Genomic DNA, 57671 nt, shown 5'->3' with positions numbered 1-57671 from the left:
GCGGGGTCTGGTCGGCGCCGGGGAACGTGGCCGGCGGCAGCGTCGCGACTTCCTGCTCGGCGGCCCAGAACTGGTCCTTGGTCCCGGGCAGCCGGGGGAACGGCCGGGGAGGGGAGGCGGGGAGCCCGAGCGCGGAGGTCAGATCGCCGAAGGTCCTGCGGCGCCAGTCGCTGATGTTGGTCTCGCGCACGCCGGTGATCCGCTCCAGGAAGCGCAGCACCGAGGTGTGGTCGAAGGGCTCGCCGGCGACGTAACCGCCCTGGGTCCAGGGCGAGACGATCAGGCAGGGCACCCGGACGCCGGCGCCGATCGGCACGCCGCCGACGAACTCGCCCGGCGTGCCGGCCGGCGGTGACGGCGGGATCATGTGGTCGAACAGGCCGTCGTTCTCGTCGTAGTTGACGATGAAGACGGTCTTGCGCCACACGTCGGGGTTGGCCGCGACAGCGTCCAGCTGGAGGGCCAGGAAGTCGGCGCCGGCCGCCGGGGTGTAGTCGGGGTGTTCGCTCTGCTCCGAGGTCGGGATGATCCACGAGACGGTCGGCAGGCGGTCGTCGGCCGCGTCCCGCGCGAACTGGTCGGCCGGGCCGATGGTCATGGCGTGCTCGTACAGCGGGTCGCCGGGCTTGGCGTCCTGGTAGGTCCGGAACCACTCCAGCGGATTGGTGCCGTAGTCGTCCTCCTGCTGGTAGACGTGCCAGGAGACCCCTGCCGCGGTGAGGCGCTCCGGATAGGTGGTCCAGCGGAACGGGGCGGGGATCACGTTGCTGATCACCGGGCCGCCGGCCAGGCCGTCGGGGTCGATGGTGCCGCTCCAGTGGTACAGGCGGTTGGGCCAGGTCGGACCGAGCAGCGAGCAGAAGTACGCGTCGCAGAGGGTGAACGACTCGGCGAGCGCGAAGTGGAACGGGATGTCCTCGCGCTGGTAGTAGCCCATCGTGTACGGGCCGTTCGCCGGGCCGTCGGCCGCCCGGTGGGCGGGCAGCCACTGGTCCATCCGGCCGCCGTTGACCGCCGCGTGCTGGACCGTCCAGGCGTGGCTGGTCGAGGGGATCGCCTGCGAGCTGGTCGACTTGGTGTCGAGGTGGAAGGGCAGGAGGTAGCCGTCGGGGTTGACCGCGTCGGGCTGGTAGAAGACCGACCGCCCGGTGGACAGCGTCGCCGCGTTCGGGTCGTCGAAGCCGCGGACCCCGGGCATGGTGCCGAAGTAGTGGTCGAACGACCGGTTCTCCAGCATGAGGATCACGACGTGCTCGATGTCGTCGAGCGACCCCGGGTTCTTGGGCGACTGCGCCATGGCGCGCTGCAGGTTCGGCGGGAGCAGCGTCATCGCCGCCGCCGCGCCGCCGGCACCGAACGCGGACTTCAGGAGTCGTCTACGCGAGAAATCAGCCATGCCACACCTTCACTGCCGAAGATCGTGAACGGCCGTACGACACACCACGTGGTCGTCCGTCGTACGGCGCGTTGGAGACCGAGCCGTTCTCCGTGCGGGTCCGGCGGGCGTCAGTAGACGGTGACGTCCCAGTGGTTGCCCTCGTCGCAGTAGAGGTTGCCCGACGCGGCCTGCCACTGCGGATAGCCGTCGCCGCGGTAGCCGATGTAGGTGAAGCTGTTGTGCACGTAGTTGTCGATGCACGAGTTGTGCGCCAGGTCGACCTTGTAGCCGTTGTAGTGGCTGTAGGTGCCCGAGGCGTGGCCGACCTCGGTGCCGCCGGTGATGTTGATCGCGCAGCCGCTGGCCCCCTTCAGGGTGACCATGGCGTCGACCGTGCCGGAGTTGATCTGGTCGAAGGACGTGCACGTCGAGTTGGACCGGGTGGTGCAGTTGCCGCTGGAGCTCCAGGTGATGCCCGCGGCGGAGAGCTTGGCGGCCGCTGCCGACTGGGACATCTTGGTGCCGCTGGCCTGGGCGAACGGGGCCGCGACCAGAAGGACGCCCGCTGCGGCGACGGTGGCGACGGCGAGTCGGCGAGGACGGATGGGCACGGGGGCCTCCTGTGGTGGGGGAGGGGCGGGAGGTGCGTACGGGGCAGGCTCTCAGGCTAGCCCGAATCGTGAGCATGACAAGTACGGCGGAATGACGTCCTGGCGAACGACGCCCTGCCGGGCCGACGCGGCGCCCCGTGGCCGATTCGTTCAAGACCACGGGGGCGGCGGCTGCCTACCCTCGGGGGCATGGAACCGACGAACCCGGCCTCACGGCATGTCAGCACGCACATCGACCGCCCCGCCGGGGAGGTGTACGCCTACGCGTCGAACCCGGCCCACCTGCCCGAGTGGGCCCATGGGCTGGGCGATTCCGTCGACCGGGTCGACGGGCAGTGGATCGCGGCGTCGTCGCCCATGGGGCGGGTCGCGGTCGACTTCACGCGGGAGAACGAGTTCGGCGTGCTCGATCACGACGTGACGCTGCCCTCCGGCGAGACCGTCCACAACCCCATGCGGGTGATCATCGACGGTGCCGGGTGCGAGGTGCTGTTCACGATCCGCCGGCGGCCCGGGATGGGCGAGGAGGAGTTCCGGCGCGACGCGGAGGCGGTCGTCGCCGACCTCGCCAGGCTCAAGCGGGTGGTGGAGGGGTGAATGTTCGTTCATATGTACTTATAGATGTGCTTATAGAGGTGTGGGCGCATTGCGACTTACCGTTGCGGGGTGGCTGTCGGCGCTGACGGCGGGCACGGACGGGTCGTGTTCCGGCGTCGAGGGGAGACCGCTCATGGCCAGCGCGTTCCAGGAGCGCAAGTTGCGGGGGATGTTCGCGGCGTTCGACACGGACGGCGACGGGTTCCTGCGCGAGGAGGACTTCAGGGCGCTGGTGGCGCGCTGGAGCCGGCTGCCGGAGGCGGGGCCCGGCACGGAACTGCGGGCCCGGGTGGAGACGCTGCTGATGGGCTGGTGGGCGGCGCTGCTGGAAGCCGGGGACGCCAACGGGGACGGATCGGTCGACCTGGGCGAACTGCTCCAGCTCGTCGACAGGTTGCCCTCCATGGTCGCGGAGGTGACGGCGACCGCCGACACGGTCTTCGACGCCGTGGACGCGAACGGCGACGGCCGTATCTCCCCGGCGGAGCACCGCTCGCTGGTCGAGACCTGGAACGGACGGCCGATGGACATGACGGGCGTCTTCGAACGGCTCGACCTGAACGGCGACGGCCACCTCGGCCGCGAGGAGTTCGAGCTGCTGTGGCGCCAGTTCTGGATCAGCGACGACCCGGCGGAACCCGGCAACTGGCTCTGCGGCTTGTTCCAGGGCTCGCAGTACTGATCGCCCGGGTTCAGGCGGCGGTGAGGTCTCCGACGGTCGGCTCGCCGGCCCACGTGTAGGAGAGCTGGAGCGACCCGTTCGGGAAGACCCGCGACGTGGTCAGCCGGAGCGCCGAAGGCACCGCGCCGCCCTCGAACACGCGCTTGCCGCTGCCGAGCACCACCGGGTACACCCAGAGGTTCAGCCGGTCCACCAGCCGCTGCGCGAGCAGCGACCGGACCAGGTCGAGGCTGCCGATCACGTGGACGCGGCCGTAGCGCTCCTTGAGTTCGGCCACACCCTCGGCGAGGTCGCCGCGAAGGACGCTCGCGCCCTCCCAGCCCAGCGGGTCCTGGAGCGTGCGGGTGGCGACGAACTTCGGGACGCTGTTGAGCAGGCGCGTGAAGTCCATCTCCGCCGGGGCCGTGGGCCAGTACCCCGCGAAGATGTCGTACGTACGCCGGCCGAGCAGCAGCGCGTCCATGCCCTTGGCCTGCTCGAACACGAGCCCGCCGGATTCGGGGCTGATCAGCGGCGCCTGCCAGCCGCCGAACGCGAAACCGCCCTCGCGGTCCTCCTCGGGCCCGCCCGGTGCCTGCGCGACCCCGTCGAGGGTCATGAACTCGGTGACGACGAGCTCGCTCATGGTGTGCTCCTCCCGGTGGAATCTCTCTCCCCCTGGAGACGACACGGCGGGCCCGGACTCATCGGTGGCTCAGCCGTCCGAGAGCCGGGACGACGGAATCGCGCACGGCCGGACCGACGTGCGGCCGCACCGGCCTACGGCCGCACCCCCGCACGACCGCTACCGCTACTGCGGGTCGAGACCGTTGGACCGGGCGACGCCGCCGAGCCAGGCCAGCGACGGCTTCGGGGTGCGCACGAAGGTCTCCCGGTCCACCGAGATCAGGCCGAAGGTCGGCCGGTAGCCGGACGCCCACTCGTAGTTGTCCAGCAGGCTCCAGTGCAGGTAGCCCTCCACCCGCACGCCGTCCTCGATGGCCGCGTGCAGGCCGGCCAGCGCGCCGCGGGTGTAGTCGATCCGCCGGGCGTCGTCGGCGGTGGCGATGCCGTTCTCGGTCACGAAGACCGGCGTGCCCCCGGTCTTCTCCCAGGCGCTGCGCACCCCCAGCTCCAGCGCCTGCGGGTAGTACTCCCACCCGGTCAGCGTGGTCTCGACGCCTTCGGGCACCTGGCGCGGTCCGTCCGGGCCGATGATCGTACGGGTGTACGCCTGCACGCCGACCCAGTCGTCGCCGCGCGCGGCCTCCAGGTACCAGTCGTCGCGCTGGTACCCGTAGGCGTGCGCGACCTCCTCGCAGCCCGGCTCGGCCTGGAACGCCTGGGTGGCGACGGTCCATCCGGAGCGCACCCCGCCCACGCCGGACAGCACCTCGCGCGAGCGGCGGTGGCACTCCAGCAGGGTGTCCGCGACCTGGAGGTCCGGCGCCGGCAGGCCGTACGCCACCAGGTTCGCCGGGTCGTCGCCGCCCGCGATCATCGCGGCGATGTTGGGCTCGTTGACGGTGCAGACCCACTTGACGTCGTCGCCCAGCACCGGCAGCGCCAGCTCCGTGAACCGCGCGAAGCGGTCCGCCGCCTTGGGGCTGCGCCACATGCCCTCCTGCGCGAACCAGCGCGGGACGGTGAAGTGCATCAGCGTCACCATCGGGGTGAGGCCCAGCTCCAGCGCGGTGTCCACCATGCGGCGGTAGTGGTCGATCGAGGCGCGCGAGACCACGCCCTCCTCGGGCTCGATCCGGCTCCACTCGATGGAGAACCGGTACGTGTCCAGGCCCGCGTCACGCAGCAGCGTCATGTCCTCGCGGAAGCGGTGGTAGCTGTCGCAGGCGTCACCGGAGGGTTCGGCGATACGGGTGCCGGGCGCGTGTTCGCGCGGCCACCAGTCGTTGTTGATGTTGTTTCCCTCGATCTGGTGGGCGGCGGTTGCGGCGCCCCACAGGAAACGGTCGGGGAAGTGCAGCACGGAGAGAACCTCGTTCATGTGAGAAAAGTGACGACCGGTCAGCTGGTGCGCGACCAGAAGTCGGAGAGCAGGTCCGCGGTGGCGACCGGGTTCTCCTGGTTGGGAAGGTGGCCGGCGCCGGCGATGACCTCGTAGCGGGCGCCGAGGCGTTCGGCCATCGTGCGCTGCCACTCCTGCGGCCAGGCGTCGTCGTGCGCGCCGTGGGCGACCAGGACGGGCAGCGCGGTGACGGCCAACTCGGGTGTGGAGTCGGCCGGGTCGGCGAGGATGTCGATGGCTCCCAGCAGGCTGTCCACGCTGGTGCGCATCGAGCGCTCGCGGAGGAACCTTTCGCCCGCGCCGAGCCGGTCGGGGTCGCGCCGTGCGGTCCTGGCCGCTTCGGGCCGGTCGAGGGTCCACAGGTCGATCCGCTTCGCGGCCCCGCGCAGCTTCGCCTCTTCGGGTGCCTTGCGGCCCGGCCAGCCGTGCGGACCCGAGCAGAGCATGGTCAGGTCCTCGAACGCCTCCCGGCCGCCGCTGACCGCGGCCGCCCGGGCCACGGTGCCGCCGAAGCTGTGGCCCACCAGATGGGCCCGTTGCCGGCCCGTCAACTGGGCGACGAGCGAGGCGACATGGAGCACGTCACCGGAGAAGGCGTCCAGCGTGTAGCGCTCCTCGCCGGCCGGCGCCGCCGAGTCGCCCTGCCCGCGCTGGCTGAACGCCCAGGCGTCGAAGCCGCGTTCGGCGAGCAGCGGCAGCAGCGGGACGAAGTCCTCCTTGGAGCCGGTGAAGCCCGGGACCAGCAGCGCGGTGCCGCGCACGGGCGCGCCGGGACGGCCCTGGGGGAGCGCCCGGAAGGCGGTCAACGGCCCTACCGGAACGTCCAGTTCGAGGATCTCGATGGAGGCCGGCACCGGAAGCACGCTGAACCGCCGCCCCGGCCGGACGCGTTGCGCCGCCTCGGTCCGGGCCCGCGCCCGCGCGTCCGCGCCGGCGCCGCCGGTCCCGGCCACGCCCGTGCCCCCGCTCACGCCGCCGCGCCCGCTCATGCCGCGCCCTCGTCGGGTCCGGCGGCCGCGAACCGGCGCGCGGGCTGCGGGATGGAGTCCAGCAGCCGGGTCGTGTAGTCGTGCTCGGGGAAGCGCAGCACCTGGACGGTCGGCCCCGACTCCACCACCCGGCCCTGGTGGAGCACCATGATCTTGTCGGTCACCATCCGCGCGGACAGCAGGTCATGGGTGATGTAGAGCAGGGAGACGCCGAAGTCGCTGCGCAGGTCGCGCAGCAGGGCCAGCACGCCGGCCCGCAGCGAGACGTCGAGCATGGAGACCGGCTCGTCGGCGATCAGCACCTGCGGGTCGCTCGCCAACGCGCGGGCGATGACGACACGTTGGCGCTGTCCACCGGACAACTCGTGCGGCAGCCGCGCCGCGAACTGCTCGACCGGGGTCAACCCGACGATCTCCAGGAGTTCGAGCACCCGCTTCCTGGCTTCCGCCCCCTTGCGCCCGGTGAAGTTCACCACCGGCCGGGTGAGCGTGTACTCGACCGTGTGCAGCGGGTTGAGCGCGGCGTACGGGTCCTGGAAGACCATCTGGACGTCGGCGTGCAGCTTGTGCAGTTGCCGGCGGCGCAGCCGGTCCACCCGCAGCTCGCCGAAGGAGACGGTGCCGCTGCTGGGCTGCTCCACCCCGGTGATCAGCTTGGCCAGGGTGGACTTCCCCGATCCGCTCTGGCCGACCAGGGCCATCGACTCGCCCGGCTCCAGCCGGAAGGAGACCCCTTCCACGGCGGTGACCGGGGCGTCCCCGCGCCGCCGCCCGGGGTAGACGCGGCTGACGTCCGCCACGACGACGGCGTCCTGTGCGGCCGCCCGGGTCCCGGTACGACCGCCCGCGTGCCCGCCCGCCTGGCCGGAGGAGCGACCGGCCGCGTGGCCACGGCTCCCGGCGGCGGCCGGCGAGGCGTCGTCCGTAGCCGTAGCCGTAGCCGTAGTCGGCTCCGTCGTCTTCATCGGCTCCACCGCCGGCAACCCCGGCAGCTCCACGACTTCCGCGCGCGGGTCGGCGTAGTGGCCGAGCAGCGTCTGCGTGTACGGGTGCCGGGGTCGCTGGAAGATCTCCCGGGAGGGGGCGTCCTCCACGATGACCCCGTCCTTCATCACCATCACCCGGGCCGTGGACTCCAGCACCACACCCAGGTCGTGGCTGATCAGGACCGCGGTGAAGCCCTCGCTCTCCTGCAGTTCCCGGATGGTGCGCATCACCGCGTGCTGGACCATCACGTCCAGCGCCGTGGTGGGCTCGTCGAAGACCATCATCCGCGGTTCGAGGGAGAGCGCGAGCGCGATCGAGACGCGCTGCCGCATGCCGCCGGACAGCTCTCCCGGGTAGCGGTCGAGGACGGACCCGGTCAGCTCGACCTTCTCCAGCAACTCCACCGCCCGGCCGCGCCGCCGGGGCCGCGGCACATGGCCGTGGGCGGCGAAGACGTCGCCGAAGTGGTGACCGATGGTGCGTACCGGGTTGAGCGCGTTCATCCCGGACTGCAGGACCATGGCGAAGCCGCCGCGCCGCTGCACCCGCACCTGCTCGGTGTCGAGCCCGGCGATGTCCGTGCCGTCGAAGAGGATGCGGCCCTCGGAGATCCGCGCCGGCGGCTTGGCCAGCCGGGTCAGCGCGAAGCCCAGCGTGGACTTCCCCGATCCGGACTCGCCGACCAGGCCGACGAACTCGCCCTCCTCCAGGCAGAAGGAGGCGTCCTTGACCGCGGTGGTCGGCTCGGCGCCGCGCGGCTCGTAGACGATGCTGAGGTTCCTGACGTCGAGCAGGCTCATCGTCCGTTCCCTTCCCGCAGCCGCGGGTTGCTCAGCCCGTCGACACCGAAGTTGACCAGGGTCATCGCGGTGGCCAGCAGCGCGACGCACAGCCCTGGGGCGAAGAGCAGAATCCACTGGCCGGTGAGGAGGGCGTTGGAGTTCTGCGCCCAGTAGAGCATCGAGCCCCAGCTGACCGTGAAGGGGTCGCCGAGCCCGAGGAAGGACAGCCCGGACTCCGCCAGCACCGCCGCGGTGGCCGCGCCGAAGAAGGAGCCGGCGATCATCGAGGTCATGTTGGGCAGGATCTCCCGGAACACCACCCGGGTCGCGCTCTCGCCGCTGAACAGCGCCGCGGTGACGAAGTCCCGGCTGCGCAGCGACTGGGTCTGCGCCCGCAGCACCCGCGCTCCCCAGGCCCAGCCGGTGATCACGACCACCAGCACGATCATCTTCAGCCCGCCGTTCTGCAGGTAGGCGGCGATGATGATCATCAACGGCAGGCCGGGGACCACCAGGAAGAGGTTGACGACGAAGTTGACCACGTCGCCGAGCCAGCCTCGCAGATAGCCCCAGGACAGCCCGACCGCCACCGCGACCAGCGTGGTCAGGCCGCCGGCGACGAAGCCGACCACGATCGACACCCGTGCCCCGTAGAGCAGTTGGGACAGCACGTCCTCGCCGGCGCCGGTGGTGCCCAGCAGGTGCGCGGAGCTGCCGCCGGTGTCGGGCGGGAAGTTGTTCGCGTGCGGGGAGTACGGCGCGATGAGCGGCGCGAAGATCGCCACCAGGACGAAGACCGCGAGGATCACCAGGCCCACCCGGGCCTTGCCGTTGCTCCACACCGTGCCGAACGAGCGGCCGAAGACCTGGAGCGCGCGCACCACTGCCGAGCTCGACGGCGCCGCGGGCGCCATGGCGGCCGGTGAGGCCGAAGCGGTCGGCGTGGACGGCGGGTTCGGCGGGGTCGCAGTAGGGGAAGTCATCTCGGTCACCGCCTGGTCCGGGGGTCGAGGACGCCGTAGAGGACATCCACGATGAAGTTCGCGACCAGCACGCACACCGTGATCATCAGGAAGAGCGCCTGCATCAGCGGGTAGTCGTGGTTGGTCACCGCGCTGTACAGCAGATGGCCGACACCGGGGTAGTTGAAGACCTGCTCGACCAGCAGCGAACCGCCGACCACGCCGCCCAGCGCCATGCCGAAGCCGGTGAGGTTGGGCAGCAGCGCGTTGCGGGCCGCGTAGCGCAGGGCGACGGTGCGCCCGCGCAGGCCGTTGGCCTCGGCGAAGGTCACGTAGTCCTCGCCGATGGTGCCGATCATCGTGTTGCGCATGCCGAGTATCCAGCCGCCGAGCGAGGTCAGCAGGATCGTCAGCGCCGGCAGCACCGCGTGGTAGAGCGAGTCGCCGAGGAAGTCCAGCGAGAAGTTCGGCACCGCGTCCGCGGAGTACGCCCCAGAGGTCGGGAACCAGCCGAAGACGTAGCCGACGAAGAAGACCAGCAGCAGCGCGGTCCAGAAGTAGGGGAACGCCGCGAGGAACGCGCCGGACAGGGTGGGCAGCGAGTCCAGCCAGGTGCCCCGCTTCCACGCCGCGGCCACGCCGATCAGCGAGCCGACGACGAAGGCCAGCACGGTCACCAGGCCGACCATCACCAGGGTCCAGGGCAGTGCCTGGCCCACCATGCCGGAGACCGACTGCGGGAAGAAGGTGTAGGACACCCCGAACCGCAGATGGACCACGGTGTTCAGGTACTCCACGTACTGGTGCCACCAACTGCCGCTGGGCACGCCCAGTTGGGCCTCGATCGCGGCCCGGGTGGACGGTGACACCGGGCCGTTCTGCGAGAGCTTCGCGACGGCCGCGTCGGCCGGCGAGCCCGGCATCAGCCGGGGAAGCGCGTAGTTGAGCGTGACCGCCGCCCACATGGTGAGCAGCAGCAGCCCGAACTTGCGCAGGATGTAGCGCATGAGGGGTTCTCCTCGTCCCTTCCGCGGTCGCCTACTGCGCCAACCGCAGATGCGTCATCACCAGAAGCGGGGTGGAACCCCAGGTCATCAAGGACGCATACGGATTCTGCGGGCTGGGCCAGCCCGTGAACTTCTTGTCGCTGGAAAGGCCCCACAGGCCGCCGTAGAAGAGCGAGATCTCCGGCAACTGCCGGTACACCACGCTCTGCAGCTGGTCGGCGAGGCGCTTCTGCTCGGCCGGGTCGGTGGTGGTCTTGAACCGTTCCAGCAGCGCGTCGGTCGCCGGGTCGCCGTAGCGTTCGTAGTTCGACGCGGTGGAGGTGCCCACCGGCTTCTTGAAGGCCGAGTTCAGCAGGTTGTTGTAGTCCTGGTAGAGCGACCCGGAGCCGCCGACGGTGCCCAGTGCCAGGTCGAAGTCGCCGTTCTGCAGGGACTGCTGGTAGGCCGCGGGCTGCGGCTTGTCGAGCTTGACGGTGATCCCGACCGCGCGGAGCTGCTGGATGATCTCCTGCGCGCCCTGCATCCAGTCCGCCCAGCCGTCCGGCACCGTGAGGTTGACGCTCAGCGGCTTGCCCGCGCTGTTCACGAGTTTGCCGCCGCGCCGGGTGTAGCCGGCCTTGGCGAAGGCGGCGAGCGCGGCCGAGGTGTTCTGCGCCACCATCCCCTGGTTCGGGATGGCGGTGTTGAGCGACGCCTTCTCGTTGGGCAGCAGCAGGCCGGTCTGGCTGGCCGCCTTCACATAGCCCTGCTCCGCCTTGTCGGCGATCTGCTGGCGGTCCAGCGCCAGCGACAGGCCGGTGCGGAAGTCGAGGTTGTCGAACGGCGCCTTGGTGAGGTTGGGCAGCAGCCCGACGATGCCGCCCGGCGGGAACCAGTAGCTGTGGTGCTGCTTGTCCGCCTTCACCCAGGTGTTGTCCACGTTCGGGAAGAAGGAGTACGCCCAGTCGTAGCCCTGGGTGGCGATGGCCAGGTCCGGGCTGGAGCCCGGCACGACGACCTTCTGGACGGAGACCTTGTCGGCCTGCCAGTAGCTGTCGTTCTTCTCCAGGGTGTACTGGTTGGGCGTGAAGCGGGCCAGCGTGTACGGGCCGGTGACCACGGGGTTCGGATCGGTGTACGTCACCGGGTTCTTGACCCCGCGCCAGATGTGCTCCGGCACGATGAGGGTCGCCTCGATGACCTTCGCCGCGGGGACGTCGGCGTTCTTCAGGTGGAACACCACGTGGTCGCCGCTGACCGACAGCGAGGCGATGTGCTGCCAGACGCCGCCGGTGTCCAGCGCGGGGTGGCTGCGCAGCAGCTCGAAGGTGTAGGCCACGTCGGCCGCCGTGAACGCCTTGCCGTCCGACCAGCGCACGCCCTGCCGGATGTGGAAGTCGACGGTCCTGGCGTTCGGCTGGGTGTAGCCGGTGGCCAGGAAGGGCGTCTCCTTGCCGTCGAGGTTGTTGACGACCTCCAGCGGCTCGTACATCCACGTCGTCAGGTTGCGCTTGTTCGGCGAGAACGGGTTGAAGTTCCGGAAGAGGGCCGGCGTGCCGCTGTCGGCACCCCCGACCAGCAGGGTGGTCGGGCCGACATTCGAGGTGCCGGACTTCACGGAGACCGAGCATCCGGTGGCGACGAGTGTGGCGGCGATCCCGAAAGCGGCGGCGGCCCTCAGCCGTCTCCCGCTGGCACGCGTCATGGTCGGGCGATCCTCTCCCTTGAGGCCCTCCGAGTAGGGAGGGCGCAGGCTCCTGTCCTGCGCTTTCCGCACTGTATGCGCATACATTTCGTTTCCGCAAGGTTCCGGGACTGTGAACTGCGGACCACCTCCGGGCCCGCGCCGAGCGCACCGCGACGGTGCCGGCGGCCGACGCGCGGCCGGGGAGGGTACGGTGTGGTTCCTGCGTGTATGCGCATACGGGGAACGGGCGTGCACACGCTGACCGGAAGAGGAGCATCAGGTGGCCACTGCGCGGAAGCCGGCGTCGGGCACGACCGGTACGCCGACGGTCTACGACGTCGCCGAGCGCGCGAGTGTGTCGATCGCCACAGTGTCCCGGGTCTACCGTTCGCCCGACGCGGTGCGCGCGCCCACCCGCGAGAAGGTGCTCGCCGCCGCCCGCGACCTCGGCTACGTCCCCAGCGGCAGCGCCCGCGGGCTGGCCAGCCGGAACACCGGCATCCTCGGCCTGTGCTTCCCCGACTACACCGACCCCGAGAGCGACGCCCCGGGCGACGGCGACGAGAACGCCGCCACCCTCTACGCCGACCACATCATCCGCGGCATGGAGCGCGCCGCCCGCAGCCGCGGCTACGCCCTGCTGATCGCGGCCTCGCTGCGGGACGGGCCGACGAGCCTGGTCGCCACGCTGGCCGGACACGTCGACGGCTTCGCGGTCATGTCCCGGACCGTGGACGCGAGGGAACTGGAGACGGTCTCCCGCCGGATGCCGGTGGTCATGCTGGCCGGGCCGCCCGAGTTGGACCACCTCGACAACGTCCAGGTCGACAACCGCGGCGGGCAGAAGGAACTGACGCGCCATCTGATCGAGGAACACGGCCTGACCGAGCTGGCGTTCGTCGGCGGACCCTCGGACTCCCCCGACGCCGAGGCGCGCTTCCTCGGGTACCAGGACGCCTGCCGCGAGGCCGGCCTGCCGGTGCCGCCCGAGCCGGTCCGGCGCGGCGACCTCACGCGCGTCGCCGGGCGGGACGCCGTGCGGGCGCTCGTCGAAGGGGCCGGATCGGGGTCGGGCTCCGGTTCGGGGTCCGGTTCGGGGTCCGGCGCCACGTCCGGTTCGCGGTCCGGTTCGCGCGGGGCGGCGGGGCTGCCCGACGCGCTGATACTGGCCAACGACCAGATGGCGGTGGGGGCGTTGGAGGAGTTCTCCGCGCACGGCATCCGCGTTCCCGAGGACATCGCGGTGACCGGGTTCGACGGCATCCCGCTCAGCGCGATGGCCCACCCGCCGCTGACCACGGTGCGCCAGCCCAGCCGGCGGATCGGCGAGGAGGCGGTCGCGCTGCTCGTGGACCGCATCGGCGCACCGCAGCGCGAGCCGCACGCCCTGATGCTGCCGGTCTCGCTGCTGCTGCGGGCGAGCTGCGGCTGCGGGGAGTCCGTGCCGGCGCAGCGGCGCGGGTAGCGGATACGGGCAGGCGGCCCCGGGAGCGGCGCCCGGGTCGTACCGGACGCCGACTCCCCTTTCCCCGCGGCCCTCAGACGTTCAGGACCGTGTCCGGGGCGAGTTCGTAGACGCCGTAGGAGAACCCCGCGGCCTGGATGCCGGACGCGGTCACGTCGACGCCGTGGACGGCGAGCGGGCGGGGGGCGGGGCCGGTGGCGGGCCACGGGGCCGTCGCGGGCTCGCGGCGCCCGTTGATCACCACGAGGTGGCGGTCGCCGCGCAGGTAGACGAAGGGGTAGTCGCGGTGCAGCACCCGTACCGTGCCGCCGGTGCCGAGGGCGGGCGTCGCCTTGCGCAGCGCGATCAGCCGCTGGACGTGGTGCAGCAGGGAGCCGTCGTCGGCCCGGGCGGCGGCCACCGTGGGCCGCTGCTCGTCGGGGTCGACGGGCAGGTAGAGCCGGTCCTGGGGCGCGGTGGAGAAGCCGGCGTTCGCGGAGCCGTCCCACTGCATCGGGGTACGGGACCCCTGGCGCGCCTCGCCGTCGAGCTGGCTGCCTTCCTTGTCCGGCAGCCCGGGGACGTACCGCATGCCGATCTCGTCGCCGTAGTAGATGACCGGCAGCGACGGCCAGGTGAGCAGGAAGGCGAAGGCGGGCGCGACCATGTCGCGGGTGCGGGGGCCGCAGGTCAGCCGGGAGAAGTCGTGGTTGGCGGTGGGCAGGGCGACGTGGCCGACGCCGTCGATCGCCTCGTCGGCCTCGCGCCAGGCGGCCAGGAAGGTGCTCATCGTGCCCCGGCCCTCGGGGTCGAAGTAGCAGGGCCGGCCGTCGGCCCACCCGCCCTGGCTGCCGGTGCCGTTGTCCCACAGGGAGCGCAGCGCCTGCCCGGTGAAGTGCAGGAAGAAGTCCGCGTGGAACCCGGCCGGTACGGCGGTCTTGGGGTCGCCCCACTCGGAGAGCAGGATGCACCCGGGGTGGGTCCGGTCGATCCACTCCCGCATCTCCGCCCAGAGCCGGCCGGTCTCCACGAGCCCGGGGTCGTCCTTGACCAGCGAGGCGGCCATGTCGACGCGGAAGCCGGAGACACCGCGGTCGAACCAGTACCCCATGATCTCCCGCAGCGCGGCGCGGTTGGCCTGGGGGCCCTCCGCGCTCACCGGCTGCCGCCACGGCTCGGCCGGGTCCATCCGGGCGTAGCCGAAGTTCAGGGCGGGCTGGATGGGATAGAAGTTCGCGAGGTAGTAGCCGCCGCGCGTCGCGTGGTTGGGAATCCAGCCGCGCACCGGGGAGGCGAGGCGGTCGGACCAGATGTAGCGGTGGTCGTCCGGGTTCTCGACGGCCTCCAGGAACCAGGGGTGCTGGTGCGAGGTGTGCCCGGGGACGAGGTCGAGCATGATCCGCATCCCGCGCTCGCGGGCGGCCTCGATCAGCGCGTCGGCGTCCTCGTTGGTGCCGTAACGGGGGTCGACGGTGAGGTAGTCGGTGATGTCGTAGCCGCCGTCACCGAAGGGCGAGGCGAAGCAGGGGCTGAGCCAGAGCGTGTCGACGCCGAGCCAGGCCAGGTGGTCCAGCCGTTCCCGCACCCCGCGCAGGTCGCCGATGCCGTCGCCGTCGGAGTCGGCGAAGGTCGCCGGATAGATCTGGTAGAGCACGGCATCGGCGAGCCAGGGCGGTGGGTTCCGATGCGCGCCCTCGGATGCGTTGTCACTGCGTTGTCCGTTGAACCGCACGGGAGCCCTTTCGTCGAAGGCTGCGATTGTACGACCGTATGTAAGCGCATACAAGCGAGTGCGGGGCGCCTGACCTGCGGCGGTCCGGCGGCGCCCCGACCGTGGAACGGACGGCCCGCTCCGTGTCGGACGGCCCGCGCTGCTCCGTGTCGGGCGGCCCGGCTGCGTACGGTACGGCTCGCCCGGATGTTCACCAGGAGTTCGACCGTACGCCCCGGTCGCGAACCGGCGGGCCGCCATAGGGTCCACGGGGCGACAGGAGATCGTCAGGAGTGGCGGCGCGCGGACACGGGCGCACGCCGGGGGACGCGCCGACGACCACGGGGGCCGGGGGGTCGGGCCTGACGGCGCACACACCGTATGTCGATGCCTCACCGCATCGCGTCTTTGGGGGGCTCCACTTGAGAGTTCGTACCCGCCGCGGCCTCGCGGCGATCACCTCGGCCGCCTCGCTGGCGGCCGGCATCCTCGGTGCGACCGCACCGCGGGCCGGGGCGATGCCGATCGCCGCGGGGACCGGCCGGATCTCGATCGTCGACAGCTCCGGCGTGAACACCGCCGAGGCCGACGGCAACGAGGCCGCCGAAGTACCGCACCTGCCCAACACCGCGGGGTTGTCCGCCAACTGGTCCCCGGACGGCAGCCGTCTGGTGGCCGGCGGCCAGGACCCGACCCGGCTCACCAGCACCCGCCTGGTCGGCGACGCCTCGCACGTCACCACCGAGTGGCCGCAGAGCGCGTCCGGCGGCACCCAGTACACCGACGCCGCCTTCTGGTTGGACGGCAGCGACATCGTCACCAGCACCGGCCGGGAGCTGTTCTACGGCCCGTCCGACGCGTCGATCGGCCAGCAGCCGCTGCTCACCGGTGCGAACCAGCCGCCGGCCGGGACCTGCGACGCCCACCCGAGCGCGAGCATCCTCGGTCCGCTCGCCTTCGAGCGCACCACCTGCGGGGCGTCCGGTGCGGACATCTGGACGCTCGACCCGGACACGAACGCCGTGCAGCGGATCGTCACCGACGGCGCCGACCCCGCCTTCTCCGCGGACGGCAGCCAGTTGGCCTTCACCCGGGTCGTCGACGGCGTCAGCCAGGTCTTCACGGCCGCCGCCGACGGCACCGGCGAGAAGCAGATCACCACCGACGCGGTGAACCACTTCGACCCGGCCTGGGACCCGGCCGGCGGGCGGATCGCCTACGGTGCCTCCGCCTCGTCGTCCGGTACGACCGCCACCTCGACCAAGATCATCTCTCTGAGCGACGGCATCGTCGCCAACTTCAGCTCCTTCGGCACCAAGCCGGCCTGGCAACCGGTCCGCAACAACACCCTGGACCGGGTGTACGGCACCGGGGGCATCACCATCGACCAGGCCGCGTCCCGCTTCACCTTCGACACCACCGGCGCGGCCCACGTACCCGGCCTGATCACCGCGCACTCGGCGGTCCTGGTCAACAAGACCAACGCCACCTACGCCACCCCCGCGATCTCGCTGGCCGCGGAGAAGCAGGGCCCGATCGTGTTGACGGCCGGCGGCTCGCTGGACGCCACGGCCAGTGCCGAACTCAAGCGCACGCTCCCCAAGGGCAGCACGGTCTACCTGGAGGGCAACACCTCGCAGTTGAGTTCCACGGTGTCCTCCCAGATCAGCGCGCTCGGCTACACCGCGCTGCGGATGGACGGCGCCGACCTGGCGTCGGTCTCCGCCCGGACCGCCACGCAGATCACCAAGAAGCCCGATTGGGTGTTCGTCGCCGACGGCATGGACTACCACGACCCGGTCTCGGCCTCCACCGCGGCCGGCGCGCTCGGCTACCACGGACTCGGCGTGGTGCTGCTGGTCAAGGGCACGACCATTCCCGCCGCCGTCAAGACGTACCTCGACTCGCTGGACCCGGACACCACCGGGCTGGTGTCGGTGGGCGCCAACGCCAGGACGGCGCTGGAGAACACGCCGCTGGCCGAGCAGTGGCAGTTCTACGACGTCAGCGGCACTTCGTACGAGCAGACCGCGGTCAACCTGGCGAACTTCTGGTGGACCGCGCCCAACATCGCCACCGTGGACGGGGGTTCGACCTGGTCCAACGCGGTGACCGGCAACGCGGTGACGGCCGTCTACGGCCCGACCCTGTGGTCGGGCGCGGACGCGCTGTCCTCGCTGACCTCCGGCTACCTCACCAAGGAGTCCGCGAGCATCCAGGAGGTGGCGACCTTCGGCGGCAACGACGCGTACGCGCCCGCCGCCCGCGCCGGCATCGGCGACGCGATCGGCATCAGCAGCGCGCAGCTGACCACCGTGTGGTGGGCCGGCGGCGCCGCCCCGGCCGCGGCTGCCGGCGGCACGTCGTCGAAGACCCTCACGAAGGCGCTGCCGACCGTCCACGGCCCCGCGTCCGAGGCGTCGGCCGCCGGCCGTCCGTCGCTGACCGTGCAGACCCGCGGCGCCCACCTGCCCGCGCCGAACGACCGCACGCTGCCCGCGAAGGACGACCGCACCCGCTGAACCGCCTCACGACTCCCGGTGGGCCCGGCCGCGACACCCGGGCCCACCGGGGCTATGCCTTTCCGTACGGATTGCCGCCGAGCCGGGTGCGGCCGTCGATCAGTTCGCGTACCGCGTCCAAGTGGCCGCTGTGGCAGGTGACTTCGGTGAGCACGTGGATCACGATGTGCCGGACGTCAGGCAGCCGCCAGGTCGGCCAGATCTCCACCGGCCAGGCGGCGGGCTCCTGTTCGGGCACGGCGGTGGCGAGCACGGCGTCCGCGCGCGCGATCGCCGCCCGGTAGTCGGCGAGGGCCTCCTCGGCGCTCATGCCCTCGGGGACGTACCAGTGCGTCTCGGCGCCCGTCGTGAGCTGTGCGGCCACGTCCGGCTCTCCGGCGATCACCCCCGGGAACCAGAAGCGTTCGACATCCACGGTGAGGTGGCGAAGCAGTTCCAGGCAGCTCCAGCCGCTCGGCAGCACCGGCCGCCGCAGGTCCTCCGCCGAGAGCCCTTCGAGGTTCCCGGCGATGTGCTCGCGCTGCTGGTCGAGGGCGCCCTTGAGGGCCGTGAGTTCGGCGTTCACCGGGCGGCCCACAGGGGGTCCGGGTGCCGTGCGGGCAGCACCCGGGGCAGCACCCCCACCGGCTCGCCTGTCGTGCTCGTCATCCGCGCGCCTCCGTCGACCGCAGAGTGTGAACCTGCCTACACCGTTGACGCTACCGCGGGGGTACGACAACTCCGGCCCGAGACTCCTGCCCGATCGCGTACGCGTACGCGTACGCGGACATGGCGGCGGGGCGGTGCGTGGTGCACCGCCCCGCCTGTGGGGTACGTACGGCTGTCAGTGGTGGCCGGCGTGTCGCCTTCGGCTCACGTAGGCCATCACCGCACCCGAACAGACCAGCAGGGCGACGACCGCGAGGATCTCCGCGAAGCCGGACAGGCCGGTGGCGGCGAGGGAGCCCGAACTCGGACTGCTTGAAGCCGAGTTGGTGGGCGCCGAGCCGTGTGTCGGAGCGGATGTGGGGGACGAGGACGTCGGCGGCGGCGAGGTCGGCGGCGTCTTCTTCGGGATGTAGACACCCGCGTCGATCGTGTGGTCCACGCCTCCCGCCTGCGCGGGAGCCGTGACGGGTGCGGTGCCGTCGCACAACCGGCCGGTGGTCGGCGGGACCACGTTGGAGTCGTGCGCCCGGTCCTTGCCGGCCAGCGGGAGCGTGAAGCGCAGCTTGTCCGCCCCCGGTGTGCCCGGCACGTCGCTGGTGTCCGCGGTGCACACGTCGAACTCCACCGTGTACTTCGCGCCCGGTGTCAGCTGGTAGTCGGCGCCGACCCCGCCGAAGTAGTACTCGCCGTCGGCGTCGGTCGTGGTCGTGGCGACCTGCTTGCCGTGGGCGTCGAGCAGGTTGATCGTCGCGCCCGGCAGCAGCACCTGCCCGGCGTCCTGGATGCCGTTGTGGTCGCCGTCGTACCAGACCACGTTGCCGATCTGGATCGGCGCGTTCGCCGCGGCGTACGCGATGTCGCCGAGGCCGCCGGCCTTGCCGAAGCCGTTCTGCTCCTGGCCGACGAACTGGTACGCGTTGGTGGAGGTGCCGTTGCCCGGGCCCTGGCCGGTGGCGAGGTCGTGGTAACCCGTCCCGTCGGTCTCGACGTTGACCGTCGGGTCGAACTCCGTGCTGACGACCGACGGCTCCCGCGGGATGTGGGCCACGGCGCCCAGCGCGGTCTCCTGGTGGCCGCCGGAGAAGAAGTCACCCGGGAAGTACTCGACGACGGAGCCGGGTTCGTTGTCGTCGTTGGCGGGGGTGGCGTTGTTGGGGCAGTCGCCGGTGCCCTCCCACGCGTACCCACCGGTGGGATCGGCGCAGGCCATGTTGATGTCGCCGCCGGACATGCCGAACTCCGGCGTGTTGTTCCCCGGGCGGGGGTCCAGCCCGTTCGCGCCGAGGACGTCCATGAACCGGTCGCGGAAGCCCAGCACCATCGACCCGTCGTTGGCGAAGGCGAGCCCGGACAGCTCCGGCTGCGGGTCGATGAAGGTGGTGCCCGACGCAGCCCGCTGGTCCCACGTCGCGATGCTGGTGTCCCACGGGTTCCAGTGGGTGGCCTGGTCGGTGTTGCCGATACCGGTGAAGACGGTCCCGCGCTCGAAGCCGAGCGGCTGGGTCAGCACGGTGTCGAACCCCTTGCCGTCGTACGTGGAGACGACGGCCTTCAGGTCGGAGCGCGCCTTCGTGCTCTCCGCGTCGCACACGCCGCCGACGTACAGCTTGTTGTCGTGGACGGCGAGGGCGAACGGCCGCCAGTCGCCGGACGCCGCGCAGCCCGGGTCCGGGATCGGCACCGTGGCCTTGGGCGCCGAAGCGGTCGACCCCGTCGCGTCGAAGCTCACCAGAGTGCGGGTGAGCAGGTTCACCGCGTACAGCGTCGAGCCGTCCTCCGACAGGGCCACCCCGCCGATGCTCTCCTTGCCCGGGGCCTCGGTGAACCCGGGGTCCTTGATCATGTCGCCGGTGTCGTGCGCTGTCACGGCGGCGCCGGGCACCGTCGCGAACAGCTTCGCGTCCCCGCCGTCGACCGGGACGGTGTAGATCGCGCCGCCGCCGTCCGGCCCGTACGGGGCGTAGCGGCGGGCGAACGCGCTCTGGAACAGCCGCCCGCGGTAGCGGTCGTACGCCAGCCCGAACGTGGTGCCCACCTCGGCCTGGGTGTCCAGGGCGGTCGGGCACGACGCGTCGGTGGGGCACGTGCCCCGCACGTCCGTGCCGAACGCCACCAGCGCCCGGGTGTCGGTTCCCTTGCCACCGCTCTGGATCGGTACGTAGTACCGCGAGTCCGGCAGCGTGTAGTCGGCCGCGTCCCAGACGCCGGTGATCACCGAGGCGTCCTTGCCGCCCGAGACGTCGACGAAACTGGTGAAGCTGTCGAAGTGGTTCTCCGCGGTCGAGGCGGGCGCGGCCCGCAGATATCCGCTGTACGGCGCGGGGACGGTGACGTCGACGCGGTAGCGGCCGCCGGTCAGCTCGGCCGACGGCGGTACCACGACCTTGCCGGTCGCGTCCGTGGTGCCGGTGACGTGGTGGCCGGCGGCATCGGTGACATCGACCTTCATGCCCCGCTGCGGCACGTCCGTGGTGGCGTTGATCACGCCGGTGCCGAAGAAGTCCCTCAACACCTCGACGGTCAGGGTGCCGTCGGAGGTCGACGCGCCGGCTTGTCCGGCGCTCGTCACGACCGTGCCGGTGGCGGCGCCCATCAGGAGAAGCCCTGAGAGCCCCACTCGCACCAGCCTGTGTAATGGCATGGCTTTCCCTTGTTCGGACCACGTCGGCGCCGACCGCCGACGCCGACACAGCAAGCTCGGTCGCCACGGTATAAGTTGACGGAGCGTCATGCACCGGAAACACAAAGTTTCGGCGGGTCCTGCCCAGGAGACCTGTTAGCATCGCGCCGCGTGAGAATCACGAAGGGTCTCCCGCGGCGCGCGGCGGGCAGCCGCCGCCCCCGGCGCACGCGGTTACGCTGGGCGGCCGCCGCCCTGGTCCTCGCGGCTGCCGCGGCAACCGCGTTCGTACTCGTCGGCGGCAGCGGTGGCGGCTCCACCGGCCGGCGCGCCCTGACCTCGGACGAGGCGAACCGTCTGGCGATCACCCGGTTCCGCAACTACCAGGCCGGCGGCCGCGCGGTGACGATCACCGTGCCGAGCACCGGCGGCGGTCTGGTCGTCAGCGGGTCCATCGACTACCGCGCCGAGATCGGTTACGGGGTGGTCCGCGGCAGCGGGCGGGACACCTCCAGCGACGGGCTGGTCGAGTGGACGGCCGGCACGGTGCTCGTCCACCCGATGGCGAACGCCCCGGCCACCGCGCCGGCGTCGCCGCCCTCCTCCGGCTGGTACGGCCGTCCGCTGACGAACGCCGGCAGTTCCCTGGACAGCGCGCTGGCCATCGCGCTCAGCCTCGGCAGCGACCGCCCGGACAACGCCGAACTGCTGCCGCAGAACGGCGCCGCGCGGGTCGGCGAGGGCACGGTGCACGGCCACCAGGTGGTCGTCATGACCGGTCCGAAATCCGGCTCCGGGCAAGGGACTTCGGGCAGTGTGCGCTACTGGGTCGGCGCGGACGGGACCATGTACCGGGTACGGGCCGGCGTGGCCTCCGAACCGGAACCGGTGGTCATCGACTTCGACACCCAGAAGTACGTAGCGGTCCGGCCGCTGCCGGGAGCCACGCCGAAGCCGTGACCGGAATCCCGGCTCCTGGTGGCTCCCCGGCGTATGACGTCAAGTGCGCATCTGCGTAGGCCCGTTCACGAGGTCTGCACCCGGGCGCCGGTCGCGAGCAGCGACGGCGACGGCAGCGGGACGTCCGCGGTGTCCGGCAGCGCGGGAACGGCCGGCACGACGGTGGCCCCGGTGGTGGTGGCGTTCGGGAACTGCGGCTGCGGGCCGGGCGCGGCCACGTCGGTGAACGGGATGCCGGCGGGCGCCTGCGGCCTGGTCCAACTGCCCGACGGCGTGGCCGAGTCGGTCCGCACCGGGCAGGACGCGGTCGCCGCGATCCGCGCGGGCGTGGTGGTGTGGAGGACGTTGCCCCGCAGGCAGTTGTCCTTCCCCCGCGTGGCGTTGGGGAACGTCCAGCCGACGTCCACGCCGTTGGCGCTGAACGTGTTGTCCGTGATCTGGTTGCCGTCCGGCTGCAGGTCGGCGGTCGCGGTGATCACGAACCCGGCGTCGGCGTTGCCGCTGATCCGGTTGCGGACGAACCGGTTGCCGCTGCCGCCGTCCACCCCGACGCCGATTCCCCAGCCCCCGTCGGCCTGTTCGGGAGTGCGCGGCTGCTGGTTGTCCGCGATCAGGTTGCCGGCGATCACGGCGCCGCGCTGCGGGAGCAGCTTCTCCTGGTGGTCGGAGTCGGTGGTCAGACCGACGCGGTTGCCGGCGAGGCGGTTGCCCACCACGTACATGTCGCCGCTGGCGTTGGTGCCCTCGTAGCCGACCGCGTTGAGTTCGGCGACGTTGTCCCGTACGACGATCCCGCACGGCTTGCACTGCCCGACGTAGATCCCGGAGTCGGCTCCGCCCGAGGCGTAGGAGTGCTCGATCACCCCGTTCTGCGCGGAGAACGCGTAGATGCCGTAGAGCCCGTTGCGGGTCGCGGTCACGTACGAGACCAGGAACGCCTTCAGGAAGTGGACGGGCTCGTCGCCGGTGTCGTAGCCGCCGCTCTGCCCGGGCAGCCCGGCGACCGCCGCCGCGGAACCGGTGACCAGCACCCCGTTCTGGGTGTTGTTCTCCACGGTGAGGTTCTCCACGGCCACCCCGGGCGCGGCGACGACGACGCCGTTGGGCTGCCGCAACCGCCCGTCGATGACGACCTTCTGCCGGGACTCGCCGCGCAGCGTGACGCGAGAGGTGTCGATCCGCACGGACTCGTGGTAGACGCCCGCGGCGACCAGCACCAGGTCGCCGGGCCGGGCCAGGGACACCGCGGCCGAGATGGTCGGGGCGTCGGCGGGCACGCGGATCGTCACGTGCGTGCCGCTGGGCCGCCGCCCCTTGGCCGCTCCGTCATCGCCATGGCCGCCACCGCCGCTGCCGCAGCCGGCCAGGAGCGCCAGCGCGACCAGTAACGCAGCCGTCACGCGAAGTGCTGATCGAGGCATGGGCACAGTCTGGCACGGCGGTGAAATCCCCGCGGGAATTGGGGAGTTGAGCGGTGTACGGGGATGCGGGTATGGCACGCTGCACATCATGCGCACGCCCGATCACCACCCGTCACGTCGCAGGTTCCTGGACGCGACCGGTGCCATGGTGGCCTTCGGTCTCGCCGCGGGGTGCACCGCGGATTCCTCCGCGTCCGACTCCGCCAAGTCGCACTCGGGCGGGCCGGGTTCGGCCTCCTCGGGTGCGCCCGGCCCCGCCTCGGCGGCCTCGCCCGCGCCGGTTCCGCCGACGGGTGCGCACCAGGCGGGCATCACCCTCCCGCAGCCGGCCCAGAGCAACCTGCTCGCCGTGGTGGCCGACCTGACCGCCTCGGCGGACGCCGGCCCGCTGCTGGCCGAACTCGGCACGACCGTAAGGGCGCTCGCCGACGGGTCCGACGCCCGGCTGCTCGGTCTGCCGCCCGGCGATCTCACCGTGACGATCGGGGTGGGCCCCCGGCTGGTCCGGATGGCCGGCCGGTCGCTGCCCGGCACCACCGACCTCCCACGGTTCTCCCGCGAGCGGATCGCCGCCCAGGCACGCGGCGGTGACCTGCTGATACAGGTCTGCGCGAGCGACGCCCTCGTACCACCGGTCGTCGCCACCGCGCTTCTGGACCAAGCCGGTGACCGCCTCCGCGAACGCTGGCGCCAGTCCGCCCACCGCGGCCCGAACATCGCCGTGGACAAGGCCCTCACCGCACCGCGCAACCTGCTCGGTTTCATCGACGGCATCGTGGGCCCGCACACGACCGCCGCGCAGGACCGCCACCTGTGGCTGGCCGGACCGGCCCCGGTCGCGGGCGGCACCATCGCCGTGGTGCGGCGGATGGAACTCGATCTGGCGCGGTTCGCCGCGCTGTCCGTCGCCGAGCAGGAAGCGGTCTTCGGCCGGCGCCGGGCCACCGGCGACCCGCTGTCCGGCGGCACCATCACCGCGGACCCGTCCCTCGGCGCCAAGACCCCCGACGGCCGCTATCTCATCCCGGCCGACGCCCACGTACGCCGCGCCAACGCCAACGCCGTGGGCGCCGGCCTCATGCTCCGCCGCTCCTACAGCACCGACTCACCCGCGGCCGGCCTGCTCTTCATCAGCTTCCAGAACGACATCCGGACCTTCACCAGCACCCTGACCCACATGGACGACTCCGACGCGCTGCTGGGCTTCACCACCACGACCGCGAGCGCGACCTTCCTGATCCTCCCCGGCTTCGACTCCCGCCGCCCGCTGGGTTCCCCGCTCTTCCCCTGACCCCGTCACCGCCGTGGTCGCGGCGCTCGGCCGCGCCTCGCCCGGGTGGCTCCGGGTGGCTAATGCTTCGCGCGGCCGTCGTACTCCTCACGGGCGGCGAGGACGTCCTCGATGTACCGCACCGACCACTCGGTGAGCGCCTTCAGGGGACCTCGCAGCGTCTCGCCGAGCGGCGTCAACGCGTACTCCACCCGCGGCGGCACCTCCGGGTACACGGTCCGCAGGACCAGTCCGTCGCGCTCCAGGGTGCGCAGCGTCTGGGTGAGCATCTTCTCGCTCACTCCCGCGAGCCGCTGCCGCAGCTGGGTGAACCGGCACGCACCGTGCCTGCCGAGTTCGCCCAGCACGAGCACCGCCCACTTGCTGCCGATCTGGTCGAGCACGTCACGCGAAGGGCAGCCGCGCGCGTACGGGTCCCAGGACGGTATGGGCTCGCTCACATCCTCGGCGGTCGTCACCCCGCTCACCTCGATCCTTTCCTCCGGGTGGCCACCTTACCCGGAAGTGGCTCCTTACCAAAGGAGAGTGACCAGGTCACGCTGGATTTCGTGCCGCGGGAGGCCCGCGGCAGGAAAGGACTTCACCATGTCGATCGTCGTCACCGGAGCCGCCGGACGGCTGGGCCGGCTCACCGTCGAAGCACTGCTGGCGCGCGGGGTGCCGGCCTCGGACATCGTCGCGACCAGCCGGGACGTCGCCAGGATCAAGGACCTCGCCGACCGCGGCGTCGTGGCGCGCCGGGCCGACTTCGCCGAGCCGGACAGCCTCGCCGCGGCCTTCGCGGGTGCGGACAAGCTGCTGCTGATCTCGACCACGACCGTGGACGAGCGGGTCGCCAACCACCGCCGCGCCATCGACGCCGCGGTGGCGGCGGGCGTGACCCTGGTCGCGTACACCAGCATGCTGCGCGCCGACACCTCCACCACCGCGCTGTCCGCCACCCACCACGCCACCGAGGAGTACCTGCGCGAGCGCGTCCCGAGCGTGATGCTGCGCAACGGCTGGTACCTGGAGAACTACACCGCCCAACTCCCGCTGGTACTGCGCGAGTCAGCCGTCATCGGTGCGGCCGGCCGGGGCCGGATCAGCGCCGCGACCCGCGCCGACTACGCTGCCGCCGCCGCGGTCGTGCTGACCGCCGAGGGCCATGCCGGCAATGTCTACGAGCTGGGCGGCGACGAGGCGTTCACGCTGGCGGAGCTCGCCGAGGCGATCTCGGCGGCGACCGGGCGGCCGATCACGTACACCGACCTCCCGGCCGACGCCTTCGCCCAGGCGCTGACCGCCGCCGGCGTGCCCGCCGAACTGGCGGACGTCCTCGTCGACGCCGATCTCGCCATGGGCCGCGGCGAGTTGTTCACCGACTCCGGCGACCTGCGGCGCCTGCTCGGGCGCCCGACCGTGCCGTTGACCGAGGCGATCGCGGACGCGCTGCGCTGACGAGGCGTGTTGACGTGGTGCGTTGACCCCGAGCGGCGCGCTCTCGCACCACCGCGTAAGAACGGCAGGACCGGTGCCCGGATTCCCCGCGGCTGACCGCGCGCAGGTTCGTACGGAGGGGCAGGCTCGGGACCCGGGCTCGACCGGTGAGGCGCACCGGGTTCGCGGCACGCCCCTCGCCCACGGTCACCGCCCCTCCTGGGAAGGCGAGTTCGTGGTGAACGGTTCCGAGCGCCGTGCCTGGCCCCGACGCGCCCAGCCCCGCCGGGGCGCGGTGGAACGGGTGCCGGTCGCCACCTGACCCTTTGTCAAGAAACGGGAAAGCACCCACCAAACCCCACCCACCCCCGGCGTTCACCCGTACGGGTGACGGAATGTCCGAATAACCGATCGGGCGGGTAGGGTCGGCCGCATCAATCCCGGACACAAGTCCGGACATAAGTACGGCCCCCGGCAGGACGGCAATCCTGATCGAGGGCCTGACCACCAAGGAAGAGAACGACTTCCCGATGGCTGACCCCCAGTCTATCGCGGCCCCGCCCGCGTACCAGATCCCCGACGACGCGCCCCGCTCCGGAGTGCTGCACGTCCGGCACCGGCACACCGACCGCTTCACCGTGATCGGCAACCACCTCGCCCAGCATCCCCGGCTGTCCGCCGTCGCGATCGGGCTCGCCGTACACATCCAGTCGCTGCCCGACGGCGCCTCGGTCACCGTCAAGGCGCTCACCCTGCGCTTCCCCGAGGGCGAGATCACCGTCCGCCGCGCGCTGAACGAACTCGAAGCGGCGGGCTACCTCGAACGCCGCCGGGTCCCGCTCGGCGGCGGCCGGTTCGCGACCCGCACTCTTGCGTACGACCGTCCCGGAGCCGTGCCTCCGGCTCGGGAGCCCGCGGCCCCGCCGCGTCAACCGCCCCCGGTCGTACCCGTATCGGCACCCGTATCACCACCCGTACCCGTACCCGTACCCGTACCCGTGGCGCCGTGCGAGCGGAGCCCGCGTTCGGACGGCGTGCCCGCAGTGGGGACCGCGACGGGCCCGGCGGCCGATCTGCTCGCCCGGCTCCGTCTGGCGGACCCCCGACTCCTGCTCTCCGTACGGGAGATCGCGCGCCTGGCGCCACAGGTCGACACCTGGTTGGACCGCGCGGCGAGCCCCGCCCAGATCACCCGTACCCTGACCGCCGGGCTGCCCTCCGCGCCCATCCACCACCCCGCCCGCTTACTCGAACACCGCCTCGCCACTCACCTCCCACCTCCGCTCCCGGCCGATCCGGCTCCCACCGCCCGCCCGGCCCCCCTCACCACCTGCGACGGCTGCGACCGCGCCTTCCGTACCCACGACCCCACCGCGCTGTGCGCCGACTGCCGCACGGACGCGGTGGAGTCGGCCCCCCAAGCCGCCGCGTAGCCCCGCTGCCGGCCACCGCCCCCACCGCCCCCACGGCGGCGCCCCCTGCAAGGACGCCGCCGCCCGGGCCGAACTGCCGCTGCTGCCTGCCGAACCGCCGGACGTCGATCCTGCCGTCGTCCTGGGTGCCCTCCCCCTCGCGTGACGGTGGAGGGCTCAGGAGGCTTGGCAGGAAACGGTGGGCCAGGTCCAGGTGCCGTTGGTCTGGATCGTCACGCCCCAGTTGTTGCCGCTGCCGTTGGGAGTGGCGGTGAGCACCTGGCTGCTGGGCCAGGTCGCGTTGACGTTCCAGGTCGCGATGATCTTCTCGGGGGAGGGGACGTTCATGGTGACGGTCCAGCTGCTGGAACCGCTGACCGACACATTGAGGTTGTACCGGTCGGACCACTGCTCTCCGGCGGAAAGCGTCGCGGTGCAACTGCCCCCGCCCGTACCGCCGGTCGAACCGCCGGTCGTACCGCTGGTGGTGCCGCCGGTCGTTCCTCCCGTGCCGCCCGTGCTGCCGCTCCCGCTGTCGGGGGCGACGGCGCGGCCGGTCTGCGGGGAGATCATGCCGGCGCACAGGCCCTTGCCCGCCAGCATCTGCGCGATCCGCGGGATCGCGGCCAGCGTGTTGGCCGGCCACTCGTGCATCAGGATGACCTGGCCGTTGGTGAGTTGGGAGTTGGCCTGCACGATGGCGTCGGTGCTCGCGCCGTTCCAGTCCTGCGAGTCGACGTCCCAGATGATCTCGGTCAGGCCGTACTTGGCCTCGACCGCCTTCAGGGTGGCGTTGGTCTCGCCGTAGGGCGGCCGGAACAGTTTCGGGGTGCCGCCGCCACCGGCGGCGATCGCCTGCTGGGTGCGGGAGAGTTCCGAGTCGATCTGCGACTGGCTCTCCTGGATCAGGTGCGGGTGGGTGTAGCTGTGGTTGCCCACCCACATTCCGGCGTCGATCTCGGCCTGGACCTGGGCCGGATACGCGGCGGCGTACTGGCCCTCGTTGAACATCGTGGCCCGCAGCCCGTTCTGCTTGAGGGCGTTGAGGATGGCGGGGGTGTGGTCGTTGGACGGCCCGTCGTCGAAGGTCAGCCCGACGTAGCCGTTGCAGGTGGCGGCGTTCGACGGGGCCGCGCCGACGCCGAGGGCGAAGGCGCTCGCCACGGCCAGTCCGAGGGCCGCCAGAACGGTGACCAGGGCGCGTGTCGTCGGGTGGGGTCCGGTGTTCAGGTGGGGTCTGGTGCTCATGGGACGCGTCGATCGGGCCGAGGCGAGGTTCATGAGGGCGCTTCCTCCTGATCAAGGGTGGGGGGAAGGCAGCGTGAGTGGACGCTGCGCGGGTCACCGGTGGTGGACGAGCGGTGTGACGACCGCGCGGTGGTGTGCCGCGCGGCGACCCGAGCGCGACCGAGCGCCGTGCGCTCGGCGGTCGGAGAGCCGGGGTGGGGAGGTGACCCGAGCCGGCGAGTGGGGTCCGCCGACGGCGAACAGTGTTGGCCAACCCTCAAGCGCTGTCAACACTTTCGGCGCTGCCGACGAATGATTCGGGAGAGCTGGAGTACCTTCTCCCCTCTGACTCCGCAGGCCAGACGGTTGATGCTCCAGATCCTCCCAACCTTCTGTCGTTCAAGGTGAGATGGTCGACCGATCAGCGACGACTCGCTTCGAAAGTTTCGAACTCTTCCCGGGCGCCGGGTAGGAGGGCCGCGGCCACCGCTTCCCACCCGCGACGCGACCCGCGCGGCGCCACCCGGCACTCCTCCCGCGGCCGAAACCACGTGCCCGGTAGCCCAGTTAGGCAGATCATGGGAGACGGCACGCAGGACGACCGGGATGGCCACCGCGCACGCGAACGGGGCCGCCAGCATCTTGAAGGTGCCGAGCAGGTGGTGCTGTCCGAGCGAATTCCCGCTCCCGGCACCGGAGATCGGGCCCTGGCGGTGGGCGGCGAACCGGACGGCCCGTCCTCCCCGCAGGCGCTGACCGCGGCGTACGCGGTCGTCACCGACTCAAGTGGACGGATTCTGCTGGGCCGTTCGCCGCGCGGTAGCTGGGAGTTGGCCGGGGGGAAGAACCGCGGATCGGAGTCGTTCGAGGAAGCGGCCGTCCGCGAACTGGCCGAGCGGACCGGCCTGCGGGCCGACCCCGCGCACGCCCAGCTGCTGGCGATGGTGACCGACGACGCCCACGGAGTGCCCCGGCTGACCGCCGTGGTCCGCGTCACCACCTGGTCCGGAACGCTCGCGCGCCTCGAACCGTATGACTCCACGCGAGGGGAATGGGAGTGGCACGAGCCGCACACCCTGTCCGGCATCGGGCCGCTCTCCGCGCCGGCCGTCCACGCGCTCGACACGGTCTGGCCCGGCATCCTGCCCGGCCTGGACCCGGCCCACCCGCCCCACCGCTACCCGCACGCCGTCGCGGCCGTCCCCGTACCGGGAGAACCCTCGGCCGCCGTCCGGCTGCGCGACGCGCTCGTCGACTCGATCGTCGCCGACGGATGCGTGCGTACGCCGCTGGTGGAGGCCGCGTTCCGCACGGTCCCCCGCCACCGCTACGCGCCCGAAGTCCCCCTGGAGACCGCGTACGACGCCAACCTGGCCGTGGTGACCCGCCGGGACGGCGACGGGCGGGCGATCAGTTCCGTCAGCGCGGCCTGGCTGCACGCCGACATGATCGAGAACGCCCGGCTCGCACCCGGCATGCGGGTCCTCGAGATCGGCTCCGGCGGCTACAAGGCGTCCCTGCTCGCGGAGATCGTCGGCCCCACGGGGACGGTCGTCAGCCTCGACATCGACCCGTACGTCATCCGCCGCGCGAGCCGGTTCACCGACGAGGCGGGCTACGGCCGGGTGCGACTCCTCCTCGGCGACGGCGCACTCGGCGCACCCGAGCACCACGTGCCGCGAACCGGCTTCGACGCGATCTTCCTCACCCACAACTGCTGGGACCTCGCGCCCGCGTGGACCGCTCAACTCGCCCAGGGCGGCCACCTGGTCGTCCCGCTCGAAGTCGGCGGCTACACCCGGGCGATCGCCTTCCAACGGCAAGGCGACACGCTGGTCGCCCAGGGTTTCACGGTCTGCGGCTTCGTACGCGACCAGGGCATCGGCGGCCGGCAGACACCCGTCGTACAACTGGTCTCCGGAAAAGTCCAGTTGCGGTTCGAGGACGGCGAACCCGGCGACACCGCCCGGCTGGACGCCGCCTTGACGATGCCGCGCCTGGACACGCCGACCGGGGTCACCATCGAGTCCGGCGTCCCCTTCGCCACGCTTCAGCTCTTCCTCGCCACCACCGTGCAGGGGTTCTGCCGGCTGTCCCTCACCCGAGGTCCCGACGACCCCGACACCGCGCACCTCGAACTGCCGAGCGGCACCGACGCCGCCGCGGTCACGCAAGGCGACTCCCTCGCGTACCTGACCCACGTCAAGATCCGCGAGACGAACCAGGAGCCGACCCATGATTCTCGCCAAGAGGCCCAGTCCGTATGGGAGTTCGGCGTCCACGCCTTCGGCCCGCGCGCCCGGGCCCTGTCCGATCTGCTGGCGGACCGGGTGCGCGCGTGGGACCGCGACGTACGGTACGGCCCCGGCCCCCGTCTGACCGTCCACCCCGCCGACACCCCCGACGCCGAACTGCCCACCGGCCACGTGCTGCGCAAGCCGCGGAGCTGCCTGGTCTTCGACTGGTCACCACGCCGCCCCTGACCGCGCGCCCGTGGAAGTCGGTATCCTGCGCCGTGGACGATGCGAGCCCGGACGCGATCACCCGTGCCGCCCGGCGAGCCGAGCTCCGTCCGGCGGCGTGTGTCCTCGACGAGGTCTGCGGAGAGGCTTCGCGAACGACGTGGAGAGGCGCGCAGAGGCAGTGGCCCGCTGCCGGACGGGGCGCGTTCGGCAGCGGGGCCAGTGAGTAGTGCCTTACTTCCGGATGCGGATGGCCCCTCCCAAGGAACCGGCGCGGATCAGTGCGATGCCCGTTTCCTGGTGGCCGGTCAGGGAGAGGACCGCACCGGTGGTGCAGAGGGCCGCGGACAACCCGACCGTGGTCCAGGCCAGGGTGTTCTGTGCACGTGTGCGGTCCGGGGAGCCCTGTTCCGGCGCGTGCGGCTCGCTCGGAGCGGCTTCGTGGGACTGCGGGTCATTCGAATGGGTGTCAGTGGTGCTCATGGCGAGTCCTTGTTGTCGTGCATGCCGGACGGCATACGGTGGATTTGGGTGAGCAGACTCTGGAGGAGTCGGTGGTTAGCGGCGCAAGTCCCCTGATCGGGCGAGCGACGCCCAGCCGGGCGCCGAGGGGAACCGCAAGGAGGGAAGGGCGTCGCTGCGCGTTCTCCCGAAGCCGGGGAGTCGCTGTGTGACTCCCTGAGCATGTCTGCTGCGCCGCGCCCGTTCGGGGCTGCTGACCTGCGTCTTTGTGAGCCCCCGGCGTGAACCGGTTGCGCGGCGCTGCCCCGAGCAGGTTTTCGGTACGGCTGGGAGCAGCTCGACCTTCACCGGTGCGCATGCTGCCCAACCGCTGCCCTAGGCGCGCAAGTCCGCCGCCTGCCGTCCCTGGAGGACCAGGAGCAATCCGTGCAACCGGAGTGACCAGCGACTTACTCCCGAGGACGACGCCGGGCGGCAGTCGGAGTCGGCCCGGTTCGAAACGCAACTCCGCGACAACCAGACCGCGCAGACCGCCGACGGAGTCCTGCACGCGCTGCTCTTCTGGGAGCGACAGGGCGGTCACGTCGCCTACGGCCGTGCGAGCGAGACGAGTTGCTTCCCCACGGCCCGGCTCGCCGGCACTCCCGGTATCCGTACGACGTGGCCGTTGGGGATCTACCCGGTGTCCGGCACGGTCGAGGTCGTCTTCCAGTACCTGAAGCGCCGCCCGCCCTTCGACGACGAACCCCTGCGGTGCGAGCTGCTCGACCGCCTCAACGCCATCGACGGCATCGGCCTGGCCGAAGCCAAGCTGGACCTGCGCCCGTCCTTCCCGCTGGAGGTCTTCGCCGAGCACAGCGATGAACTGTGCGCGGTGCTGGAGTGGTTCGCGCACAGGGTCGCGCAGGCCAACCGCCGTCACGTGACCGGGGAGGGCGCGGATTCCCTCTGACCCCTGCCTCAATCGGCACGCGTGGGCGACGCTGCTCCAGGTCCCGCGCGTGCCGTGACGCGTCGGAGAAGGCCAATCAGTCGCGCCGGTGAACGGTGCCAGGAACGGGCTCGGCCTTCCGTGCCAGGAGATCCGTAGCGTGTCGCGGGCCGGGGACCGACGCGATCAGCCGCCGTGAAGTGGCCTTCTTCAGCCTTGCGGGCTGAGCCGCGGCAAGGACTCCCGCGGGTCGGAGAGCCCGGACAATGACTCCATGCGCGAGCGTGGTGGGGACACGATGGTGTGGCGAGTGCATCCTCGGTTGCTGCTCTGGGCCGGGGTGTTCTGGACACTCGCGGTGCTGTCCGTGCTGGGTGCCTGGCTGGCGTGGGGGCTTGATCGGACCGAGGGGAATGTCGTGCAGGCCGCTGTGGCGACGGTTCTTGTCGCGGCGGTCTCCTCGGTCTGGGGGCTGGTTCTGCTTCGGCCACGGGTGGAACTCCGCGGCGGGACGGTGGTGATCGTCAATCCGCTGGCCACGTACCGGCTGCGCCGCGAGGACGTCGTCGCGGTGACCGACGGGCTGCATGGGGCGGCGGTCTTCCACCGCGGGGATGGCTTCAAGACCCGCGCGGTCGCCTTGGGCGAGGCGTCCGCCGGCATCAGGGACGAGCGACTTACCGACGTCCGTAGGGCGCTTGGGCTATGAAGCTGCCAGAGAGCCTGGCGGGTTCATCGGGGCAGCCCCGGGACAGCTACTCATCGTCCTCGAGCCGCTGGAGGATCTGCTCGAAGTCGCCTTCGTCGAGTACACCGCTGATCGCCCGCGTCATGTTGTCGATGCCCGACTCGCGGACGATGAGCCCGTCCGAGCACCAGAAGTAGCGGCCACCCGCCTCCTCGCCGGTCTCGGCCCACCTCTCCATCAGGCGCTGCACCTCGGCGAGGGTGAACACGGTCGCGCTCCACCGCGACCCGTCCATCAGCCGAACTTCGACATCGACGTTGCAGACGGCGGCCAAGTCCTCGCCGGCGTTGGGCAGGAAGGACGCCACGAACCTTTCCGTACGGACCCGATACCAAGGCTCATCCCACCAGCCTTCTGGTGCCTTGGAAGTCGGGTCGATGGTCATCGCGCCAGTATCCCGGGCTGAGCACGCGATCCCCAGGTCTTCGTCAACGCCCCCGGGATAGCGTGCTTCCGTGACCGAGCTGGATCTCGTGGGCCTGACGTTCGTGAACTTCCGGGACCACGTGTTCCCGGAAGGCAGCACCCACGGCTTTCGGTGGGTCGACCTGAAGTCCTTCCGCTTTCAGCGCGGCAGCCAGGACGCGGAACTGCTGGCAGCCGTCATCGCCCACGAGCAGTTCCGCGACGACTACGCGGGCGGCGGCGTCGACCCGGACGGCACCCGTCACGGTCCCTACTGGCTTTGCTCGGTCAGCCCTGACGGGTACCAGCCCGTCAGTTGCACCGTCGCCACGCAGACGCTGCGGCGCTGGGCGCGTCAGCACGGCGAGCTCCCGGACTCGCTGCGCGACGCACTCGGTGCGGCGCTGTTCACCGTGGTGAACTCGGCCGGCCGGCTCTACCGCCTCCGCGACCTCGGCAGCACGTGCTTCCATGACTGGGGTGGAGTGCACATCGACTTCCACGAGTTCATCGCCATCGACGATGAGCGGCAGTTGCTGACTCTCCTCGTCGCGGCCGACGACTGATCGATGTGGGCCCACCCTCGTGAACGTCATGACTCGGTCGACGTTGCCTTCCAGCCGCCGACTGCCGAGATTCACCGACTGCGGGCCCGCCCCGTTCCCTGGGCTCGGTGAGGTGGTCTGCTGCGGGTCAACTCCCGGGGGTGCCCGGGACGATCCGGTCGACGACGGCTGCGGCCTGCTCCGGGTGGCTCTCCAGCCAGTCGCCGAGATGCTCCTGAACGGCTTCCGCGACGCAGGGACGCACCGTGGGATTCCCCAGAGTGCCCCGCGTGGCGCCTTCGAAGAAGGGCTGGTCCAGCTTCAGCGACACGATCGCCGTCAGGCCCTCGCAGATCTGCTCGGTACGGAGGTCGGTGTGTGCTGCCGGCAGCAGTCGCCGCTCGCGCGCGTAGGCGTTGACCGCGTTCGCCACCCCGTCGCGGGAGCCGAGCACGTGCGTGCCGCCCTCGCGGGTGGGAAGGCTGTTGACGAAGCCGTGGACCCGCTCTTCGCGGGAGGTGCACCACCGTAGGGCCACCTCCGCGGTCCCTTCCATCCGCTGGTCCTCCCACTCGAAGCCGATGACGTCCGGGTGGACCGGTGATTCCTCCGGCGTGTCGAGGAAGGCGACGAAGTCCTGTGCCCCGCCCGGGGATTGGAACCGTACCGACCGGGGCTCGCCCAGGTGGCGCGCGTCGGTCAGCGAGATGACCAGGCGCCGGTTCAGGAAGGCCAGTTCCCTGAAGCGTTCCGCCAGCACCGCGAACGAGCACTCGGCGGTCTCGAAGATGTCGGGGTCGGGCCAGAAGGTGAGGGTGGTCCCGCCGTCCGCCGCCGGTCCCACGGCAGTGGGCGGGGCAACGGGAACGCCGTGCGTGTACTTCTGGACCCAGCCGGTCCCCTCCCGCCGCACTTCGGCCGTCAGGCGGCTCGACAGGGCGTTGGGGATGCAGAGACCGAGGACTGTCGGGCCCAAGGCAGCGGTGTTGCGGCCGACCGGCCTCCATTCGGTGGGCATGCGCGTCAGCAGGGCTTCGAGGCCGGGGCCATCGGTGTGCCCGGCTGCCTCGACGGGAACCCCCGGCCCGTCGTCGGCGACCCTTACGCCGCTGTCCGTCATGAGGGTGACGTCGACGGAACCGGCGCGGCCGGCCAGCACCTCGTTCACCGCCCGGCCCACGACCTCGAACACTGTGTTGTGCAGGCCGCGTTCGCTGGTCGAGCCGACGTACATCCCGGGCCGCTTCCGAATGGCCTCCCACCCGTGCAGCACCGTGATGTGCGTCGCGTCGTAGCTGTTGGTGTCCTCACTCACGAGGTCCCCCTCCGACCGTTTCCAACCGAGTCACCAGGCTAGGTGAGTTGCGGGAAAATGCCAGTTCAGGGGTGGTTTGGTGTGCTCATGGATGCGCGCGTGCGCACCTTCCGCGCTCCGGCCCGCACAAGGACCGCCGGCCGCGGTCACAACGCTTCTGGTCCCCGGCCGAGGGCGCGTAGGACCCCTTTGCCGCGAACCCGGGACCTCTGATTTCAGGTTCTCATCTGCATGCACCGCTATCGATCTGAGTCGCTGCCGAGGACGGTTTCATGGCGGATTCAGGGCCCGTGGAGAGGTGAGGTCAGGCTCTTGTGGCGGACGGCGGGGCTGGTCGGTTGCCGTCGAGGGCTGCACGGACCGGGAGTCGGCCGCGGGCGGCGGTACGGGCCGCTCGTTCACGGCGTCGGGTGGGGCGCCGAAAGGATCAACTGCCGTAGCCAGCCTGCGGTAGTAGCCGAAGGCGGTTGAGGACAGGCGGCGGGCCCTTCGGCACTCCGTCCTCTGCGTAGGGTCTCCGGTATGGCGATCAACGTGCGCAGGTCCCGCCCCGAAGATCACGCTTCGATCCTGGCCCTGATGGACGAGGCCCGGGGAGTAGGGCTCAGCGATGAGGAACGGGCGCGTCGGGGCTTCGTGCAGGGCCAGTTGACGGAGGACCTCCTCGCCCGTTTCCAGGACGGCCCGGGCATTTTCGTCGCCGACGCGGGCGGGGAGCTCGCCGGGTTCGCGATCACGAGCGAGCCGGGCGGACTGCCCCCGCAGCACCCGGCCGCGGCAGCCGTCACGGCAGTCACGAAGGCGGCGGACGGGCGTGACCTGGGCAGGCTCTTCCTTTACGGCCCCGTCGCGGTCGACGCACGCTTCCAAGGGCGAGGTGTGCTGACGCAACTGCTCACGGCGCTCAGCCGCGCCCTGAAGGACGACTTCGACCTCGCTGTCGCGTTCGTCGAGATGACCAACGAGCGCTCCCTGGCGGTGCACCGGCACTACGGAATGACGGAAGCCGCCCACTTCGAGGTCGGCGGACGCACGTACGCGGCCTTCACTTTCGCGCCAACCGCCTTCGCGCAAGCGCGCTCCTGACGCGCGGTGCACCGCAACCCGGGTCCAGGTTCCCGGGAAGAACCCACTGACCGTTCTCCCCTCCATCGGGCCCCGACACCGGAGCAGGGGGGTGGCGGACCGGCCGAGGACCTCAACTCCCCGTTCCCCAGCAGCGGTGGCGGGCGCCGAACGCACCCCGTCGCCCCGACGACGGATCAGGGGGTGACGCTCAAGCCGCCCAGCCCGCTGCCGTCAGCCGATCCAACGGGCCGCGGCCTCGTAGGTCGTGTCCGGGCTGCTGTTGAACGCGATGGCCGCGTCGGGGGCGTGCCGCCGAACCAGGTTGATGATCCGCTCCAGGAGCTCGACCTGGTCGTCCGAGTGCCGCAGGCCACCGCCGACGGTGACGCACTCCCACGGATGGGCTCGCAGCGCATTCGCGACGACCACGTCGACGTCGTCACTTCCGTCAAGGCCGATCATGCAACTCGCCACGCCCACGCCGTGTTCGGCGAACTTGGCCAGCCCCGCCTCGACCGCCCTGGCGGCCGGCTCGGGATTCCACGGCCCGGGCACCCGATACGGATCAAGCCCGATGACGAGGACGCGGGGTGTACCAGCGGTGTCCACGTCCGGACGATACGCGTCGAACGCCCCGCGCATCAGGAGGCGATGCCGCAACGGCTCCGGTGTCACGGAACGGTGTCACGGAACGGCGGGGAGCGCCGGCATCACCGATCCTCGTCGGCCGGACTTCGGCTGCGTCCGTATTCGGCAGCCCGGTTGCCGCGGTTCGAAGTGAAGCGGCTTGTGTGTGGCGCGCTGTGCCGGCTTACGGCGTGCCGCTGCGCCGGTAGCCGGCCCACAGCCGGCCGCCGGCCTGCTCCAGCACCTGGTCCACCACGCCGACGAGGTTCTCTGCCTGCCCTTCGAGTGCCAGCCGGACTCCGTTGTGGAGCTGGGTGTTGAGCCCTGGTGCCGCGGTGTCGAGGAGGCGGGCGAGCCACTTGCCGCCTGCGTCCCAGGAACCGTTGACAGCCAGGGCGAGTTCGGCGGTGCGGACTGCCAACTCGGAGCAGATGAAGAGCCGTTCGCCGGGGTCGGTGGACCCGTCGAGGTCGTCGAGGAGGTCGGTGATCGCGTAGCGGCGGTCCTCGATCTCCCGGGTGGTCACGGGCGGAGGTCCGGCCGCGGCCAGTTTCCGGGACGCGGTGGCGATGCGCTCGCCGATTCCGTCCGCGTCGAAGAGCAGCAGCCCGTCGGCGCACATGAAGAGCAGCGGTGACCGGCGCTGCGGCACTTCCCGGTCGACGAAGGCGTGCCAGGTCTCCTCGGTGTGCACGAACATCTCCACCGGCCAGCCATGGCGCCGGAAGCTCGACCGGTACGGGGCGGGGGCGCCGTGCAGGAACACCACGAGGTCGAGGTCGGACTTCACGGTCCGGCGCTCCGTCACGACGCTGCCGCCCAAGAACGCGGCTCTTGCGTCGGCATGGAGTTCTTCGACTACGGCTCGTGCTGCTTCGATCGCTTCCATACGACAAGTATCCGGACCTGCGGTTCCAGGCGCCGAGAATTTTCCGCCGGCACCGGCCGCACTGCCGCTGGGCTCCCGGTGGGCTGCGGGTGGTCTCCCGGTGAACTCCCGGTGCGGTCCCGGTGGGCACCCGGGCGGGCTCCCGGTGAGCGAGCCCGGTCGGTGCCGGTGGGGATCAGTCCGCGGCCATGGCCTGGTGCGCCTGTCCGGCCGCGAGCGGTGGCTCCGGGAGCGGGTGTGCGGCTGCGCTGCGGAAGCCGTCCAGGAGGAGCCCGAGATGGCGGCGCCACAACCCGGGGGCTGCTCCGCACCCCGGTGGCCCTGGTCCGCCACATCCTGCCGGGCATGATCGAAAGCGGCCGCGGAGCGGTGCTGTTCGGACTGCCGGTCACCGCGAGCACCCCCGCCACCCAGATCGGCAACGTGGCCGTGGCGGCGTCGGCCGCGCGGGCCTACCTGCGCAACCTCCACGCCGATCTGGCCGGCACCGGGGTCTACGCGGGCCTGCTCCAGGTCGCGTGAATGGTCGGCGGGAGCGACTCGGCCAGGTACGTCGCCGAGCACTGGGACCCGAGCACTCTGCCGGAGCCCCTCGACCCGGCCGACCTCGCCGACGCCTGCTGGGACCTCTACCTCAAGCGCGACAGGTTCGAAGCCGTCGTCGCCCATACGAACGGGTAGCCGTCGGGGTAACCGTCGCACATCTGCGGGGGCCGGCCGGCGGCGTGAGTGCCGGGCTCGGTGCGGCCTTGGCCTAAGGCTGCAACGGGGGCGGTGGGTGCGGGAGGGGGTGGGCGCCCTCGGGGCGCAGGCCGTCGAAGACCACCATCAGGTAGCGGCGCCAGAGGTCCGGGTACGCCTGGCTGAGGGGGCCGGCCGCGTATGCGGGTGCGCACATCAGCAGGACGACGTCGGCTCCGGTGATGTCGGGCCGTACGGCCCCCTGCGCGCGCGCTCGGGCGACCAAGGCGTCGACGGCGCGGACCATCCGCTCGCGTGCCTGATCGACCCCCGCCGGGTCCTGGATGTCCGCCGTGCCGCCGGCGAACATGGCGGAGAGGTCGAGCTGTTGCTGTTGCTCCGCACCCAGGGTCAGGAAGTCCAGCAGTGCCGCGCCGGGATCGGCCCCGGTGAGGAGCGCCTCGGCGGACCCGGTGAGCTGGTCGAGGCGGGCCACCACGATCGCGGTGAGCAGATGGTCCTTGCTGGGGAAGTGGTTGAAGACCGTCCCCTTTCCCACTCCCGCGCGGCGGGCGATGTCCGCGATGGAGGCGTCGACGCCGCGTTCGGTGAACTCCGCGGTGGCGGCGGCGAGCAGCAGTTCGCGGTTACGTGCCGCGTCGGCCCGCAGGGAACGCCGCGGGCGTGGACTTTCAGGCGGGGTCATGCGGTTCGCTCGCTCCTCGGCGTCGGTATCGGCTCGGCATGTTCCTCGGACCGGTACCCGACGACTCCTCGCGGCGCGGGCCTCACCGCTCGGCGTCCTGCGGCCGTAAGTTGACCGCTCGGTCGCATTATCGTACCGTCCATTCCCAGAATAACCTGACCGTGCGGTCGGGTTCCCGTGGGTGCTTCGGGAGGATGCGACATGACGCGAACGATGCGGGCCCTCGTGGCCCCGGGCTACGGACCCCCCGAGACCTACGTGGTGACCGAGGTACCGGTCCCGCGGCCCGGACCCGGGCAGGTGCGGATCAAGGTGGCGGCGGCTGCGCTGAACGCCGCCGACCTGGTGCTTCCCGGCGGCGACTACCGTGCCATGGTCGAGGTGGGCTTCCCGCACGTGCCCGGCAACGACTTCGCCGGCACGGTGACCGACGTCGGCCCGGACGTGTCCGGCTACACCGCCGGGGACGAGGTCTTCGGTTTCGCGCTGCCCCGGGTGCTGCGCCCCATGGCGGGTGCGGCGCGACCGTCGCTGGGGACGGGATCGCTCGCGGAGTACGTGGTCGTCGAGGCCGACACGCCGTTCGTCGCCCACCGCCCGGCCGCGCTGCCGGTCGACCAGGCGGCGGCGCTGCCCATCGTCGGAACGACGGCCCGCGCGCTGGTCGCGGCCGGGGCGTTCGGCGCGGACGAGACGGTTCTGGTGGTCGGGGCCACGGGTGGGGTGGGAACCACCGTGCTGCCGCTGCTGGCCGCCGCGGGAACGCGGGTGACCGCCACGGCGACGGCGGCCGACGCCACCCTCGTACGGCAGTTGGGCGCGGCCGAAGTGGTCGACTACCGCACCGACGACGTCACCGCGGAGACGTTGCGGCGGCACCCCGGAGGAGTCGACGCCATCCTGAACTTGTACCTGCCCGGCACCGAACTCCGCGGCCTCGCCTCCACGTTGCGGCCCGGCGGCAGGTTGCTGACGATCACGCCCCCGCCGCCGGACGCCGACGCGCTGGGCCGCTCGGACGTGACGGGCAGCATGGTGCTGGACATGGACGGCCACTACGGCGGCATGCCGGAGGTGGCGGCCGACGCGGTCGCCGGCACCCTCAAGGCCACGATCGGCCGCCGCTTCCGGCTGACGGACGCGGCGCACGCGTGCGTGGCGTTCGTGCGTGAGCACACGACGGGGAAGATCCTGGTGACGATGGACGGTTGACCCGAGCGGAGCGGCCGACGCTTCCGACGCTTCGCCGGCCAATCCAATAGCGGCTCGGAACGCCTCGCGCTCCCCGGTGCCGCGAGCCGCTGGTCCCGCTGACCGGGCTCGGCCCGTGCTTCCCGTGGGCCGGCAACGAATCTGTGAGCGAACACAGTGCATGCTTCCCCCCGCCCCACCCGACGAACGAATCCGTGGAGGCGACGGTGCTACCGCAGCCCGGGCCCCGCCCCGGGAGCCGGGACTCCGTACTCGGCTCCCCGAACGGCCTCCAAGGGACCCCCAGGGACGGCTCAGGGCCCCGATCCTCGGAAGGATCAGGGCCCTGACCTGCTGCTTTGGAGTCGGGGTGGCGGGATTTGAACCCACGGCCTCTTCGTCCCGAATGCCGTCGAACCGAGGTCGCTGGCTGGGCGGTTGGCGTTGTTGCTGGTCAGGGCGTTGGGCTGGGTGGGTCTGGGGTGGTGTCGCGGGGTCTCGGGGAGCGGATCGGCTCCCATATGGCTCCCAACGGAGAGGTAGCCGGCGCTCGGATCCGGCTATGGCCGTGTCCACGGAGTCCGACCGCGACGAGTAGTTCGACAGCCCACACCATCGAGCCACGAGAGCTGCCTCGACTGCCGTCAGCTCGCCAATGCGGCCAACGCTGCTGACGTCGCGTAGACAGCACTGTGGTAGTCGAGGCACTCACTGTCCGTGCGGCAGTTGAGACGTACTCTTCTGTCTGGGCTGAGAGCCGGGTAGGAGTGGGGGGACCCGTACCCGCTCCTGCTTGAACGTAGACAGCGCAGGTGACCAGGGGGAGGCTTCGTGGAGATTCAGATCACGGTCGATGCGCAGGGCGACGACGCAGCGGCACTTGATCTGTACTACTGGCTCAGACGGGATCGCGAACTCCGGCGTCATGTGGAGGTCGAACTGGCTCGACCCTCCGAAGGCTCTGGCCGCATGAGCGCCGGCGAGATCATCAACATGCTAGTCAGTGACGGTATTGCCGCCGCCGGGCTGTTGGTGAACATCGTGGGTGCCTGGCAATCAGCGCGCCCTTCGCCACCAGGGGCCGTGACCTTCGAACGCGACGGCATGACAGTGACCGTGCACGATGGGTCGGACGACAGCTTGCGCCGAGTCGTAGGGCTGTTGGCGCCCGACGTTCACGACGGAGATGTAGAGGACGATCGTGCGGAACCGCCGTCTGCGCCGTCTGGTTCAGGGAATCAGTGATGGGGCTGCCCAACCCTGACGGAACTCAGGTGGTGCTGATAGGGGCAGACAAGTATCAGCACTTCCCGGACTTGCCAGCGGTCCGCAACAACCTCGCCAAGCTGGCTGAACTGTTCACGGCCCCGCATGTTGGGGGCCTCTCTACCGGACAGTGCGTGATAGTACGCAACCCTGCTGACACTAGGGCCCTACTCAACGCCGTTCACCAGGCAGCGAGCAAGGCGACGGACACGCTGGTGGTGTACTTCGCTGGCCATGGCATGCTTTCGCCCGATGGCTATCTTCATCTTGCCCTAGGGAATTCCGAGCGAGGCAGGAAGCTCTACGAATCAGTGGCGTTCAGTTATCTCCGCACCGAAGTGCTGGAGAGTGTGGCGCCTAAGAAGGTCGTAATCCTCGACTGTTGCTACAGCGGTGCTGCAATGGAGGGGTACATGGGTACTCCAAACGAACTCGCGGATCAGACCGCCATCGAGGGCGCATATGTTATGACCGCCACATCGGCGACGCAGTCTGCTGTGGCTCCTGTCGGCGCGTCCTTTACCGCTTTCACAAGTGAACTCGTGAAAGCCATCAGTGACGGGGTCCCCGACGCGGACGACCCACTCGACATGAATACGCTCTACGGTCACCTCAGGCGGCGGTTGGCCTCGCAGAGCATGCCGCTGCCCCAACAACGGACCGATGGCCAGGGACACACTATCGCGCTGTTCCGGAACAAGTGGCAGCGGCCAACGAAAATGTCAACGCTCGCAGAACTTCGAGAGGAGTGGTTCCGCGCGATCCAAGACGGGCTACTCTGGCACGCAAGGGATATTGTGGCGCTCGGCAATGGACGACTCCGGACGGACTTTGGTGATACCAAGCTTATTGGCTCTATTCTCATCGCGCGTATCGCCGTCCGCCTTGCTCGGGGCGAAAGAACCGCAGATATCCGGGAGGCGCTTGCTGCAAGTCCGCTTTTCACAGTGCCCGGCCCCAACCGTGATGAACTGAACGAGCTCATCGCCAGAATCAAGTTCGGGTTCGAGCGCGACGGGCTTGCTAGCACCATTGTGGTTCTCGAGGGTCTGGGACTGCTTGCCTGGAATCCAGAGAGCACGGACATGCTCCTCATCGAGTACTGGGCTGCCCAACGAGGTCGTACAGTGCCCCGGACGCGTGTGGAGCGTGAACTCAGGGAGTTGTGGGACAGCACGGACTCACGTGTCCACAGCGCGCTCTCGGCATTGCCGTCATCTCCGCTGGAGGCGTACCCGGACCTTTGGAAGAGACTGAAGGGCGAGCCGGACTTCCGTGTCGGCAATGCCGGAGCCATGGTGCTCGGTCAGCACGGTGGCGGCGACCGCGCCTGGGACCGCTGGATGTCCACCCGCCCCTGGAACATCCTTAACGCTCGCCACTTGGTGAGCCTAGGCGGAGATCTCGCCCGTTGCCAGGCTGCGCAGCGTGCCCTCGCTCGTCTCCTCGATCGGGCACCTTCTGGCGATGAGTTTCGGAGTGTTCTAGAGCGGGCTGCCAAGATCATCCAGGACCAGCTGGAGTACATCGCCCTGGCAGTGGAGGGCATGAGCGCCATCGAGTACGAGTTGCTTCGCGAGCGCAGCCGGGACGAACACTTCCAAGACGGCTGCCTCTTCACCTTCCAGCAGCATCTGCTGGAGCGGTACCAGACCTTCACATCCTTCCCCGAGCACACGACGACGCATGGCACCTGGGGTCCACTCCCATGGTGGTCGATTGCCCTTCACGACGAACGTGAACAACGGGGGGCGCAGGAATTGCTTGCCTGCGGCGGCATGCAGCTGGGCATCACCGCCGAGAGCTACGGCGCTGACGAGCTTTTCGTCACCTGCCAGGAGCCCGGGCCCGGACCCTCACGCATCATGGCCCGCCTGCGCTTCGATCTCCGTGACGCCGTGCACGCCTGTGAAATGCTTCTTCTTGCCCGCCGGCAGTCGGTGGCGGTGGACTTCCTCACGGAACGCATTGACGAGTGGGACGATCGCGAGGTCAACCTTGTCGGCACGATGTCCATCGACGTGGGGGGCGACATCGGGACTGCCCTTACTGACATTGCAACCCGCGCCTTGCGCCGACTCCTGCCAGGCGCATCAGGTCCAGCCGTTCAACTGGAAGGTGTCCCGGAGCTGGAGAGACTTCTGAAGTCCTCACGGCTCCCGCCGATCTGTCGCCATCCGAGGTAACAGACAGCCTCTCGGAGCTCGGACCCGAGTCGATAGAGGAGCGCCTTTGAGATCGCTCAGAAGACTCGGCGTAGGGGTTTGGGGCCAGGTCGTGTGGCGGGTCCTCCGCGGGTGAGTCGGCGGAGTATCACGTCGGTCATGGCCCAGTGGATCATGGTCTCTGCGTGGGCGGTTTGCGTTCGTAGTCGCTGGCGAGGCCTCGTCACATGGAGATCCAGGCGAAGGTCCGCTCGACTGCCCAGCGCTTGGGCTGGACCTGGAAGCAGCGTTGTCCGGGCTGTTTGCGGACGATGCCTACCTTGCGGCGCAGGGCGTCGGCGGCCCACTGGACGGGGCGGCCAGCGAAGCCCGGTCCGCCCAGACCTTGAGCACGGTGGGATGGTCCAGGCGGGTCCACAGTAGTGGCCGCTTCCGGCCGTCGCGGTCCTGGACACTGGCCGCGACGACGCGCTCTCAGTGGCAGCATAGAAGTCGATCGACACACCCGTGGGGAGAGACGCGCGTGCACGCTCAATCGACCGCGGGCTCCAGCGTGCGCAGGGCAGCGGCAGACTCGCGGGCACGGGCAAAACGCGGAGCCACGCGTTGAGCACCTCCCGGCACTCGAGCTCGTCCGTGCCGGGAACCGAGAAGTCGGTGCGTGCTGCGAGTTGAGCCCCGGCAGTTCCCCCCTTTACGAACGACGCGCTAACCGTAGCCGCAATCCGGGACGTGGGGATTGTAGGGCAACTGCGCTGGTGTGACTTGGTCGTCATTCGATCTAAATAGGTCAGATGTGATCAAGCGGTGGCCGGGTGTAGCGCAGGTTGGGCAGTATGCGCCCAGGGCGGGATCTGTCGAACTATGTCGAGTTCGGAGGGGCACATGGCGATCAACGTGCTGCCAGTGACAGGGGAGCAGCCGAAACTACTCGCTGCAGCCATCGCACTTGGCGACCGCCACAAGAAGCGGTTGGGTTTACTCACGCCCCCCGCATACCGCAAGTACGCCGATGACGGCGGGCTGCTCGTGGCGCTGGAGGGGGCCGAGGTCGTCGGGTACACGCTCTTCGGGCTGCCCAAACGCAACCAGCACGTGCGTCTCGCTCACCTCTGCGTGGCGGAGGAACGTCGGGGTAAGGGGATCGCGGCACTTCTGATCGCAGAGCTGCGACGCCGGCAATCACACCGGTTGGGCATCCGGGTGAGATGCCGACGGAACTACGACTTGGGCCCTATGTGGAGCAGCCTCGGCTTCGTCCCGAAGGGCGAGGGGTTCGGGCGCGGCGGCGACAAGGAGACTCTTGATACGTGGTGGCTCGATCTCGGTCACGACGACCTGTTCACCGAGGTGCAGAGCGATGCGTTACTGGTCGTGGCGGTCGATCACAGCGTCTTCTCCGGGCTTCAGGGGGCGGGAGACGAGCAGAACGTCGAGGAGTCGCGGGCCCTGGAGGCCGGCTGGCTCGCGGACCTGATCGAACTTGCCCACACGCCGCAGCTCCTCCTCGACGTACGGGAGATCGAGGACCGGGCGGAGCGGACCCACCAGCGAGCCGGCATGTCCCGGCTCCGCTCGGCCTCGCCGGAGAAGGCTTCCGTGTCCGCGCGCCAGCAGGAGCTGATTGCGGCGTTGGGCAAGCGCATGGCGGATGTGACGATCGACGACGACATGCGCGGCCGGCTGCGGTACGTGGCCGAGACGGCGGGCGCCGGCCTGCAAGTCCTGGCCACGCGTGATCCCGAACTGGAGCGACTGGCCGACCTTGTCTGGGACGTCGCGCGTGTCCGAGTCGTTTCCCCGGCGCTGGTTACACAGCATGTTGACGAACTCCGTCAAGCCCAGGTCTACCGTCCGGCGGACCTCCTTGGCACCGCGTTCTCGGTTGAGGAGGTCATCCCCGGACGCGAGGGAGAGCTGGTCGCCTTCTTCCAGCAAGCCGACGGCGACAGCGGGACCGGCTTCGCCGCGCGGTTGGCGGGCCTCGGTTCCGACGGGGTGCTGTGGCGCAGGGAGTTGCTGCGGGACGGCAGCGGACACCCGGTGGCTCTGTACGCCTGGGCCATGGACGGGCGCAGGTTGAACGTCTCCTTCCTCCGGACGGCCGCACACCCGCTGGAGGAGACGCTTGCCCGGCAGCTGCTCTTCATGCTCAAGCGGCTGGCGCGGGACCGGGGCGCGCAAGCGGTCTGTATCGCCGATTCTCACCTCTCGCCGGCTGCCAAGTCAGCAGCGGGCGCGGACGGATTCGTCGAAGGCGGGAACGGCTTCACGGCGCTCGTCGTCGACATGTGCGGGCCGGCCGAAGCGGTCTCCGAGGAGGCAGGACGGATCGCCGCACGAGCTGGGCGTACAACATCAGGTCTGGATGCCAAGACCTCGCCCGAGATCGTGAGTGTGGCAGAGCGGGTGTGGTGGCCCGCGAAGCTCACCGACACGGCCCTGCCGTCCTTCATCGCGCCGGTGAAGCCCCGCTATTCCGCGGAGCTCTTCAACGTGCCCGCGATGCTCCTGCCGCGAGCGGACGTGCTCGGGATCAGCCGTGAGCACGTCTACTACCGGTCCGCCGGCCGCCGCGGTGAGTCGGTCCCCGCTCGGATCCTTTGGTATGTCAGCGAGGGGAGCGCGGGGGAGCAGGGCAAGATGGCGATCGGCTGTTCACGGCTCGATGACGTGGTCGTTGGCGATCCCGAGGCCCTCTTCTCGCGATTCGAACACTTGGGCGTATATGGTCTTTCGGAAGTGCGTAATCAGTCCGAACCGACCGGCAGTGTCATGGCGTTGAGGTTCTCGGACACGGAGATCTTTCCGGCACCGGTGACGCATGCGCGTTTGGCCGCGCTCGCCAAGGGGCTGGGGCTACCGTTGTCGCTGATCACGCTGTCGAAGATCAGCAGTGCGCTGTTCCAGGCTGTGTACGAAGAGGGGCACCGAAAGACGTGAGTGATCCGGAGCGCGCGATGCTGCTGTCCGTCCACCCGCGGTTCGCCACGGCGATCCTGGCCGGGACCAAGACGGTCGAGGTACGTCGGCAACGTGTCGCTGCTCTTCCGGGAACCCCGGTACTCCTCTACGCGACAGCGCCCACGATGGCCATCGTGGGCATGGCGCGGATCACCTCCGTGCAGGTGGCTTCCCCGGGCGAGGTGTGGTCGGCCAGTCGTACGAGCGCCGGGATCAGCCGGCGCGAGTACGACGAGTACATGAGCGGAGCGACCAGGGCCAGCGGCCTGTGCCTCGAAGAGCCGATTGCCTTCGACTCCCCGGTGCCATTGGCCGCGCTCCGGACTGCTGGCGCGTTCCACCCCCCGCAGAGCTACCGCTACCTGAGCGGCGAGGATCTCCGGAAGGTTGCGGCGGCCGCACCCGGCATCAAGGCCGCGCTGCCTGGCGCGGTATTGGCGGCCAGTGCCGAATGACTCCCGGGCGCGTCCGGGTCGGAGATACTGAGAGCTCGGTGGTCCGCGGCCCCGATGGAAGCTGGTGCGCCGAGGAGATCACGCTCTGGCAATGACTGCGCTGGTGAAGGAGTTTGCCCAGGTGGCGACCGCGACGGATGATGCGCAGGGAACGGCGACCGGCACCCCCGAGGGCGCACCGAGGGCCCTCCCGCCCCTGCCGGAGCCGGGGCAGGTCGTCAAGGTGCGGGGCTCCACGTGGGCCGTGTCCGACGTCCAGCGCCAGGGACTGCCGCGAAGCCCCGCCGACGAGGGGTCTCCGGGGCTGACGCACGCCGTCAGCCTGCAGTCGCTCGACGAGGACCGGCTCGGGCAGGAGCTCACGGTCGTCTGGGAGCTGGAGGTCGGGCACACCGTCGCGCCCAACCAGGGCCTGCCCGAGACCGTGCGCGTAGAGGCGTTCGACGACCCCAACACCCTCGCGGCCTTCGTGGACGCCGTCCGCTGGGGCGCGGTGACCTCGGCGGACGCGGACTCGTACCAGGCCCCGTTCCGCAGCGGCGCCAACGTCGAGTCGTATCAGCTGGTGCCCCTCAGCCGCGCCCTGGAGTCCTCGCGTACGAACCTGCTGCTCGCGGACGACGTGGGCCTCGGCAAGACTATCGAGGCCGGCCTTGTCGTGCAGGAGCTCCTGCTGCGGCACCGGGCGAGGTCCGTGGTGATCGTCTGTCCGCCGAGCCTGTCCCTGAAGTGGCAGGATGAGATGCGGGAGAAGTTCGGCCTCGACTTCGTCATCGTCAACAGCGAGCTGATGGCGAAGGTCCGCCGCAGCCACGGGCTGAACGCCAACCCCTTCCGCCTCTTCCCGCGTGTGATCGTGAGCATGGCGTGGCTACCGTCGCTACGGGCCCAGCGCCTGCTCCGCGACGTGCTCGCGGACGTCCGCAGCTCGACCACAGCCAGGCGGTACGCGTTCGACGTACTTGTGGTCGATGAGGCCCACCACGTGGCGCCGGCCAGCCCGACGACCGCGCCTGGCCAGCGCGGCTACGCGGTGGACAGCAAGCGGACCACGGCCACCATGAAGCTGGCGGAGGCCTGCGAGCACCGGCTGTTCCTGAGCGCCACCCCGCACAACGGCTACTCGGAGTCGTTCACGGCCCTCCTCGAAATGATCGACGGCCGCCGCTTCACCCGCGGCGCGAGCATCGACGAGCAGGCGCTGCGGGACGTGATGGTGCGCTGGCTGAAGACCGACCTCCCGGACAAGGGGTTCAAGCCCAGAAGGCTCCGGACCCTCCCCTTCACCCCGTCCACGAAGGAGCAGGAGCAGTTCGCGCAGTTGGAGCGGCTGCTGGCCGACAGCGCCCGCGCTAACGGCAAGGGAGTAGGCGGCGACATCGTCGCGATGCTGCTGAAGAAGCGTTTTTTGTCCAGCCCGTGGTCGTTCGCCCGCACTCTCGAGCTGTACGAGGACGCGGCGGCCAGTGACCGTCAGCTCCGGATGGACGACGAGGACGATTATTACACCGAGGTCCTGGGCAGCGGCCAGTCCGACGAGGAGGAGGGCGCGGCCGAGCACCCCGAGTTCACCGCACTGCGGCACTCCAAGGGCTCCGACCCGCTGGCGACCGCCACCACGGACGAGATCGCCGAACTCATCGCATGGGGGCGCGGGTACGAGCACAAACCCGACTCCCGGCTGACGGAACTCCTGACCTACCTCAACGCGGTCTGCCGGCCCGACGGCACGTGGAACCACGAACGCGTCGTCGTCTTCACCGAATACGCGGCCACTCTCGAATGGATAGAGCGCATCCTCCGCCAGCGGGGCTACGACGACGTGCTGGAGGTCATCCAGGGCTCCACACCGACCGACGAACGGGAGCGGATCCGCGCCCGGTTCACCGAGAGCCCCGACAAGCACCCGGTGCGCGTACTGCTCGCCACCGACTCCGCCGGAGAAGGCATCGACCTCCAGGCCCACTGCCACCGGCTGGTCAACTTCGACATCCCCTTCAACCCGTCCCGCCTGGAGCAGCGCATCGGCCGTATCGACCGCTACGGCCAGCCGGAGAACCCCCAGATCTACCACTTCATGCCCGTCTCGTCCTCCACGACGTACGAGGCGGACATGAAGTTCATGGGCATCATCGCCACCAAGGTCGGCAACGCCACCGCGGACCTCGGCAAGGTCAACCAGGTCATCGACGCCGAGGTGCAAGAGCACTTCGCCCCCCTCCGCAAGACCCGCAAAGCCCGGCTGACCGCACCGGACGACGGCAACGAAGTGATCACCCGCGTGCTGGCCGGCGGCATGGAGCTCAACCGCAAGCTCACCCGGCTCTCCGAGACGTACCAGGACAGCAAAGCGGCCATGCACCTCACCCCGGCCAACGCCCGACGGGTCCTGGACACCGCGCTCACCCTGACTGCCCAACCGCCTTTGGTCGAAATCGGTGACGACCGCACCGACGCGCAGGTCTTCGAGATCCCCAACCTCGGCCGTTCCTGGCAGCCGTCCCTACGCGGCCTCGACACCCGGCTGGAGCCGGGGGTTCCGCGGCCCATCACGTTCGACGACCAAGCCGCGCAGCACCGCACCGACCTCGTCCACATCCACCTCGGGCACGCCCTCATGCAGCGCGCTACCCGCACCCTGCGCTCCGCGCTCTTTAGCGCGGACTCCCCGGTGCACCGGGTCACCGCCGTCGTCACCCCCGGCCTGCCCGAGTCCTGCGTCGCCGCCGTTTCACGGCTCGTCCTGGTCGGCCGGGGCGGGCTGCGCCTGCACGAGGAGGTCTTCCTCACCGGTGTGCGCCTGCGCGGCCAGGCACTCGCGGAGTCGAAGGTCGAGCAGGTGCTCGACGAGACGCTCGACTCCGAGGACCTGGTCCTGACCGACGAGCCGGTACGGGCCAGGCTCGCCGCCCAGTGGAACGACGACGGTGGCCGGTTGCGCACCCGCCTGCTGACGGCGATGGATCGCAAGAGCGCCAGCAGGCAGGAGAAAGTCACCGAAGCCCTCGCCCACCGCCGGGACGCCGACATCCAGCGCGCCCGGGAGATCTTCGAGGCCTTCCGGATCAACCTGTGCGAGTCCCGCGACCGCCTGGAGCGGGCCATCCAGGCGGAGGACGAGCTGCTGTTCACCGACGACCAGCAGAAGCAGCGCCGCCGCGATCTGCAACGCATGTACGAACGCCTCGACAGCCTGGACGACGAGGAGCAGCGCGAAGTCGCCTCGATCCAGGAGCGCTACAGCGACATCAAGCCGTACGTGTCCGCCGCCGCGGTCGTGTTCGCACTGACCCCCGAAGACGCCGAGAACGGAGCGGTCACCGCATGAGCCGCAAGCGCCCCCCGAGCACTGCCGACCTGCACCGAGCCTGGCTCGAACTCGTGGACGCCGACGGCCCGTTCCTTGCGGTCCCCGCACTGGAGCGCGTCTACCGGCAGGGCATCCCGCAGCCCGACGCCCGAGCCCTGGACGCCATCAAGGACGCCAAGCCCGCCTTCGAGAAGGCGTGGGAGAACTGGGACGAGAACCGCGACGACCCAGCCGCACTCGACCTCTACCGTGGTGCCCGCGGCACCTGGGTGGACCTCGTCCTGCGCCAAGGCCTGCGCTGGGGCGCCGAATACACCGCCCACGCCCCGGCCGCCGCCGAGGTCCGCTCACCCGATTACACCGTCACCGTCCGTGCCGACGGAGCCCTCGTCCACGCGGACGCCGCAGCAGCCCTCGTCCTCGTCGCGGACCCGACGGACTCGCTGCGCGACCCCCTCACCGACGGTTGGTCGGCCAGCTACATCGACCGCATGGAGGAGTTGCTCCGTGCCTCCGGCGTCCCGATCGGCGTCGTCACCGACGGCCGCTGGTGGGCGATCGTCAGCGCCCGCGCGAAGACCATGGTCGCCTCCGGCATCGTCGACGCCCAGACCTGGATCGAGGAGCCAGCCACCCGCAACGCCTTCATCGAACTCCTCCAGCGCCGCCGCCTGGTCGGCGGCAAGCCCGAGGACCGGCTGACCGAACTCTTCGGCGAGTCCGTCACCGCCGCCGAGAAGATCACCGAAGCCCTCGGTACCCAAGTCCGCCGCGCCGTCGAACTCATCGTCCAGGCCCTGTCCGAAGGCGCCTTGGAAGCCCGCCGCCGCGGTGAGCCCGACCCGTTGCCGGACAAGCGTGGGGACGTCTACGAAGCCGCCGTCACGGTCATGATGCGCGTCGTCTTCCTGCTCTTCGCCGAGGAGCGCGGGCTCCTGCCGCAGGGCCGGCTCTTCGCCATGGGCTACGGCATCAGCGACGAACTCGACCTGCTCGACGCCCGTGAGAAGGAGGAAGGCGAGCAGTCCCTCGACGCCACCTTCCTGACCTGGCACCGCCTCCTCGCCACCTCCCAAGCCCTCTACCGGGGCGCGACCTTCGAAGACCTGCGGCTGCCCGAATACGGCGGCTCCCTCTTCGACCCGGCCCGCTACCCCTTCCTCACCACCTGCAACTCCCAGGACACCCTCGCCATCACGGTGAGCGACCGCGTCATGCTCGAAGTCCTGCGCGCCGTCCAGATCGCCCACCTGACCGGCGGCGCCCGGCGGATCTCTTTCCGCGACATCGACGTCGAGCAGATCGGCTACATCTACGAGGGCCTGCTCGGCTACTCCTGCGAACCCGTGGAAGAGGGCATCGTCGGCCTCATCGGAAGCGCCGGGTCGGAGCCCGAGATCCCGCTCGCGGCTCTCGAGGAACTCGCCGCCGCCAAGCACACGGACGCTGCGCTTGCCGACGCGATCCTCGCCTGGGTCAAGCAGGACCAGCCAGCCGCGAAGCCGCCGAGCAAAGCCGCCCTCACCAAGGCGTTGAAGGCCGGCGACACCCTCGGCGACACCGAGACCGCCCTCCGCGACGTCACCGACGACCCCGTACTCCGCGACCGGCTGCGCCCGTTCATCGGCATCATCCGCCGCGACCTGCGCAACCGCCCCCTCGTGGTCGAACCCGGCGGCGTCCTGCTCGTGGAAACCCCGTCCCGCGCCTCTGCGGGCGCGCACTACACGCCACGCTCGCTGGCCGAGGAGGTCGTGCAGTACGCGCTGATGCCCCTCGTCTACTCGCCCGGCCCCCACCAGACCGCGGACCAGGAAGCCTGGCAGCCGATCGACTCCGACCAGATCCTCGACCTCCGCATCGCCGACATCGCCTGCGGCTCGGGCGCGTTTCTTGTGGCTGCGGCCCGGTTCTTGGCGGACCGGTTGGTCGAGGCGTGGCAGCGGGAGGGCGTGGCGCACGGGCGGACCCCGCATGACCTGCACGTCCACGCCATAAGGATGGTCGTCGCAAGCTGCCTGTACGGGGCGGACATCAACGGCATGGCCGTGGAGATGTGCAAACTGTCGCTGTGGCTCGTGTCGCTCGACCCGAAGCTCCCGTTCTCTTTCGTCGACGACAAGGTGCTGCACGGCAACGCGCTGCTGGGCCTGACAGACGCGGAGCAGCTGCGCCGTCTGCACATCGACCCTGACTCGGCTGGCAACCAGCTCAGCGTCTTCTCCGTGGACATCGACGATGTCCTTGACCGCGCCAGCCGCCTGCGTCGTCAACTCGCGACGGAGGTGGACGACAACGACCCCCAGCGCTCGGCAGCGTCGAAGCGTCGGCTGTGGCGCCGGTACCAGGAGCTGACAGCGCAAGCGGCGGACATCGCTGACGGAGTGATCGCGGCTGGTCTCCGATGGGGCGGCAAGCCGGGGAGGCAGCTGAAGGCGGCGTACGAGAACCTGCGGATTGCGATTGAGGCGGCTTACCCCGCGGCGGGTGCGGAACCGGATCGAGCGATGCTCGATGGAATCCTAGCGGCCGGGCTCACGCCGACAGCGGTGACGGATTACGAGCGGTGGAAGCCCCTCCATTGGATTCTGGCGGTTCCGGATGTGATGGAGCGGGGTGGGTTCGACGCGGTGGTCGGGAACCCGCCGTTTCTGGGGGGAAAGAAGCTCAGCGGGCCTCTGGGAACTAACGTTCGCGACTGGTTCGTCAATGTGCTTGCGGGTGGCGCGAAGGGTAGTGCTGATCTTGTTGCGTATTTCTTCCTTCGCGCGTATGAGATATTGTCGTCACGAGGTGGGCTCGGGCTTATTGCAACGAATACGGTTGCCCAGGGTGCCACTCGGAAGGTCGGCCTCGATCGACTGGCTGCGCAAGAATTCACGATCACCCGGGCAATCCAAAGCCGACCATGGCCCGCCGTAAGTGCGAATCTCGAGTATGCGGCGGTATGGGGGACTCGAAAACGCGTGGCGGTGGGGGTCCCCCGACTCGCCGACGAGACCGAGGCGGAGTGGATTTCTACGCTCTTGGAACCAGGGGGCCGAGTGCACAGTGTTCCTGTGCGGTTGGTTGAGAACGCTGGAGTCGCCTTTATCGGCTGCTACGTTCTGGGGATGGGCTTTGTTCTGGAGCCCGAAGAAGCAGTGGCCTGGATCGATGTCGATGAGCGTAACAGGGAGGTCCTCTTTCCTTACCTTAATGGCGAAGATCTCAACTCTCGACCTGACGGTTCCGCTTCGCGATATGTCATCGACTTCAACGATCGGACGCAGTCGCAGGCGCATTCGTACAGACTGCCCTACGAGCGAGTTCTGGAGCGAGTGAAGCCAGAACGAGCGAAAAATAATCGAAAGGTGTACAGGGAGTATTGGTGGCAGTTCGGTGAAAGGTTGCCATCGTTGCGGAAGGCGATCGCAAACTTGAATGAGGTTTTGGCAATTACGCTCGTCAGTAAGACTGTGATGCCCATGCGCGTGCCTACGGGAACCGTGTTTAGTCACGCTCTTGGGGTGTTTGCCACAGATTCCTACGCCGATCAAGCATTGCTGTCCTCTGCGCTGCACCAGACCTGGGCGATCAAGTACGGGTCAGGCCTGCGGAATGACCCTCGATACACGCCCTCAGACGTCTTCGGTACCTTTCCCCTACCGCGGAACGCGAATGATCTCACCACGGCTGGCCTCACTCTCGACACTGAGCGGCGCGAGATCATGATCCGCCGCCACCTCGGACTGACCAAGCTCTACAACCTCGTCAACGACCCCGACATCGCGGATTCCGCCGACCCCGACGTCGCCCGGCTCCGCCAGATCCACGTTGAACTCGACCACGCCGTCATGGCGGCCTACGGGTGGGACGACGTCCCGCTGGACCACGGCTTCCACACCTACCGCCAGATGCAGCGCTGGACGGTGAGCCCGACGGCCCGCGTGGACATCCTGGACCGGCTCCTCGAAGAAAACCATCGGCGGGCTGCCGCGCAGGGCGATGTCAGTGCCCTGGACGAGAATGACGACAGCGAGGACGAGGAGGGCTAACGTGACCACCCCCCGGCGCGATGGCGCCCAGACCGGCGGCGCAGCCGAGGCGCCGGCCTACCGGCTTGCCGTCGAACCGGACGGGCGTTCCTGGACTGCTCGCGAGAACCTCGTTGACATCCTGGAGCGCGAGCTTCTCGGCCCGGCTAACGGGCCGGAGGAGATCCTCGAAGGCGTCCCCGATGCGGCTTACCTAGTCGGCAGGATCGCGCCCGTACGGCTGACCGCCGGGCACGACGATCCCGGCGAGGCAGGCTCGGACGACGCGGCCACCGACGTGGGCGACGCCGTGGATGCCGCGGAGAGCCGGGGCGTGCCGCTCACCGCCGTCGACGACAGCAGCGCCAGCTCGGATGAGGACGCAGTCGAGGACCAGCCGCAGAAGCGCGGGCTGATGATCCCGGCGTCGATGGGGCTGCGCTGCCAAATCCCCGACGACCTGGACGAGTTCACCGTGACCGCCACGTGGGGCACGTACGAGTCCATCAGGGAGAAGCACGGCGAAGGCCAGGCAGCGGACGAGAGCGCGGCGCCACCCCCGGCCCAGCGACGCTACCAGCGTGTTCCGCACGCCGTCATCAAGACCATCAGGCCTGCCGACCTGGCCACGTCCTGCACGACCGAGATCGTGCTCCACGACAAGGTCCTGCTGCGGGTGGACCGTTATGACGACCCCGAGCGCGGCTGCCGCCTCATCGAGGTGGCGCTCTGCAACGACCGGGAGACCCCGCGGAAGATCCCGGTGGAGGCGTGGCTCTACCAGACCAAGCTCACCATCTCGGCCGCCGGCGCGGAGGTGTTCCTGCCCGTCAATGACGCGCTGCTGGACACCCGCTGGGAGCCGGATGACGAACTGCGCCGGCTACGGCTCCAGTACCGCGACCGCCTGGAGTTCGCGCACGGGCGTACATGCTCGGTGGACTGGGCGGTAGCCGAGGGCGCACGGCGGGCCACCGAGGTGTGGACGATATGGCTCCCGGTCAGCGAGACGCCGCAGACGGCCGCCGAGGAGATCGGCGCCGCCCTACTGGACATGCGCGCACTGCAGACCGCCTCGATCGGAGAGCTGCGCAGTGGCCTTGAACCGATCGTCACCGGATACGCGGCCTGGCTCGACGGCGAGGAGCAGCGGGCCGGCGCCCTTCCGGAACATCTGCGGTCCGAGGCCATGGAGGCGGTGGGCGACGCGCGAAGCGTGCAGCAGCAGCTCGAAGCCGGCCTGGCCCATCTCCTCGCCGACGAGGAGGCGTTGCGCTGCTTCCGGTTCATGAACCGGGTGATGGCTGACCAGCGTGTGCAGTCACAGGTCGCGGAGCGGAGGGCGGGCCGGCCGGAGGAGAGTATCGACGACGCCCGCGACGCGATCCTCGCGGAGAAGGGTGCGCTGGCGCATTCGTGGCGTACCTTCCAGCTCGCCTTCGTGCTCATGCAGTTGCCGCTGCTGTCCGACCCGGCCGCTGAGCGGCGTTCCGCGGACCTCGCCACGGCGCAGCTGCTGTTCTTCCCGACCGGCGGTGGCAAGACCGAGGCGTACCTGGGCCTTGCCGCCTACACGTTTGCGATCCGCCGCCGCCAGGGCGTCGTGGACGCCTTCGCCGGGCCGCTGGACGGGCGTTCCGGTGTCGCCGTCCTCATGCGGTACACGCTCCGGCTCCTCACCGCCCAGCAGTTCCAGCGCGCCACCACCCTGGTCTGCGCGGCGGAGCTGGCGCGACGCGAAGACGAGGCCACGTGGGGGGAGGAGCCCTTCCGAATCGGGCTGTGGGTCGGGACGGATGTGAGCCCGAAGCGGTACGAGGAGGCCGCCGAGCAGCTGCAGAAGGTCCACGGTGGCCGCGGCTACCGGCTCACCGTGCTCCAGATCCAGCGCTGCCCCTGGTGCGGCACCCGTGTCGAGGCCCGCGACGTGCGTACCGAGCCGACCTACCGCAGGGTCTACGTGTACTGCGGGGACGAGCTCGCCGACTGCCCGTTCGCCGACGGCGGCGAGGTACCGGACGGGCTGCCCGTACTCACCGTGGACGAGGAGATCTACCGGCTCGCACCGGCGTTCGTCATCGCCACCGTGGACAAGTTCGCCCGCCTCGCACGCGAGGGTGAGGCAGCTTCGCTCTTCGGGCATGTCTCGCGGCGCTGTGACCGGCACGGGTTCGTCCACCCCGACTACCAGCACTGCGACATCAAGGACGGCAACAAGCACCCGAAGAAGGACGGCTGGCCGGCGGCCCCCGTCCACCCGGCTATGCGGCTGCGGCCCCCGGACCTGGTCATCCAGGACGAGCTGCACCTGATCACCGGGGCGCTCGGCACGACCGTGGGCCTGTTCGAGGTGGCCATCGACGTGATGACCGACTGGAAGACGAAGGACGGGCGGCCGGTGCGCCCGCTGCTGGTCGCGTCTACAGCCACCGCCCGCAACGCGTCGGAGCAGGTGAAGGCGCTCTACGGCCGGGACGTCAGGATCTTCCCGCCGCAGGTCCTGGACGCGGGCAGCACCTTCTTCTCCAAGGAGATCCCGGTCTCCGAAGCGCATCCGGGCCGTCGCTACATCGGTGTCAGCACGACAGGGGTGCGCCTGACCACGGCGGAGATCCGGGTGGCTGAAGTACTCATGGCCAGTGGGCAGTTGCTACTCGACCGGTGCGGAAGCGCCGCCGACCCGTACATGACCCTGGTCGGGTACTTCTCCGCCACACGTGAGCTCGCCGGCATGGCCCGGTACATGAGCGACGACATCCAGACCGCGTTGACCAAGGGCCGCCCCTGGTCGAGGCTCCCGCGCCGCACGGGCACCGACTACGGGTCGCTGCACGTCGCCGAACTGACCTCGCGGGTGGCCAGCGCGGACATCACCGCGACCCTGGACCAGATGGCGCTTCCCTTCGACCCGGGCTTCGACTCCACAGCGGGCAGGCGGAACCGGCGAGCCCTGCGGGAGGCGAAGAAGCCGGAGCCGACGCGGGAGACCAATCCGTACGACGTGGTCCTCGCCACCTCCATGCTCCAGGTCGGCGTGGACGTGACCCGTCTCGGGCTGATGCTCGTCGTGGGGCAGCCGAAGAACACCGCGGAGTACATCCAGGCTTCCTCCCGCGTCGGCCGC

Annotated in this window: 42 protein-coding genes and 2 pseudogenes (2 of these 44 cut by a window edge); 23 read left to right on the top strand and 21 right to left on the bottom strand. The window is 70.2% G+C overall.

What is annotated here, in order from left to right:
- Both OG370_RS19290 and OG370_RS19285 read right to left on the bottom strand, forming a co-directional pair.
- A pseudogene (locus tag OG370_RS19290) lies at positions 1-1396 on the bottom strand (alkaline phosphatase family protein) (its annotated part extends 11 nt beyond the left edge of the window); the annotation flags it as partial.
- Positions 1397-1506: 110 nt separating this feature from the next.
- Positions 1507-1989: a hypothetical protein gene (locus OG370_RS19285; protein WP_402444433.1), complete on the bottom strand. Its 483-nt coding sequence runs from the start codon at positions 1987-1989 to the stop codon at positions 1507-1509.
- Positions 1990-2178: 189 nt separating this feature from the next.
- Here OG370_RS19285 and OG370_RS19280 point away from each other — a divergent pair, with 189 nt between their 5' ends.
- Complete coding sequence (locus tag OG370_RS19280) at positions 2179-2586, top strand: SRPBCC family protein (RefSeq protein WP_328465938.1); 408 nt, start codon at positions 2179-2181, stop codon at positions 2584-2586.
- Between the two features lie 133 nt (positions 2587-2719).
- Positions 2720-3268 (top strand): EF-hand domain-containing protein, encoded by a 549-nt coding sequence (locus tag OG370_RS19275; protein ID WP_328465936.1) that lies wholly within the window; start codon positions 2720-2722, stop codon positions 3266-3268.
- A gap of 10 nt (positions 3269-3278) precedes the next feature.
- On the opposite strand, the gene OG370_RS19270 is transcribed toward OG370_RS19275, so the two are convergent.
- From OG370_RS19270 to OG370_RS19240, 7 genes are all read right to left on the bottom strand, one after another.
- Complete coding sequence (locus OG370_RS19270) at positions 3279-3893, bottom strand: dihydrofolate reductase family protein (RefSeq protein ID WP_328465934.1); 615 nt, start codon at positions 3891-3893, stop codon at positions 3279-3281.
- A gap of 165 nt (positions 3894-4058) precedes the next feature.
- On the bottom strand, positions 4059-5252 hold the full coding sequence (locus OG370_RS19265) for a glycoside hydrolase family 1 protein (RefSeq protein ID WP_328465932.1): 1194 nt from the start codon (positions 5250-5252) through the stop codon (positions 4059-4061).
- A 20-nt stretch (positions 5253-5272) separates the two neighbouring features.
- The gene (locus tag OG370_RS19260; protein WP_328465930.1) at positions 5273-6262 is read right to left on the bottom strand and encodes an alpha/beta fold hydrolase; all 990 of its coding nucleotides are present in this window, start codon (positions 6260-6262) and stop codon (positions 5273-5275) included.
- Positions 6259-8049 carry an ABC transporter ATP-binding protein gene (locus tag OG370_RS19255; RefSeq protein WP_328465928.1) on the bottom strand — a complete coding sequence of 597 codons (1791 nt, stop codon included), beginning with the start codon at positions 8047-8049 and terminating at the stop codon, positions 6259-6261. The genes OG370_RS19260 and OG370_RS19255 overlap by 4 nt, the downstream gene beginning before the upstream one ends.
- Positions 8046-9014, bottom strand: a complete 969-nt coding sequence (locus tag OG370_RS19250; protein WP_328465926.1) for an ABC transporter permease — start codon at positions 9012-9014, stop codon at positions 8046-8048. The genes OG370_RS19255 and OG370_RS19250 overlap by 4 nt, the downstream gene beginning before the upstream one ends.
- Positions 9015-9019: 5 nt before the next feature.
- Positions 9020-10000, bottom strand: coding sequence for an ABC transporter permease (locus OG370_RS19245; protein ID WP_328465924.1), 981 nt, complete (start codon positions 9998-10000; stop codon positions 9020-9022).
- A 31-nt stretch (positions 10001-10031) separates the two neighbouring features.
- Positions 10032-11684 (bottom strand): ABC transporter substrate-binding protein, encoded by a 1653-nt coding sequence (locus tag OG370_RS19240; protein WP_328465922.1) that lies wholly within the window; start codon positions 11682-11684, stop codon positions 10032-10034.
- 262 nt (positions 11685-11946) lie between these two features.
- On the opposite strand from OG370_RS19240, the gene OG370_RS19235 reads away from it, so the two are divergent.
- Positions 11947-13131: a LacI family DNA-binding transcriptional regulator gene (locus tag OG370_RS19235; RefSeq protein ID WP_328465920.1), complete on the top strand. Its 1185-nt coding sequence runs from the start codon at positions 11947-11949 to the stop codon at positions 13129-13131.
- Positions 13132-13204: 73 nt separating this feature from the next.
- Here OG370_RS19235 and OG370_RS19230 read toward each other — a convergent pair whose 3' ends face one another.
- A complete protein-coding gene (locus OG370_RS19230) occupies positions 13205-14842 on the bottom strand; it encodes an alpha-amylase family glycosyl hydrolase (RefSeq protein ID WP_443060705.1) in 1638 nt (545 codons plus the stop codon).
- A 401-nt stretch (positions 14843-15243) separates the two neighbouring features.
- Between OG370_RS19230 and OG370_RS19225 the strand changes: the two genes are divergently transcribed.
- The gene (locus OG370_RS19225; protein WP_328465918.1) at positions 15244-17343 is read left to right on the top strand and encodes a hypothetical protein; all 2100 of its coding nucleotides are present in this window, start codon (positions 15244-15246) and stop codon (positions 17341-17343) included.
- Positions 17344-17395: 52 nt separating this feature from the next.
- On the opposite strand, the gene OG370_RS19220 is transcribed toward OG370_RS19225, so the two are convergent.
- Complete coding sequence (locus OG370_RS19220) at positions 17396-17908, bottom strand: DinB family protein (RefSeq protein ID WP_328465916.1); 513 nt, start codon at positions 17906-17908, stop codon at positions 17396-17398.
- Positions 17909-18166: 258 nt separating this feature from the next.
- Positions 18167-20632 carry an SdrD B-like domain-containing protein gene (locus OG370_RS19215; protein WP_443060704.1) on the bottom strand — a complete coding sequence of 822 codons (2466 nt, stop codon included), beginning with the start codon at positions 20630-20632 and terminating at the stop codon, positions 18167-18169.
- A 234-nt stretch (positions 20633-20866) separates the two neighbouring features.
- Between OG370_RS19215 and OG370_RS19210 the strand changes: the two genes are divergently transcribed.
- Entirely contained in the window at positions 20867-21571 is a 705-nt protein-coding gene (locus tag OG370_RS19210; RefSeq protein WP_328474226.1) for a hypothetical protein, read from the top strand.
- Between the two features lie 65 nt (positions 21572-21636).
- Here OG370_RS19210 and OG370_RS19205 read toward each other — a convergent pair whose 3' ends face one another.
- Positions 21637-22992, bottom strand: a complete 1356-nt coding sequence (locus OG370_RS19205; protein WP_328465914.1) for a right-handed parallel beta-helix repeat-containing protein — start codon at positions 22990-22992, stop codon at positions 21637-21639.
- Positions 22993-23080: 88 nt separating this feature from the next.
- Between OG370_RS19205 and OG370_RS19200 the strand changes: the two genes are divergently transcribed.
- Positions 23081-24283, top strand: coding sequence for a Dyp-type peroxidase (locus OG370_RS19200; RefSeq protein ID WP_328465912.1), 1203 nt, complete (start codon positions 23081-23083; stop codon positions 24281-24283).
- A 59-nt stretch (positions 24284-24342) separates the two neighbouring features.
- Here the strand turns inward: OG370_RS19200 and OG370_RS19195 are convergent, their stop codons facing one another.
- Positions 24343-24741: a winged helix-turn-helix transcriptional regulator gene (locus tag OG370_RS19195; protein ID WP_328465910.1), complete on the bottom strand. Its 399-nt coding sequence runs from the start codon at positions 24739-24741 to the stop codon at positions 24343-24345.
- Between the two features lie 127 nt (positions 24742-24868).
- Here OG370_RS19195 and OG370_RS19190 point away from each other — a divergent pair, with 127 nt between their 5' ends.
- Both OG370_RS19190 and OG370_RS19185 read left to right on the top strand, forming a co-directional pair.
- On the top strand, positions 24869-25723 hold the full coding sequence (locus OG370_RS19190; protein WP_328465908.1) for an NmrA family NAD(P)-binding protein: 855 nt from the start codon (positions 24869-24871) through the stop codon (positions 25721-25723).
- A 509-nt stretch (positions 25724-26232) separates the two neighbouring features.
- Positions 26233-27135 (top strand): hypothetical protein, encoded by a 903-nt coding sequence (locus OG370_RS19185; RefSeq protein ID WP_328465906.1) that lies wholly within the window; start codon positions 26233-26235, stop codon positions 27133-27135.
- A gap of 156 nt (positions 27136-27291) precedes the next feature.
- Here the strand turns inward: OG370_RS19185 and OG370_RS19180 are convergent, their stop codons facing one another.
- Entirely contained in the window at positions 27292-28362 is a 1071-nt protein-coding gene (locus tag OG370_RS19180) for a polysaccharide deacetylase family protein (RefSeq protein ID WP_328465904.1), read from the bottom strand.
- A 638-nt stretch (positions 28363-29000) separates the two neighbouring features.
- On the opposite strand from OG370_RS19180, the gene fxlM reads away from it, so the two are divergent.
- Complete coding sequence (fxlM, locus tag OG370_RS19175; RefSeq protein WP_328465902.1) at positions 29001-30824, top strand: methyltransferase, FxLD system; 1824 nt, start codon at positions 29001-29003, stop codon at positions 30822-30824.
- A gap of 213 nt (positions 30825-31037) precedes the next feature.
- Here the strand turns inward: fxlM and OG370_RS19170 are convergent, their stop codons facing one another.
- On the bottom strand, positions 31038-31286 hold the full coding sequence (locus OG370_RS19170; RefSeq protein WP_328465900.1) for a hypothetical protein: 249 nt from the start codon (positions 31284-31286) through the stop codon (positions 31038-31040).
- Positions 31287-31932: 646 nt separating this feature from the next.
- On the opposite strand from OG370_RS19170, the gene OG370_RS19165 reads away from it, so the two are divergent.
- Complete coding sequence (locus OG370_RS19165) at positions 31933-32217, top strand: hypothetical protein (RefSeq protein WP_328465898.1); 285 nt, start codon at positions 31933-31935, stop codon at positions 32215-32217.
- Positions 32218-32470: 253 nt separating this feature from the next.
- Entirely contained in the window at positions 32471-32905 is a 435-nt protein-coding gene (locus OG370_RS19160) for a hypothetical protein (RefSeq protein ID WP_328465896.1), read from the top strand.
- A gap of 46 nt (positions 32906-32951) precedes the next feature.
- Here OG370_RS19160 and OG370_RS19155 read toward each other — a convergent pair whose 3' ends face one another.
- Complete coding sequence (locus OG370_RS19155) at positions 32952-33329, bottom strand: hypothetical protein (RefSeq protein WP_328465894.1); 378 nt, start codon at positions 33327-33329, stop codon at positions 32952-32954.
- 70 nt (positions 33330-33399) lie between these two features.
- On the opposite strand from OG370_RS19155, the gene OG370_RS19150 reads away from it, so the two are divergent.
- Complete coding sequence (locus OG370_RS19150; protein WP_328465892.1) at positions 33400-33915, top strand: hypothetical protein; 516 nt, start codon at positions 33400-33402, stop codon at positions 33913-33915.
- A gap of 127 nt (positions 33916-34042) precedes the next feature.
- On the opposite strand, the gene OG370_RS19145 is transcribed toward OG370_RS19150, so the two are convergent.
- A complete protein-coding gene (locus OG370_RS19145) occupies positions 34043-35209 on the bottom strand; it encodes a DNA gyrase subunit B (protein WP_328465890.1) in 1167 nt (388 codons plus the stop codon).
- A gap of 522 nt (positions 35210-35731) precedes the next feature.
- On the opposite strand from OG370_RS19145, the gene OG370_RS19140 reads away from it, so the two are divergent.
- Positions 35732-36295 carry a GNAT family N-acetyltransferase gene (locus tag OG370_RS19140; protein WP_328465888.1) on the top strand — a complete coding sequence of 188 codons (564 nt, stop codon included), beginning with the start codon at positions 35732-35734 and terminating at the stop codon, positions 36293-36295.
- Between the two features lie 213 nt (positions 36296-36508).
- On the opposite strand, the gene OG370_RS19135 is transcribed toward OG370_RS19140, so the two are convergent.
- Positions 36509-36886, bottom strand: coding sequence for a hypothetical protein (locus OG370_RS19135; protein WP_328465886.1), 378 nt, complete (start codon positions 36884-36886; stop codon positions 36509-36511).
- A 202-nt stretch (positions 36887-37088) separates the two neighbouring features.
- A complete protein-coding gene (locus OG370_RS19130; RefSeq protein ID WP_328465884.1) occupies positions 37089-37793 on the bottom strand; it encodes a nucleotidyltransferase domain-containing protein in 705 nt (234 codons plus the stop codon).
- 345 nt (positions 37794-38138) lie between these two features.
- Between OG370_RS19130 and OG370_RS19125 the strand changes: the two genes are divergently transcribed.
- Together OG370_RS19125 and OG370_RS19120 are read left to right on the top strand one after the other, a co-directional pair.
- A complete protein-coding gene (locus tag OG370_RS19125) occupies positions 38139-38315 on the top strand; it encodes a hypothetical protein (RefSeq protein ID WP_328465882.1) in 177 nt (58 codons plus the stop codon).
- Positions 38316-38474 (top strand): hypothetical protein, encoded by a 159-nt coding sequence (locus OG370_RS19120; protein ID WP_328465880.1) that lies wholly within the window; start codon positions 38316-38318, stop codon positions 38472-38474. It begins immediately after the preceding gene.
- 73 nt (positions 38475-38547) lie between these two features.
- Here the strand turns inward: OG370_RS19120 and OG370_RS19115 are convergent, their stop codons facing one another.
- Positions 38548-39180: a TetR/AcrR family transcriptional regulator gene (locus OG370_RS19115; protein WP_328465878.1), complete on the bottom strand. Its 633-nt coding sequence runs from the start codon at positions 39178-39180 to the stop codon at positions 38548-38550.
- Positions 39181-39381: 201 nt separating this feature from the next.
- Between OG370_RS19115 and OG370_RS19110 the strand changes: the two genes are divergently transcribed.
- The 8 genes and pseudogenes from OG370_RS19110 to drmA form a co-directional block, all read left to right on the top strand.
- Positions 39382-40392, top strand: a complete 1011-nt coding sequence (locus OG370_RS19110; protein WP_328465876.1) for an NADP-dependent oxidoreductase — start codon at positions 39382-39384, stop codon at positions 40390-40392.
- A gap of 810 nt (positions 40393-41202) precedes the next feature.
- Positions 41203-41514, top strand: a pseudogene (locus OG370_RS19105) (effector-associated constant component EACC1); the annotation flags it as partial.
- Positions 41421-43823, top strand: coding sequence for a caspase family protein (locus OG370_RS19100; protein WP_328474224.1), 2403 nt, complete (start codon positions 41421-41423; stop codon positions 43821-43823). The pseudogene OG370_RS19105 and the gene OG370_RS19100, both read left to right, overlap by 94 nt.
- Positions 43824-44687: 864 nt before the next feature.
- Positions 44688-46745, top strand: a complete 2058-nt coding sequence (locus OG370_RS19095) for a GNAT family N-acetyltransferase (protein ID WP_328465874.1) — start codon at positions 44688-44690, stop codon at positions 46743-46745.
- A complete protein-coding gene (locus tag OG370_RS19090) occupies positions 46742-47221 on the top strand; it encodes an ASCH domain-containing protein (protein WP_328465872.1) in 480 nt (159 codons plus the stop codon). The genes OG370_RS19095 and OG370_RS19090 overlap by 4 nt, the downstream gene beginning before the upstream one ends.
- Positions 47222-47312: 91 nt before the next feature.
- Positions 47313-50549, top strand: a complete 3237-nt coding sequence (gene drmD / locus OG370_RS19085; protein WP_328465870.1) for a DISARM system SNF2-like helicase DrmD — start codon at positions 47313-47315, stop codon at positions 50547-50549.
- On the top strand, positions 50546-54568 hold the full coding sequence (locus tag OG370_RS19080) for an Eco57I restriction-modification methylase domain-containing protein (protein WP_328465868.1): 4023 nt from the start codon (positions 50546-50548) through the stop codon (positions 54566-54568). The genes drmD and OG370_RS19080 overlap by 4 nt, the downstream gene beginning before the upstream one ends.
- Before the next feature lies 1 nt (position 54569).
- A protein-coding gene (gene drmA, locus OG370_RS19075) for a DISARM system helicase DrmA (RefSeq protein ID WP_328465866.1) crosses the window boundary here: on the top strand, positions 54570-57671 show its 5' portion. It continues 642 nt past the right edge of the window; the window shows 3102 of its 3744 coding nt (coding positions 1-3102); its start codon is at positions 54570-54572; the stop codon falls past the right edge of the window.

The organism is Streptomyces sp. NBC_00448 (genome assembly GCF_036014115.1).
Taxonomy (GTDB): Bacteria; Actinomycetota; Actinomycetes; order Streptomycetales; family Streptomycetaceae; genus Actinacidiphila.
Note: the sequence above shows the minus strand (reverse complement) of the source record. Positions and strands in the feature narration are given on the sequence as shown.

Coding starts and splice junctions, on each gene's coding strand:
- OG370_RS19275 (WP_328465936.1), top strand. CDS start 2,720: ATGGCCAGCGCGTTCCAGGAGCGCAAGTTGCGGGGGATGTTCGCGGCG.
- OG370_RS19200 (WP_328465912.1), top strand. CDS start 23,081: ATGCGCACGCCCGATCACCACCCGTCACGTCGCAGGTTCCTGGACGCG.
- OG370_RS19160 (WP_328465896.1), top strand. CDS start 32,471: ATGCGCGAGCGTGGTGGGGACACGATGGTGTGGCGAGTGCATCCTCGG.
- OG370_RS19250 (WP_328465926.1), bottom strand. CDS start 9,014: ATGACTTCCCCTACTGCGACCCCGCCGAACCCGCCGTCCACGCCGACC.
- OG370_RS19280 (WP_328465938.1), top strand. CDS start 2,179: ATGGAACCGACGAACCCGGCCTCACGGCATGTCAGCACGCACATCGAC.
- OG370_RS19245 (WP_328465924.1), bottom strand. CDS start 10,000: ATGCGCTACATCCTGCGCAAGTTCGGGCTGCTGCTGCTCACCATGTGG.
- OG370_RS19240 (WP_328465922.1), bottom strand. CDS start 11,684: ATGACGCGTGCCAGCGGGAGACGGCTGAGGGCCGCCGCCGCTTTCGGG.
- OG370_RS19205 (WP_328465914.1), bottom strand. CDS start 22,992: ATGCCTCGATCAGCACTTCGCGTGACGGCTGCGTTACTGGTCGCGCTG.
- OG370_RS19080 (WP_328465868.1), top strand. CDS start 50,546: ATGAGCCGCAAGCGCCCCCCGAGCACTGCCGACCTGCACCGAGCCTGG.
- OG370_RS19155 (WP_328465894.1), bottom strand. CDS start 33,329: ATGACCATCGACCCGACTTCCAAGGCACCAGAAGGCTGGTGGGATGAG.
- OG370_RS19265 (WP_328465932.1), bottom strand. CDS start 5,252: ATGAACGAGGTTCTCTCCGTGCTGCACTTCCCCGACCGTTTCCTGTGG.
- OG370_RS19185 (WP_328465906.1), top strand. CDS start 26,233: ATGGCTGACCCCCAGTCTATCGCGGCCCCGCCCGCGTACCAGATCCCC.
- OG370_RS19215 (WP_443060704.1), bottom strand. CDS start 20,632: ATGCCATTACACAGGCTGGTGCGAGTGGGGCTCTCAGGGCTTCTCCTG.
- OG370_RS19115 (WP_328465878.1), bottom strand. CDS start 39,180: ATGACCCCGCCTGAAAGTCCACGCCCGCGGCGTTCCCTGCGGGCCGAC.
- OG370_RS19190 (WP_328465908.1), top strand. CDS start 24,869: ATGTCGATCGTCGTCACCGGAGCCGCCGGACGGCTGGGCCGGCTCACC.
- OG370_RS19270 (WP_328465934.1), bottom strand. CDS start 3,893: ATGAGCGAGCTCGTCGTCACCGAGTTCATGACCCTCGACGGGGTCGCG.
- OG370_RS19140 (WP_328465888.1), top strand. CDS start 35,732: ATGGCGATCAACGTGCGCAGGTCCCGCCCCGAAGATCACGCTTCGATC.
- OG370_RS19120 (WP_328465880.1), top strand. CDS start 38,316: ATGGTCGGCGGGAGCGACTCGGCCAGGTACGTCGCCGAGCACTGGGAC.
- drmD (WP_328465870.1), top strand. CDS start 47,313: ATGACTGCGCTGGTGAAGGAGTTTGCCCAGGTGGCGACCGCGACGGAT.
- OG370_RS19170 (WP_328465900.1), bottom strand. CDS start 31,286: ATGAGCACCACTGACACCCATTCGAATGACCCGCAGTCCCACGAAGCC.
- OG370_RS19180 (WP_328465904.1), bottom strand. CDS start 28,362: ATGAGCACCAGACCCCACCTGAACACCGGACCCCACCCGACGACACGC.
- OG370_RS19255 (WP_328465928.1), bottom strand. CDS start 8,049: ATGAGCCTGCTCGACGTCAGGAACCTCAGCATCGTCTACGAGCCGCGC.
- OG370_RS19095 (WP_328465874.1), top strand. CDS start 44,688: ATGGCGATCAACGTGCTGCCAGTGACAGGGGAGCAGCCGAAACTACTC.
- OG370_RS19125 (WP_328465882.1), top strand. CDS start 38,139: ATGATCGAAAGCGGCCGCGGAGCGGTGCTGTTCGGACTGCCGGTCACC.
- OG370_RS19110 (WP_328465876.1), top strand. CDS start 39,382: ATGACGCGAACGATGCGGGCCCTCGTGGCCCCGGGCTACGGACCCCCC.
- OG370_RS19260 (WP_328465930.1), bottom strand. CDS start 6,262: ATGAGCGGGCGCGGCGGCGTGAGCGGGGGCACGGGCGTGGCCGGGACC.
- OG370_RS19130 (WP_328465884.1), bottom strand. CDS start 37,793: ATGGAAGCGATCGAAGCAGCACGAGCCGTAGTCGAAGAACTCCATGCC.